The organism is Streptomyces ardesiacus, assembly GCF_003112575.1.
GTDB classification, from domain to species: Bacteria; Actinomycetota; Actinomycetes; order Streptomycetales; family Streptomycetaceae; genus Streptomyces; species Streptomyces ardesiacus.
This window is the reverse complement of record NZ_BEWC01000001.1, coordinates 856,525-912,895: the sequence shown is the minus strand read 5'-3', so window position 1 is coordinate 912,895 and position 56,371 is coordinate 856,525. Positions and strand designations below refer to the sequence as shown.

General features: G+C 71.3%; 50 protein-coding genes and 2 pseudogenes (2 of these 52 running past the window's edge). 24 read left to right on the top strand and 28 right to left on the bottom strand.

From position 1 onward, the window contains the following. From Sdi02f_RS03780 to Sdi02f_RS03765, 4 genes are all read right to left on the bottom strand, one after another. Positions 1-267, bottom strand: partial view of an HD domain-containing protein gene (locus Sdi02f_RS03780; protein WP_234436664.1) — the start only. The gene continues 339 nt to the left of window position 1, outside the view; the window shows 267 of its 606 coding nt (coding positions 1-267); its start codon is at positions 265-267; the stop codon falls past the left edge of the window. Beyond that, positions 264-1,205, bottom strand: coding sequence for an NADP-dependent oxidoreductase (locus Sdi02f_RS03775; RefSeq protein ID WP_108932679.1), 942 nt, complete (start codon positions 1,203-1,205; stop codon positions 264-266). Before Sdi02f_RS03775 ends, Sdi02f_RS03780 begins: the two co-directional genes overlap by 4 nt. A gap of 198 nt (positions 1,206-1,403) precedes the next feature. Then, a complete protein-coding gene (locus Sdi02f_RS03770) occupies positions 1,404-2,618 on the bottom strand; it encodes a glycosyltransferase (protein ID WP_030399518.1) in 1,215 nt (404 codons plus the stop codon). Continuing rightward, the gene (locus tag Sdi02f_RS03765; RefSeq protein WP_108932678.1) at positions 2,615-3,415 is read right to left on the bottom strand and encodes a MerR family transcriptional regulator; all 801 of its coding nucleotides are present in this window, start codon (positions 3,413-3,415) and stop codon (positions 2,615-2,617) included. The genes Sdi02f_RS03770 and Sdi02f_RS03765 overlap by 4 nt, the downstream gene beginning before the upstream one ends. Before the next feature lie 336 nt (positions 3,416-3,751). Between Sdi02f_RS03765 and Sdi02f_RS03760 the strand changes: the two genes are divergently transcribed. The 5 genes from Sdi02f_RS03760 (at position 3,752) to Sdi02f_RS03735 (ending at position 9,282) form a co-directional block, all read left to right on the top strand. Then, entirely contained in the window at positions 3,752-4,684 is a 933-nt protein-coding gene (locus Sdi02f_RS03760) for an alpha/beta hydrolase (RefSeq protein ID WP_030399516.1), read from the top strand. Between the two features lie 16 nt (positions 4,685-4,700). Then, positions 4,701-5,420: a helix-turn-helix transcriptional regulator gene (locus Sdi02f_RS03755; RefSeq protein ID WP_108932677.1), complete on the top strand. Its 720-nt coding sequence runs from the start codon at positions 4,701-4,703 to the stop codon at positions 5,418-5,420. A gap of 1,201 nt (positions 5,421-6,621) precedes the next feature. After that, positions 6,622-7,368, top strand: coding sequence for an IPT/TIG domain-containing protein (locus tag Sdi02f_RS03745; protein WP_030399515.1), 747 nt, complete (start codon positions 6,622-6,624; stop codon positions 7,366-7,368). A 174-nt stretch (positions 7,369-7,542) separates the two neighbouring features. Next, positions 7,543-8,559 (top strand): IPT/TIG domain-containing protein, encoded by a 1,017-nt coding sequence (locus Sdi02f_RS03740; RefSeq protein WP_108932676.1) that lies wholly within the window; start codon positions 7,543-7,545, stop codon positions 8,557-8,559. A gap of 210 nt (positions 8,560-8,769) precedes the next feature. Next, on the top strand, positions 8,770-9,282 hold the full coding sequence (locus tag Sdi02f_RS03735) for an Ig-like domain-containing protein (RefSeq protein WP_078886568.1): 513 nt from the start codon (positions 8,770-8,772) through the stop codon (positions 9,280-9,282). Positions 9,283-9,527: 245 nt separating this feature from the next. On the opposite strand, the gene Sdi02f_RS03725 is transcribed toward Sdi02f_RS03735, so the two are convergent. The 3 genes from Sdi02f_RS03725 to Sdi02f_RS03715 form a co-directional block, all read right to left on the bottom strand. Beyond that, on the bottom strand, positions 9,528-9,776 hold the full coding sequence (locus tag Sdi02f_RS03725) for a hypothetical protein (protein ID WP_031085865.1): 249 nt from the start codon (positions 9,774-9,776) through the stop codon (positions 9,528-9,530). 276 nt (positions 9,777-10,052) lie between these two features. Beyond that, positions 10,053-10,484, bottom strand: coding sequence for an RNHCP domain-containing protein (locus Sdi02f_RS03720; RefSeq protein WP_063829925.1), 432 nt, complete (start codon positions 10,482-10,484; stop codon positions 10,053-10,055). Positions 10,485-10,504: 20 nt separating this feature from the next. Then, positions 10,505-10,840, bottom strand: a complete 336-nt coding sequence (locus Sdi02f_RS03715) for an RNHCP domain-containing protein (RefSeq protein WP_203713607.1) — start codon at positions 10,838-10,840, stop codon at positions 10,505-10,507. A gap of 819 nt (positions 10,841-11,659) precedes the next feature. On the opposite strand from Sdi02f_RS03715, the gene rsgA reads away from it, so the two are divergent. Both rsgA and Sdi02f_RS03705 read left to right on the top strand, forming a co-directional pair. After that, positions 11,660-12,634, top strand: a complete 975-nt coding sequence (rsgA, locus tag Sdi02f_RS03710; protein ID WP_245962132.1) for a ribosome small subunit-dependent GTPase A — start codon at positions 11,660-11,662, stop codon at positions 12,632-12,634. 17 nt (positions 12,635-12,651) lie between these two features. Beyond that, on the top strand, positions 12,652-13,398 hold the full coding sequence (locus tag Sdi02f_RS03705; protein ID WP_108932674.1) for a class I SAM-dependent methyltransferase: 747 nt from the start codon (positions 12,652-12,654) through the stop codon (positions 13,396-13,398). A gap of 139 nt (positions 13,399-13,537) precedes the next feature. Here Sdi02f_RS03705 and Sdi02f_RS36225 read toward each other — a convergent pair whose 3' ends face one another. After that, on the bottom strand, positions 13,538-14,020 hold the full coding sequence (locus tag Sdi02f_RS36225; RefSeq protein WP_234334122.1) for an acyl-CoA-like ligand-binding transcription factor: 483 nt from the start codon (positions 14,018-14,020) through the stop codon (positions 13,538-13,540). A gap of 40 nt (positions 14,021-14,060) precedes the next feature. Between Sdi02f_RS36225 and Sdi02f_RS03695 the strand changes: the two genes are divergently transcribed. Then, positions 14,061-14,729 (top strand): AAA family ATPase, encoded by a 669-nt coding sequence (locus Sdi02f_RS03695; protein WP_108932673.1) that lies wholly within the window; start codon positions 14,061-14,063, stop codon positions 14,727-14,729. 142 nt (positions 14,730-14,871) lie between these two features. Here the strand turns inward: Sdi02f_RS03695 and Sdi02f_RS03690 are convergent, their stop codons facing one another. After that, a complete protein-coding gene (locus Sdi02f_RS03690) occupies positions 14,872-15,615 on the bottom strand; it encodes an SDR family oxidoreductase (protein WP_108932920.1) in 744 nt (247 codons plus the stop codon). A gap of 351 nt (positions 15,616-15,966) precedes the next feature. Further along, complete coding sequence (locus tag Sdi02f_RS03685) at positions 15,967-16,842, bottom strand: alpha/beta fold hydrolase (RefSeq protein WP_108932919.1); 876 nt, start codon at positions 16,840-16,842, stop codon at positions 15,967-15,969. 1,023 nt (positions 16,843-17,865) lie between these two features. On the opposite strand from Sdi02f_RS03685, the gene Sdi02f_RS03675 reads away from it, so the two are divergent. The 3 genes from Sdi02f_RS03675 (at position 17,866) to Sdi02f_RS03665 (ending at position 23,157) form a co-directional block, all read left to right on the top strand. After that, entirely contained in the window at positions 17,866-19,143 is a 1,278-nt protein-coding gene (locus tag Sdi02f_RS03675; RefSeq protein WP_372503473.1) for an ArsB/NhaD family transporter, read from the top strand. A 323-nt stretch (positions 19,144-19,466) separates the two neighbouring features. Then, positions 19,467-19,922 (top strand): SRPBCC family protein, encoded by a 456-nt coding sequence (locus Sdi02f_RS03670; RefSeq protein WP_030399505.1) that lies wholly within the window; start codon positions 19,467-19,469, stop codon positions 19,920-19,922. Positions 19,923-20,019: 97 nt separating this feature from the next. Further along, positions 20,020-23,157, top strand: a complete 3,138-nt coding sequence (locus tag Sdi02f_RS03665) for a discoidin domain-containing protein (protein WP_108932672.1) — start codon at positions 20,020-20,022, stop codon at positions 23,155-23,157. 282 nt (positions 23,158-23,439) lie between these two features. On the opposite strand, the gene Sdi02f_RS03660 is transcribed toward Sdi02f_RS03665, so the two are convergent. Both Sdi02f_RS03660 and Sdi02f_RS03655 read right to left on the bottom strand, forming a co-directional pair. Beyond that, positions 23,440-24,864: a glucose-6-phosphate dehydrogenase gene (locus tag Sdi02f_RS03660; protein ID WP_031085883.1), complete on the bottom strand. Its 1,425-nt coding sequence runs from the start codon at positions 24,862-24,864 to the stop codon at positions 23,440-23,442. Then, on the bottom strand, positions 24,861-26,558 hold the full coding sequence (locus Sdi02f_RS03655) for a glycoside hydrolase family 15 protein (protein ID WP_245962131.1): 1,698 nt from the start codon (positions 26,556-26,558) through the stop codon (positions 24,861-24,863). Before Sdi02f_RS03655 ends, Sdi02f_RS03660 begins: the two co-directional genes overlap by 4 nt. A 349-nt stretch (positions 26,559-26,907) precedes the next feature. On the opposite strand from Sdi02f_RS03655, the pseudogene Sdi02f_RS03650 reads away from it, so the two are divergent. From Sdi02f_RS03650 to Sdi02f_RS03640, 3 genes and pseudogenes are all read left to right on the top strand, one after another. After that, positions 26,908-27,366: pseudogene (locus Sdi02f_RS03650) on the top strand (universal stress protein). Positions 27,367-27,375: 9 nt separating this feature from the next. After that, complete coding sequence (locus tag Sdi02f_RS03645) at positions 27,376-29,166, top strand: IlvD/Edd family dehydratase (protein ID WP_031085888.1); 1,791 nt, start codon at positions 27,376-27,378, stop codon at positions 29,164-29,166. A gap of 119 nt (positions 29,167-29,285) precedes the next feature. After that, entirely contained in the window at positions 29,286-30,173 is an 888-nt protein-coding gene (locus Sdi02f_RS03640) for a C-terminal binding protein (RefSeq protein ID WP_234319790.1), read from the top strand. 191 nt (positions 30,174-30,364) lie between these two features. On the opposite strand, the gene Sdi02f_RS03635 is transcribed toward Sdi02f_RS03640, so the two are convergent. Next, entirely contained in the window at positions 30,365-31,096 is a 732-nt protein-coding gene (locus Sdi02f_RS03635) for an SDR family NAD(P)-dependent oxidoreductase (RefSeq protein ID WP_031085890.1), read from the bottom strand. 87 nt (positions 31,097-31,183) lie between these two features. Here Sdi02f_RS03635 and Sdi02f_RS03630 point away from each other — a divergent pair, with 87 nt between their 5' ends. The 4 genes and pseudogenes from Sdi02f_RS03630 to Sdi02f_RS03615 form a co-directional block, all read left to right on the top strand. Beyond that, positions 31,184-31,780 (top strand): TetR/AcrR family transcriptional regulator, encoded by a 597-nt coding sequence (locus Sdi02f_RS03630; protein ID WP_030399499.1) that lies wholly within the window; start codon positions 31,184-31,186, stop codon positions 31,778-31,780. Positions 31,781-31,927: 147 nt separating this feature from the next. Continuing rightward, positions 31,928-32,134, top strand: a complete 207-nt coding sequence (locus tag Sdi02f_RS03625) for a hypothetical protein (RefSeq protein ID WP_030399498.1) — start codon at positions 31,928-31,930, stop codon at positions 32,132-32,134. 410 nt (positions 32,135-32,544) lie between these two features. Further along, positions 32,545-33,294: a hypothetical protein gene (locus tag Sdi02f_RS03620; protein ID WP_031085892.1), complete on the top strand. Its 750-nt coding sequence runs from the start codon at positions 32,545-32,547 to the stop codon at positions 33,292-33,294. A gap of 268 nt (positions 33,295-33,562) precedes the next feature. Beyond that, positions 33,563-33,838: pseudogene (locus Sdi02f_RS03615) on the top strand (hypothetical protein); the annotation flags it as partial. Between the two features lie 90 nt (positions 33,839-33,928). Here Sdi02f_RS03615 and Sdi02f_RS03610 read toward each other — a convergent pair. The 9 genes from Sdi02f_RS03610 to Sdi02f_RS03565 form a co-directional block, all read right to left on the bottom strand. Then, positions 33,929-34,840 (bottom strand): MerR family transcriptional regulator, encoded by a 912-nt coding sequence (locus Sdi02f_RS03610; protein WP_031085896.1) that lies wholly within the window; start codon positions 34,838-34,840, stop codon positions 33,929-33,931. 507 nt (positions 34,841-35,347) lie between these two features. Continuing rightward, positions 35,348-38,269: a protein kinase domain-containing protein gene (locus Sdi02f_RS03600; RefSeq protein WP_159107630.1), complete on the bottom strand. Its 2,922-nt coding sequence runs from the start codon at positions 38,267-38,269 to the stop codon at positions 35,348-35,350. 141 nt (positions 38,270-38,410) lie between these two features. Next, positions 38,411-39,451, bottom strand: coding sequence for a LacI family DNA-binding transcriptional regulator (locus tag Sdi02f_RS03595; protein ID WP_030399493.1), 1,041 nt, complete (start codon positions 39,449-39,451; stop codon positions 38,411-38,413). A gap of 435 nt (positions 39,452-39,886) precedes the next feature. Next, entirely contained in the window at positions 39,887-41,632 is a 1,746-nt protein-coding gene (locus tag Sdi02f_RS03590; protein WP_108932670.1) for a CocE/NonD family hydrolase, read from the bottom strand. A 17-nt stretch (positions 41,633-41,649) separates the two neighbouring features. After that, on the bottom strand, positions 41,650-42,591 hold the full coding sequence (locus Sdi02f_RS03585) for an MBL fold metallo-hydrolase (protein WP_031085904.1): 942 nt from the start codon (positions 42,589-42,591) through the stop codon (positions 41,650-41,652). A 20-nt stretch (positions 42,592-42,611) separates the two neighbouring features. Further along, a complete protein-coding gene (locus Sdi02f_RS03580; RefSeq protein ID WP_108932669.1) occupies positions 42,612-43,535 on the bottom strand; it encodes an alpha/beta hydrolase in 924 nt (307 codons plus the stop codon). A gap of 4 nt (positions 43,536-43,539) precedes the next feature. Beyond that, entirely contained in the window at positions 43,540-44,652 is a 1,113-nt protein-coding gene (locus Sdi02f_RS03575) for an FAD-dependent oxidoreductase (RefSeq protein WP_030399489.1), read from the bottom strand. Between the two features lie 12 nt (positions 44,653-44,664). Then, complete coding sequence (locus Sdi02f_RS03570; RefSeq protein ID WP_031184908.1) at positions 44,665-45,621, bottom strand: phosphotriesterase family protein; 957 nt, start codon at positions 45,619-45,621, stop codon at positions 44,665-44,667. Positions 45,622-45,670: 49 nt separating this feature from the next. After that, positions 45,671-46,645, bottom strand: a complete 975-nt coding sequence (locus tag Sdi02f_RS03565; RefSeq protein ID WP_030399487.1) for a phosphotriesterase family protein — start codon at positions 46,643-46,645, stop codon at positions 45,671-45,673. 241 nt (positions 46,646-46,886) lie between these two features. Between Sdi02f_RS03565 and Sdi02f_RS03560 the strand changes: the two genes are divergently transcribed. The 4 genes from Sdi02f_RS03560 to Sdi02f_RS03545 are packed head-to-tail and all read left to right on the top strand — an operon-like array spanning position 46,887 to position 50,317. Further along, a complete protein-coding gene (locus Sdi02f_RS03560) occupies positions 46,887-48,059 on the top strand; it encodes a cytochrome P450 (protein WP_108932668.1) in 1,173 nt (390 codons plus the stop codon). Beyond that, complete coding sequence (locus Sdi02f_RS03555) at positions 48,056-48,244, top strand: ferredoxin (protein ID WP_031085916.1); 189 nt, start codon at positions 48,056-48,058, stop codon at positions 48,242-48,244. Before Sdi02f_RS03560 ends, Sdi02f_RS03555 begins: the two co-directional genes overlap by 4 nt. Beyond that, entirely contained in the window at positions 48,241-49,383 is a 1,143-nt protein-coding gene (locus Sdi02f_RS03550) for an NAD(P)/FAD-dependent oxidoreductase (protein WP_108932667.1), read from the top strand. The genes Sdi02f_RS03555 and Sdi02f_RS03550 overlap by 4 nt, the downstream gene beginning before the upstream one ends. A gap of 10 nt (positions 49,384-49,393) precedes the next feature. After that, entirely contained in the window at positions 49,394-50,317 is a 924-nt protein-coding gene (locus tag Sdi02f_RS03545) for a LysR family transcriptional regulator (RefSeq protein ID WP_053638728.1), read from the top strand. A 7-nt stretch (positions 50,318-50,324) separates the two neighbouring features. Here Sdi02f_RS03545 and Sdi02f_RS03540 read toward each other — a convergent pair whose 3' ends face one another. The 6 genes from Sdi02f_RS03540 to Sdi02f_RS03515 form a co-directional block, all read right to left on the bottom strand. Next, positions 50,325-50,933: a TetR/AcrR family transcriptional regulator gene (locus tag Sdi02f_RS03540; protein ID WP_031184904.1), complete on the bottom strand. Its 609-nt coding sequence runs from the start codon at positions 50,931-50,933 to the stop codon at positions 50,325-50,327. Between the two features lie 88 nt (positions 50,934-51,021). Further along, positions 51,022-51,225, bottom strand: coding sequence for a hypothetical protein (locus tag Sdi02f_RS03535; RefSeq protein WP_031085923.1), 204 nt, complete (start codon positions 51,223-51,225; stop codon positions 51,022-51,024). Between the two features lie 52 nt (positions 51,226-51,277). Then, positions 51,278-52,531, bottom strand: coding sequence for an FAD-dependent oxidoreductase (locus Sdi02f_RS03530; RefSeq protein ID WP_108932666.1), 1,254 nt, complete (start codon positions 52,529-52,531; stop codon positions 51,278-51,280). A gap of 27 nt (positions 52,532-52,558) precedes the next feature. After that, positions 52,559-53,194, bottom strand: coding sequence for a maleylpyruvate isomerase N-terminal domain-containing protein (locus Sdi02f_RS03525; RefSeq protein ID WP_053638727.1), 636 nt, complete (start codon positions 53,192-53,194; stop codon positions 52,559-52,561). Beyond that, positions 53,191-54,018, bottom strand: a complete 828-nt coding sequence (locus Sdi02f_RS03520) for a fumarylacetoacetate hydrolase family protein (RefSeq protein ID WP_031085929.1) — start codon at positions 54,016-54,018, stop codon at positions 53,191-53,193. The genes Sdi02f_RS03525 and Sdi02f_RS03520 overlap by 4 nt, the downstream gene beginning before the upstream one ends. 1 nt (position 54,019) lies before the next feature. After that, the gene (locus tag Sdi02f_RS03515) at positions 54,020-55,180 is read right to left on the bottom strand and encodes a cupin domain-containing protein (protein WP_031085930.1); all 1,161 of its coding nucleotides are present in this window, start codon (positions 55,178-55,180) and stop codon (positions 54,020-54,022) included. A 68-nt stretch (positions 55,181-55,248) separates the two neighbouring features. On the opposite strand from Sdi02f_RS03515, the gene Sdi02f_RS03510 reads away from it, so the two are divergent. Both Sdi02f_RS03510 and Sdi02f_RS03505 read left to right on the top strand, forming a co-directional pair. Next, positions 55,249-56,025 (top strand): IclR family transcriptional regulator, encoded by a 777-nt coding sequence (locus Sdi02f_RS03510; protein ID WP_108932665.1) that lies wholly within the window; start codon positions 55,249-55,251, stop codon positions 56,023-56,025. Positions 56,026-56,238: 213 nt separating this feature from the next. Then, positions 56,239-56,371: the start of an MFS transporter gene (locus tag Sdi02f_RS03505; RefSeq protein WP_108932664.1), read on the top strand. 1,457 nt of this gene lie beyond the right edge of the window; only the first 133 of its 1,590 coding nucleotides appear in the window; it begins with the start codon at positions 56,239-56,241; the stop codon falls past the right edge of the window.

The window sequence follows — 56,371 nt, the reverse complement described above, 5'->3', positions numbered from 1 at the left end:
TGCGACGTGGCCGCTCGCCTCCTCGAACGCGACGGTGTGGCTGTCGAACTCCGGGACCAGGCCGATGTCGTGGTGGAGCGCGGCGACGTAGAGGAGTTCCGGGTCGAAGGGAATGCCGTCCATCGTGCCGCGGGCCGCCGCCCACGCGTACGCGCGCAGCGAGTGATGGAGCAGCGCGGGCGAGAGGTAGGCCGTCGCGACTTCCAGGGCGGCGGCCGATGCCGCGCTGTCGGGCACGGGAAGGGCGTCGAGCGACAGCCGGCTCACCGGGAACCCGCCCCGTCGCCCTCGGGCACGACGCGGATGATCGTCCGCCCGTGCCGGCCCCGGCCCGCCGCGAAGGCGGCGGGCGCCTCGGCGAGCGGGCGCACCTCCCCGACGGGGATCCTGAGCCGCCCGTCCCTCACTCGCTGCACGAGGTCGGCGAGCCGGACCCGGTCGGACTCCACGACGAAGAAGACGGCCCGTCCGTTCTCCGGAGTGACGACGGGTGGTGCGGCGATGGTGACGAGGGTGCCGCCGGGACGCACCAGTGCGGCCGAGCGGTCGAGGATCTCGCCGCCGATGACGTCGAGGACGACGTCGGCCTCGCCCGCGTCCTGGAGCCGGTCCGACTCCAGGTCCAGGAAGGCGTCGGCGCCCAGAGCGAGGGCGGTGTCCCGGTCGGCGGCACGACCGGTGGCGATCACCCGGGCCCCGGCCTCCCGGGCGAGCTGGACCGCGATCGAACCGACGCTGCCGGCGGCACCGTGGATCACGACCGTCTGCCCGGTCGTGAGCCGCCCGTGGTCGAAGAGCCCCTGCCACGCGGTCAGCCCCGAGACGGGCAGCGCGGCCGCCACGGTGTGGTCGACGTCGGCGGGGAGCGGGGTCAGGTTGCGGGCCTCCACCGCGGTGTACTCGGCCAGCGACCCGTTGCGCGTCCAGTCGGCCAGGCCGAACACCCGCTGGCCGACGGTGAGGCCGGTGGTGCCGTACCCCAGTTCCTCCACCACTCCCGACAGCTCGTGCCCGGGCACGCTCGGTGTGCGGTCGCGGCCGGCACGGTCGGTCCACGTGGCGGGCCAGTCGAGTTCCCCGCGGGTGAAGCCGGCGGCGTGCACCCGCACGACGACGTCGTTCTCGGCAGCGTGCGGGTGGGGCAGGTCCGTCAGGGCGAGCCCGCCGGCACCCGCGTCACGGTCGTGGACGGTGATGGCTTGCATGAACGTTCCTCTGGGTCGAACGGAGACCGTCGAGCACACGGTGCCCCCCGCGCCATCACGCGGGCACCCGATGCGCCGTGCTCTCGACCGTATGCGCCTGACCCTCCCCCGTGTGGGCCACTTCGGGCCCGGGCCGCTGAGCCACTCGCGGGCCAGGGGCGGACCTCCGTGCACGGCCCCGGCAGTCCTGGGCCGCCGTCAGCCGTCGGTCAGTCCCTCCATCGCCCGGAGCACCCGGTCTGCGCCGTTCTCCGCCGCCAGATGCCGCGCCGCTCCCGCGGCGGCCCGGCCGTGTGCCTCCTGCCGCACCACCCGGTCGAGGGATTCCGCGAGCCGTTCGGCGGTGAGGTCCCGGAAGGGGATCGGGTCGGCCGCGGCGCCCAGGGCGGCGAGTCGCCGCGCCCAGAACGGCTGGTCCGCGGTCACCGGGACCGTGACCGCGGGCACTCCGGCGCGCAAGGCCGCGGCCGAGGTGCCGGCACCGGCGTGATGGACCACCGCGGCCAGCCGTGGGAACAGCAGGGCGTGCGGCACGTCTCCGACGGTGAGCACGTCGTCCCCGTCCGCGGCGAGCCCGGCACTGCCGGCCTGGAGGATGCCGCGCAGCCCGGCGCGGCGCAGCGCCCGCACCGCGATCCCGCTCAGCCGTTCTCCCTCGCCGGACGCCATGCTCCCGAAGCCGACCAGCACGGGCGCGGGCCCGGCGCCCAGGAAGTCCTCGACGTCGGCCGGCAACCGCTGCGACGTGTCGTGGTGAGGCCACCAGTTCCCCACGACCTCCAGCCCCGAACGCCAGTCGGCGGGGCGGGGGACCAGGAGGGTGCTGAAGCCGTGCAGGACGGGCCAGTTCGCCTCTTCCCGGCGGCGACGCATCCGCGACGGGGAGAGCGGGGGCAGGTGGAGGCGGTGGCGCAGCTTCGCGACCGCCTGTGCGTAGACGCGGTCGGCCATCCGCAGTGCGAAGTGTCCGGTTGCCCGGTTGGCGAGACGGCCCAGCGAGCGGGCGCCCGTGACGACGGGCGGGAAGTCGCCCGTCGGCGCGGTGGGTTGGAGGTAGACACCGAGGCTCGGGGTGCCCGTGGCCTCCGTGAGGTGCCATCCGAGGGGTGCCGTGGTGGTCGAGAGCAGCAGCAGGTCCGTGCCGTCGTCCGCCGCGTTGGCGAAGCCCTGCCCCAGTTCGGTGACGAAGGCGGCGGCGGTGCCCATCAGTGCGCGCTTGCCCGTCACGTCGCCGCGCACCCGCGTGCCTGCGGTGAGGCCGCGGAACTCCAGGCCCGCGGCGCGCACGAGGGGCTCGAAGGCTTCCGTGGTGGCGAGGGCGACGTCGTGTCCGGCCCGGCGCAGTGCGGTGCCCAGGCCCGTGTAGGGCGCGACGTCGCCGCGCGATCCGGCCGCGGCGATCAGGATCCTCATGCGTCCTCCTCGGTGTCGGCGCGGCCGCCGGCGTGGCGGGCCGCGTTGGCGTGGACCGCCCTGCGCGTGTAGGCGGCCAGGCCCGGGCGCTGCTGCGACGGCGGCACGAGGAGGGCGAAGGCCCTCGGGTCGGCGACGAAGTCGTCGGCGATGCGCCGGTGCATGTCGGGCGGGCAGGAGGTGAACCAGCGGGAGATGTGCAGGCGGTGTTCCTCGGCCAGGTCCATGGCCCGCTCGCCGTCGCTCGGCTCCCCCTCGTCGAAGGCGTCGAGCAGTTCGGCCCGCCAGGCGGACGCCTCGCCCATGAGCCGGCGCCAGTCCTCCTTGGTGTGGGCCGTCGCGCGGGCCATCGCCTCGCGCCGCCCCTCCGACTCCGCCCACTTCAGTTCCGCCTCGGTGGCGTAGCTCAGGTCGAAGGTGATCTCACCGAAGACCTCGAAACGCTCCCGGGGGCTCATGGACACCCCGGTCCGCTGGACCTCTATGGCCCGTTCCGCCACCTCGGCCAGTCGCTGCAGCCTGGCGATCTCCTCGCTCAACTGCCGCTGGCGTGCTCGGAGTCGCTCCAGGGGGGTGACGTCCGGGTCCTCGAGGATGGCGGCGATCTCGTCGAGGGGGAAACCCAGTTCGCGGTAGAAGAGGATCTGCTGGAGGCGGACCAGGTCGGCCTCGCCGTAGAGCCGGTATCCGGCGGGGCTGCGCTCACTGGGCGAGAGCAGCCCCGCCTTGTCGTAGTGGTGCAGCGTACGCACCGTGACACCGGCGAAGGCCGCGACCTGCCCCACGGAGTAACTCATCCACCTGCCCTTTCGTCGGCACACAGCTTCAAGCCTGACGTAGGGGGAGGGTCAACCGGACGGGTGCGGCGGCCCCTTCCCGCGGGCCTGCAGGGCCGGTGACCGGCGGGGCGGAGCCCCCCCGGGGCCTCGATGAGTAGGGCAGGTAGGGGAACGCAGGTGGGGGAACAGCGAATCCGAGGTGCGTGTGAACGACCCTCAGCCGGCGGGCGTCGGGGCCGAAGCCCAGGAGCGACTGAGCCACCGCCGGGCGGAGAGCAGCGGGAGAGGGACGTGATGCAGTTCACGGGGAAAGGGTGACAGGGTGTTGTCGCAGACGGCTGCGACGGTCGACGCATGACGCTCACAGATGAGGACTGCCTCGCCGAGACCCTGACCCTCAACGCCCGGTTCGAGGCCGCTGCCGCGCGCCGTCCGCCTCGTGGGCAAGCGGTGGACGCAGACGTGCTGGCGCTTCTGCGGCGCAACCGGCTCGGTGGCGACACGCCGCCGGTGCGACTGCCGCAGGGCCAGGACCGCGTCGTCGCGGGCGGGGTGAAGGTCCGGGCGTTCGTGCCTGATCGCGTCGACGGCGTGTATCTGCACCTGCACGGCGGTGGCTGGGCGTTCGGCTCGGCGGACGGGCAGGACGAGAAGCTGTGGCGGCTTGCTGTGGAAGCCCGGCTGGCCGTGCTGAGCGTGGACTACCGCCTGGCGCCGGAGCACCCGTTCCCCGCCGGCCCCGACGACTGCGAAGCGGCCGCCCGGTGGCTGGTGGACCGCGCCGAGGCCGAGTTCGGTACGGCGCGGCTGTTGATCGGTGGTGAGTCGGCCGGTGCCCACCTGAGTGTCCTGACCCTGCTGCGGCTTCGCGATCGGCACGGCATCACCGGCACGTTCCGTGCGGCCCACCTGGCCTTCGGTCCGTACGACCTGTCGATGACACCGAGCCAGCGGCTGTTCGGCCCTCGGCGGTTGCTGAGCAACTCCGAATCGGTGCGGGGAAGTTATGAACTCTTCACGCCGGGCATGGGTCCGGAGGAGCGACGCGACCCGGAGGTCTCGCCCCTGTACGCCGGTCTGACCGGCCTGCCGCCCGCCCGGTTCGTCGTCGGCACCCAGGACCCGCTGCTGGACGACTCGCTCTTCCTGGCCCAGCGGTGGCAGTCGGCCGGAGCGCCCGCGCAACTCGACGTCGTCGCAGGCGCGATGCACGGCTTCACCCTGTTCCCGTCGACCATCACCGCACGCGAACAGCGGCGGGAGCGGGACTTCCTGGCCGGCGCGTGACGGTAGCGTCGGCCCCATGAACCGCACTCCTCGGCTCTACGCACTGGTGGAAGAGTTGCGCGCGGCGGCGCCGCGATCGTTGACGGTCGCCGCGCTCGCCGCGCGGTTCGAGGTGAGCACGCGCACGGTGCAGCGCGATCTCCAGGCGCTGATGGAGGCGGGTGTCCCGGTGCGCAGTACGACCGGGCGGGGCGGCGGCTGGTCGATCGACCCGGCGATGACACTGCCTCCGATCCGTTTCACTGCCGAAGAGGCCGCGGCGCTGGTCGCCGCGCTCGCCGTCGCGGACGCCTCCGCCCTCTATGCCGACGCGGTCCGAACGGCGTCCCAGAAGATCGCGGCTTCGATGACGGGCCCCGCCTCGACGGCTGCCGAGGAACTCGCCGCCCGGATCGTCGTGATGCCGACGCGGACAGCGGAGTCGGTCCGGACCGCGGTGGAGCAGGCTCTCACCGACGGCACGGTGCTGCGGCTGTCCTACGTCGACGCGGCGGGGCAGGAGAGCGACCGCGACGTCGAACCGGCCGGGCTGCTCACCGCCGACGGCAAGTGGTACCTCATCGCCTGGTGCCGCACGCGGCAGGCGGGGCGAGGCTTCCGACTGGACCGAATCACGGCGGCGGCTTCGACTGTTGAGCAGGCGCGCCCCCATGAACTGGCCGGCCTGCTGCTCGGCTCGGCCGCCGCCGGCGCGGTGCAGCCGACCGCGCTGGCTTCGCTCGTCACCCGGCCATGACAACCGGCACTACTCGTCCAGGAGGAGATGGTCTCTTCGCCGGCGACCATGAGGGCGCCACGGTCCGCGCTCGGCTCGGACAACACCAGCACCTTCTCCGCACCGCGGACCTCGATCGCGAACCAGGTACCGATCCCGACCGGCCCGGCCCCGGCGACGAGCGCGGTGCCGCCCGCCCGCACGCCACTGCGCGACACGGCGTGCCAGCCCACCGCCATCGGTTCGACGAGCGCCCCCATCCGCAGGTCCACGCCGTCCGGCACACCCTCGCCGACCTCCACGACGGTGCCGGAGAATTCGTGGCCGAGGATCTGCGGCAGCGTGGCACAGGTGAGGGGGTGCGGCTGGTCCAGGCCGAAGGGCAGCGACTCCGGAAAGAAGTGGGGGGGGCGAGGCGAGCACCGTCGGCGGGGCAGGTGGGCGGGGCGCACGGCGCCGAGCGTCGGCGAGGGCCTGCCGGGAACGGCTACGGCTACGGCTACGGGCGGGCTGTCCCCCTGCGCTGATCGCGTCGCCCCCGTGCCTGCCGCGGTTGTCCACGATCCGGTGGCCCCGCAGGTGCGCGGGAACCGCTTTGTCGACTGGACAAGGAACGTTCCGGCGCAGGCGGTGACGACCTTATGACCGGCCGAACGCTACTCCGAACAGGTGACACTGCCCTCCGGGACTTGAGGCATATGCCGTAATCCTGCATTACTGGGCATATCCAACCAGGGCAGCCCGTTCCGTTCGGGGAGCGTGGCCACGGTGCGAGGTGCAGCCCTTCACACGTGGGGAGGTGCGCGGCTCCGCTGGGACCGCGATGGGCACCCCGGAGGGGGTTGGATGGTCAGCCGGCACCGCATGCGGTGCCGGCTGACTCTCTGTCCGCAAGGCCAGGCCCAGGCGTACGCCGGTGGCGCACAGACCCATGCGTGCGCCCTTTCCGTCCGAATCACGTGATGGACGCCTTGTCAAAGCGAAGGTCCTGTGGAGTACTTGAAACAGCGAACCGGTGGGCCGCCCATCCCATGACCGGGGATCACGACGAAGGGCGGCGTCTGCCGGTTTTCTCCTGTGCGGCATCGAGGGAACTCCCTCGGCACGGCGCGGCACACTTCAGCCGTCTGCTCCTGCGTGCGACTCCCCCGCGAAGGCCGGCTCTGAAAGCCCACGGTTCCGCTGCGCCCTCTGTCTCTTCCCGTCAGCGAGGAGTCTCTCCATGCCCATCTCTCCGAACCAGGGGTCCACCGGCGGCGGTACGTTGGTGACGATCACAGGTACGAACCTGTCCGGCACGACCGCCGTCACCTTCGGCACCAGGCCGGCCACCAGCATCACCAACGTCTCTCCGACCCAGGTCACGGCCGTGTCCCCGTCGGGCACCGGCACCGTCGGAGTCACCGTGACCACCGCGGGCGGAACCAGCAACCCCGTCCCGTTCTTCTACGTCGGAGCACCGTTCAAGTCGTCGGTCGGCCCGGCTTCCGGACCGCTGGCCGGCGGCAACACCGTCACCCTCAACGGTGTCGGACTGGCGACGGCCACCAGTGTGTCCTTCGGCGCCAACGCCGCCACGCCCACGGTCGTCTCCGACACCCAGCTCACCGTCACCGTGCCGGCCGGAGCGGCGGCCGGCCCCGTGGGGGTGAGCGTGACCACCGCGGGCGGGACGAACAACGGCCTGTCCTACACCTACGTGGACGTCCCCACCGTGACCACCGTCGCACCTGCCTCCGGGCCGACGTCGGGCGGCACGGGTGTGACCATCACCGGCACCAACCTCGACACCACCGAGTCGGTCACCTTCGACGGCACCCCGGCACCGTTCTCCGTGGTGAACACCACCACGGTCTCGGCGGTGACCCCGCCCGGCGCCGCCGGTGCCGTCGACGTGGTGGTGACCAACGCGGCCGGTTCCGACACGGCCGCCGGCGCGTTCACCTACGTCGCCGGCCCCGGTATCTGATCCGCGCCCCGCTGCCGTCCGGCCTCCCACCGGGCGGCAGCCCTGCCCGCCGTTCGACCGGGTGACCCGCGCCGGGCGGACAGCCTCCGGCTTCTCCCGCGCGGTGACTCCCAGGCCCGGGCCGGCCCCCTCGTCGGCCCGGGCTTCGCCCAGGCTGCCATTGGAGCAACCTTCATGCCGCCCACGATCAGTACCATCAACCCCACGCAGGGGCCCACCACTGGGGGCACCGTCGTCACCCTCACCGGCACGGGGATGACAGGCACCACCGCCGTACGGTTCGGCAGTACCAACGCCACCTCCTTCACCGTCAACTCGGCCACCCAGATCACCGCCGTGAGCCCTCCCCGCGCCGCGGGTGCGGCAGCGGTGACGCTCGTCCATCCGACCGGGAACAGCAACTCGGTGACGTTCACCTACGTCGTGGCGCAGGTGCCCCAGATCACGGCGGTGACGCCTGCCAGCGGCCCGACGGCCGGCGGCACCACTGTCATCCTCACGGGTACCGGCTTCACCGGGGCCACGTCGGTCGCCTTCGCCGGCCTCCCGGCCACGTCGTTCCTGGTGAACTCAGCCACCCAGATCACCGCCGTCACCCCGGCCGGTGCCGCCGGAGCCGCCGTGGTGACCGTCACCGCACCAGGAGGCAGCAGCGCCCCGGACGCGTTCTTCTTCTACGCGGCGCCGCCCGCTCTCCAGAGCGGCAGCCCCGCCCAGGGCCCGGCCACCGGTGGAACCGTAGTCACCCTCAACGGAAGCAACCTGCTCAACGCGGGCGCCGTACTCTTCGCCGCCGCCAACGCCGCCTCCTTCACCGTGGTGTCGGCAACACAGATCACGGCCACCGCACCTCCCGGGACGGGCAGCGCCCCGATCACGGTGGTCACGCCGGGCGGCACGAGCAACCCCGTCGCCTTCGTCTACGTCGCCCCGCCCACGCTGTCGGCACTGGTCCCCAGCACCGGTCCGGCGTCAGCGGGCACCGTGGTCACTCTCACCGGCGCGAACCTGGCCACTACGTCGGCTGTCACCTTCGGGAGCACGGCCGCCTCGTTCACCGTGGTGTCCGACACACAGGTCACCGCGGTCGCACCCGCAGGCGCCCCGGGTCCGGTCACGGTGTCCGTCACCACCGCGGGCGGTACCAGCCCGGGGCTTCCCTACACACGAACCGCCGCGCCCGGTATCTGACCCGGCGACCGGGGAGAGCACCTCGCGCCGCCGCCCGCGACCACCCGCTCGATGCCCTCACCCGGTCGCCCGGCGAGCCGTGCAGGCAGCTGATCCAACCTGGTTACTCATCAGCGTCGCGTGCCAGGAGCGTAGATGCGGCCGCCATAGCGTGAGGTTCCACGGCACCCGCACCCTGCGGACCGGACACGAGAACAAGGAACAGAACCGGTGCACATCACGCCACGCAAAGCGCGACTGGTCGTCGCCGCGGCCCTGGCCGCCACACTGGGGCTCGCCTCCCCCGCCTGGGCCGTACCCTCCAGCACCACGGTGACCGCCAGCCCTCAGTCGACCGAGGTGAACACCCCCGTACAGCTCGCAGCCACCGTCGACTGCCCTTCCGATCCCACCGGCGGCCTGGGCGTCACCTTCTTCGACGGCAGTAACCTGCTCGACACGGTGCCCGTCAACGCCAACGGCCAGGCCACCTACACGGCCACCTTCGCCACCACCGGCACCCACACCATCACCGCCGCCTACAACGGCAACGACGACTGCGACGCCTCAAACAGCACCACGACCGTCCAGGTCACCGCCGCCCCGGCACCCCCCGGCCCGACCCCCGGACTCTGCCTCCTCGCCTGCGGAGGTCTGATCAACTTCAACGTCGGCGACATCACCAACACCATCAACACCTCCGCGCACAAGGCCAAGTCCCCCATGAAGCGCCCCCAGCGCTAGGCACTGTCGCGGTCGCGAGCAGGAGACCGACCCCAGGCCGCGGAACTGGCCTGCTCCGGGCACCTCCGCGGCGGAACCGAGGGGTGCAACGGCAGCCGTACGGCTGCGGACGCCCTCGTCCGGGACCGCGAGACGCGCTCGCGCACCCAGTCCAGCGCGGCTTCCCCCTGAGCGCGCTGGAAGCCGCGCACCGTAGGCAGCCCCGGCGGCGGGAGTCTGGATGGACTGACGGCGGAAATAACCGGTCAGGGCGATGAGTAGGTGGTGACGTCGTCGGGGTCGGCAGCGCAGGCGCGGAGATGGTCGTTCAGGAAGCGCATTGCGTCCGGAGTGTCCTGCACGATCACACTCGGGCCCATCAGCACGGTGTCACACCACGAAGCACCGACTGCGGCCCATGCAAAAGCGGCGGCGAGCCGACGCCGGCTTTGGAACTCCTCACCGAAACGGTCGGCGACCGTTGGCACCTCGATCGGCGAAGGACCGAGCAGCACTGACAGCTCCGTAGTGGCCGCAAGGGGACGCCTCTCTCCATCGCCCGTGGTAGAGGAGTGCGAAGAAGGCGGGGCGTTGACCGCAGCAGGCGACACTCGCAGTGCTCCGAACCCTGGAGAAGGGGCGAAGCGTACGAGCACGTCCGCCCTCGTACGCTTCGCCCCTTCATGCGGCCTCGATGTCACACCAGCAAGAGCAGGGTTCACAACGCCGCACCTGGTAAGGCGGCGCCCGCCCCGGTTCTTGCGGCACGACGCCGCGAGACGCGGATCAGATCACAGCCGGAGCAGCATCCGGTGGGCGACGCTGCTGTCCCGCAGTGGTTTCAGGGCGAGGCGCACCAGAGCCAGTGCGTTGTCGTCGCCGGCGATCCGGTTGGCGCTGAGCTCACCGCAGGACTGGCACTCGTGAATGATCATCCACTCACCGTCGGGTCGCGCGGACATACTCAGTGCTTCCATCCGTCCACGGCAGGCCGCGGCCCGGTCACCCGGGACCCGGCGGTCGACGTGCAGGCTGACCAGGCAGTTCGGGCAGTGATTGCGGTGGGTGGTGCCGGGCGCGTCCAAGGACACGTCCAGTCGGCAGCCCACGCACCTGAAGTCGTGCCGCCGGTGCCCTCCCCGGCGGTGCAGGACATCCTTGTGCCGCTGTGGTCGCCGCGTCCTCTGCGTACGTCTGCCCGAGTTCTTCGCTCGTCTCGGCACGGGGGTCTTCTCCTTCCGGTCTACAGGTCGCCGAATGCTTCGAGCGGGAACGGTGGTTGTGCCAGCGGCCGCACGGCCATGCGCATCAGGATGAGCTGGTTGTCGTCGGCGCAGATGGGACTGGAGGTCAGCTCGTCACAGCGCACGCAACGGTGGATGACCATCCAGTCGCCGGTCCGCAGCACGGCGACGGAGATCGGCGACATCCGGCCCCGGCAGTCGCTGGGGCCTCCCTCGACATGGTCGAGGACGTGCTGGGAGTGCACACACGACGGGCAGTGGTTTCGCCGTGTGCCGTCGACCGTGGCGGCGGACACCGTCAGGCCGCACCACGCACAGGTGAACGTGCCGGCCAGAACGGTGTTGGGAGTGCGGGAAGTGTGGGAGGGAGTCTTGTCGGTACTGGACACCCGGAGGGCTCCTTGCTGAGAAGTCGGTCATGACAGCAAGAGCAGGCCGAGCGGCCTCGCCGAAAACGCGCCCCCGTATGCCGCGGAGTGCGGGGACTACGGGGCCTGTGGACAGGTCACAGCACCGGAAAGCCGCGTCCGGTGGCCGTCCGAGTGGACGGGGTCAGGAGGACGGGGCGACTGGAGCCGTGCAGCGAGGCGCGCACGGCAAGGGCCGGGGCACAAAACTCACTCCTTCCGGGGCACAGCAGGTCCGAGCACTTCCGACTGAAGGCCCGACAGTAGCAAGGGCCCTTGAGCGGGTGTCAACGGATTATCGGCCCCGCCACCGCGGCGAACTGCGCAGACGGCGTGGGGCCCGAGCGGGCGATACCCGCCCCGGCTCGGGCCGACCAGAGGTTCACAGAGGATGCTACGGTTCCTGTGGAAGTGGCGACCAGGCCACTCTTGGAGATCGGAGGAGATGCGCGATGACGGTCGTGGTGACCACCGCTGTGTGCGGTGCCCGACTCGTTCGCATCTCTCGGGTCTCGGCCTGACCTTTCCGCTGCCGGCCTCCCCTCTGCGGGAGTGGTTCCTGCACGTCTGCCGTCCGCCGAGGCCCCCTCTCAAGGGTCTCTTCCATTGTTTCACCCACGCGCTTCACACCCATCTGCTCTCTCCCGTCCTTCGCGCGTCCTGACTCCGGCCGACTACGGCTGGGACACGGCGCGTGAGCGGTCCTTCGCCCCGTCGAGGGACGAGGGACTGGTCCCGGGCCGTGTCGTGCGGGCCGAGCGCGGTCTGTGCGACATCGTCGCCGAGACCGGCCCCGTTCGCGCGATGGTCCTCCCCTCCTCGGGCACCGGTGACCGGCTGACGCCGTGCACCGGCGACTGGGTGGCCGTCCGTCCGGCCGGCCCGGCGACCTCCGCCACCGTGGTGGCCGTTCTTCAACGCCAAAGTGCCGTGGTCCGCTCCACCTCCTCGCGCACCTCCCACGCCCAGGTACTGGCCGCGAACGTCGACACCGTGGCGGTGACCGTCTCCCTCGCCGACCCGCTCAATCTCGGGCGGATCGAGCGGATGCTCGCCCTGGCCTGGGAGAGCGGCGCCACGCCCGTGGTGGTGCTCACCAAGGCCGACCGGTGCGCCGACCCCGCGTCGGCGGCGTCCGAGGTGGCCGGGGTGGCCCCGGGCGTGGAGGTGCTGGTCACCAGCGCCACCACCGGCGAGGGCCTGGACGTCCTGACCGCCGTCCTGTCGGGCACGGTGGTCCTGCTCGGGCCCTCGGGCGCGGGCAAGTCCACGCTCGGCAACCGCCTGCTCGGCGAGGACCTCCTGGCCACCGGCACGGTACGCGGCAGCGACGGCAAGGGCCGGCACACCACCGCCTGGCGCGAACTGGTGCCGCTTCCCCACGGCGGGGTCCTGCTGGACACCCCGGGCCTGCGCGGAGTCGGCCTGCACGACGCCGACGACGGCCTGGACCAGGTCTTCGCCGAGATCGGCGAGCTGGCCCGCGACTGCCGCTTCGCGGACTGCGCCCACACCACCGAGCCGGGCTGCGGCGTGCTGGCCGCCGTCGAGGACGGCCGTCTCACCCAGCGGCGTCTCGACAGCTACCACCGGCTGCAGCGCGAGAACACCTACGCCGCCGCCCGCACCGACGCGCGCCTGCGCGCCGAGCTGGAGCGGCCCCTGAAGCAGATTGCGCGACAGGTGCGCGCCCTCAAGCAGTCCCCCCACTTCAAGGCATGACGGAAAGGAACACGGTCATGGACCTTCCCCGCATCTTCACCATCCGCGAGAGCAACCACCGCATCCACAACCCGCTGACCGCGGACCAGTTCGCCACCCTGGGCGCATCCCTCCGCCTCCCCGCCGGGACCCGGGTGCTCGACCTGGCCAGCGGCTCGGGCGAAATGCTCTGCACCTGGGCCCGCGACCTGGGCTTCACGGGCACCGGGGTCGACATCAGCACGCTCTTCACCGCACAGGCCCGGGCCCGCGTCGCCGAACTCGGTGTCGCCGACCAGGTCGAGTTCCTCCACGGTGACGCCGCCGGCCACGTCTCCGACCAGCCCGTCGATCTGGCCGCCTGCGTCGGCGCCACCTGGATCGGCGACGGCGTCCCCGGAACGGTCCAGCTGCTCCAGCGCAGCCTCCGCCCGGGAGGAATGATGCTGATCGGCGAACCCTTCTGGCGCCAGACCCCGCCGGACGAGGAGACCGCCCAGGCATGCCACGCCACCGCCGTCGCCGACTTCCTGCCCCTCTCCGCTCTCATCGAGCAGTTCCAGGAACTCGGATACGACGTCGTGGAAATGATGCTGGCCGACCAGAACAGCTGGGACCGCTACACCGCGGCCCAGTGGCTCAGCATGCGCCGCTGGCTCGACGAGAACCCGGACGACGAACTCGCCCCCGAAGTACGGGAAGAACTCACCACCGAGCCCGCCCGCTACGCCCGTTACGGGCGTGAGTACCTGGGCTGGGGCGTCTTCGCTCTCATGAAGCGCTGACACCCCCGCCCCCCGAGGGAGCCCGGACGTCGGATCGTCCGGGCCCCCTCGGGACACTTCATCACCACGGCGACCAGACCGACGGAAGGGGCGCCGCCCCCCTCCGCCGCCGTGCAGGCCCTGGCCTGGCATACGTGCCTCAACCGTGGTCCCGCACCGCCGCGAGGCACTGGTCGTAGAGGTCGGCCAGGTCGATCCGTCCGTCATGTCCGGCCCAGAGTTCGGTTGCCGTGTCGACGCAGGCGAAGACCGTCGCGACGATCGCCTTGGCCTGCGTGTCAGGGGCCGGACGACCGGGGCCGTTGCCCAGCCGTGCCCGGATGACAGGGACGAGTTCGGCCTGCCAGCGCAGTCGCTTCTCGATGTAGCGGGAGTGCAGCGAGGGTGTGTCGAAGATGAGGCGGGACAGTACGCCGGCCCGGAGCCGGAACCGTATGCCGTCGATCAGTCTCCCGGCGCGAGCGGAGGAGAAGCTCGCCCAATTCGACCGCGCCCCGCCACACGAGTTCCGCTGCTGTTCCTCACCAACACCGCCGGGAAGAGAGAAGGTAACCCCGGGGACCCGACTATGTGCTGAAAGAAGCGGCGATCTTAGAACACAGTCGCCGACAACGACGTACACAACAAGGCTCGCCTTGGTCGTCCCATTGGACAGGAGAGGGATGCAGCACGGACAGCATGAAGAGGTAGCCGACGCCGCAGCGCTTCCGGCACGGCTGCGGCACGTCTACTGGATTGGCGGCGGGAGTGGAGCAGGCAAGTCGACCATCGCCCGACGACTCGCCGACCGCTACGGTTGGCACCTCTACGCGACAGACGACGTGATGCGGAATCACGCTGGACGGACCACGCCCGAGGAAGCCCCCTTCCTGCACGAGTTCATGGCCATGGACATGGACGAGCGATGGGTGGACCGATCCCCGGAAGCCATGCTTGAAACATTCCACTGGTTTCGAGGCGAGGGCTTCGGTTTGATCGTCGAAGACCTCCTCCACCTGCCTCAGAACCCGTGCGTCATTGTTGAGGGCTTCCGGCTGCTGCCACACCTCGTGAAGCCCCTACTGGCTGTTCCTGAGCACGCCGTCTGGCTCCTTCCCACACCTGATTTCCGCCAGGCCGCGATCCGCAGTCGGTCGAGACCAGAGGAAGGGTTCGTATGGAAAACCAGCGATCCGGCAAAGGCCGGCTGGAACATCGCCGAACGTGACCGCATGTTCACGAGACGCCTTCAGCAAGAAGCTGAGTGTCTCCAACTGCGCACCCTTCAGGTTGACACCAGCATGACCGAAGACGATCTCGGTGAGCAGGTGGCCACAGCCTTCGGTCTCTGACGTCTCGTGGCACGGCCCGTCCACCGGGACGGCGGACGGGCCGTGCCACGAGGCAGAGAGAGGGGCTGTCCCGGGCCGGGCGGAGTAAGGCATCGGCACTTGGCGCAACCATCCGGCAAGCTCCTCGAAGCCGGTGCCTGGCTCAGACAGTTGGAACAGTGCCGCCGTCAATGACGTACTCCGCTCCCACAATGGATGAGGCTCGGTCCGACACAAGGAAGCCGACCAGGTCCGCGACCTCTTCCGTCGTTGCGAATCTTCCGAGTGGAACCCCTCCGAGGGAATCCATCAGGCTCTGCTTCGCCTCCTCGCGGGTCAGTCCGTTGCCTTCGGCGAGCTGATCGATGAAGCCCTCATACGCTCCGGTCCGAATCCCCCCGGGGCTGACGGCGTTTACTCGGACTCCTCGTGGCGCCAGTTCGTTCGCGAGACCCTTGCTGTACGTACACAAGGCACCCTTCGCCGACGCGTACGGCAACGTCGCGTCGTGCAGGGGCATGTGACGCTGGATCGACGTGACGTGGACAACTACTCCTGATCCGGCCTCCACCATGGCCGGCAGCAGCGCTCGATCCAGTCGGACAGCTCCCAAGCAATTCAGGTTGAGCTCCGCCAGCCAGTGCTCCTCAGTCGCTGCAGCGAACCCGCCAGGCGGGGTCGACGACCCTCCGACAACGTGCACCAAGACGTCCAGCGCACCTCCCTCAGAGATCTTGGACACCACAACCTCTACACCGCCCACCGTAGAAGTGTCCGCCTCGATGAACCGGTCGGGGTGCTCGTAGCCGCCGGGCATAGTGCGTGCCGTAGTCCATACGTCGGCGCCCATCTCTCGCAGTCTCTCTACGACGGCCTTGCCCGAGCCCTTCGAACCGCCCGTGACCAGCGCCCGGCGACCGTTGAGCGTATCGGGCCGTACCCGCGTGTCCGCATCGAGGGCGGCGGCCGGACCGTGGACGCGCGGGCCGGGGGCGTGCTGCTGGTCGACACCGTACGCAAGGCCGGCCTGGACACCTTCTTCACCTGGCTCGCTCAGCGGGGGCATGCCTGTCCTCACTCGGTCGGCATGGTGATCACCGAGGCGATCCACCCGCAGGTGCTGAAGGTTCTGGCATGGACCTGCAACCTGCAAACCTTCAGCCACCCGCACAGCTTGACGCAGATCGCTGTCCGGCACGTGCACGCCTCGCCCCCCGGCACGGCACGGCACGGCACGGCACGGCGACGAACCGATCGTCTACTGGCCGGTGATGGTCTTTTCAAGGAGGCCTGTGAGGATCGACTCGGCATGAGTCCACAGCAGGGCACCGCCGATCCCCGGCACGACGTGATGACGAGCACCGGGCACACGGGCAGCAAGCAGTGCTCCGTTGTCGGGCGAGTGGCTGCGGTCCTGCTCGCCGTACCAGATGTCGACGGGGACAGCGATCTCGTCGAGGGCGAACGGCCACCGCCCCATCGCCAGGACCGTGTCCCGGGCGTAGCCGGCGGCACCTTGGGCAAATCCCTCGTCCAAGGCCCTGCGGTAACCAGCCGCGAAGTCGGGATCCCGGTACACGGCAAGGTCGCACCCTGGGCTCCCGGTCATGACCATGTCCCACATCGCATCCGCGGTGAAACCGGCGAAAAACTCCTCGGCGCCGGCCGGATCGCGCTCGGTCCGCTCGACGAGACCACGCAGGTCCGCGTCCAGAACTGAAGCGAACTCCGGCCCGGCGACCTCGTCCGCACCGGAGACGACGGCCAGTGCCGAGACGACCCCCTCCGCAGCGCAGGCAAGAGCGAATGGTGCACCTTGCGAATTCCCGACCACTCCAGGTTGCCCCAGCCCCCGCTGGACACAGAGTTGGCGCATGTCTCCGGCGAAATCGGAGAAGGTCCGGCCGGGGTCTGGGGTCGAGACACCAAGACCCGGACGATCCACGGAGACAAGACGCACTCCGAGCGCCTCCACAACGCCTGCGCCGAATCCGAGCCACCGGCTCGTAGCCGCACCAGAACACAACAGAACAGGCGCCCCGTCCGACGGCCCCCACTCCGCCCAGCCAAGCACCCGCCCGTCAGACAGAGCACTCTCACCCAGCCGGGCAGGAACATCGGTGTATCGAGTCATGATCAACATCATGGCCATGGACCTGACGTCCTGCACGCGACTTTCACCATGGCCTCGAACAGGGCAAACGTTGTCTGATGCGGCACCAGGCCGGCCAGGGCCGTCTTCAGGCCGTCGATGGCACGTGCAGTGGGCTCAAAGGAGCGGTCGAGGTCGTCGTCGGTGGTGTCGTCGGGGGCGCGCTCGGGCGGCAGCCGCCACTGCTCGCGCTTGTGCCGCCAGTAGGGCCGGTCGGCGCCGGACAGAACGAACTTGTCGCTGTCGTGGCAGTCGGGGTGAAGGGGGAGGAACCGCCGTCGATGCGGTCTCCCCCGTGACCGGGGTCGGCATCAACACGGTGATCGGTTCCAGCAGCGTGACGGTGCCGATGACGAGCACCCCGGCCCTTGAGAACAGTGATCCTCCTCCGGAACAAGGGCTCCTGGACCGTCGTGCTGACGTCCCTGCTCCCGGGGCGGTCGCCCGACTTACCGTCAGCCTCGGCATGAGCAGCCCGTGTTGTGGGCGTCCATCCGTGCTGACACTCTTTTCCCCTGTTCAGCAGCGTGTCTACAGGTCGGACACGTTCGCAATTGGGTGGCGTCCCCGATGGGCGTCGCCCCGTCAGGTGAGCGAGGGTCGGGGCACCCCCTTGTTTTTTCGGCCCAGTGAGTGTCGTGCGGCTCTGTGCCGCCGGTGACGTGCCCGTCTCTGGTGCCCCCGTGCTCGACGGCCCTACAGCAGCTGGTGCCGGTCTCTGCCGCAGAGCGGCGGGGGCGGGCGCAGGGCACCGGAGGGCGCGGGACGCCGCTGGCCGACCGACGATGAGAGGAACCCGGCAGTCATGACCTCAGGGCCGCAGAAATCGGGCTGGTTTCAGGAGTACGACGACCCCGAACCGCCGGCACGCACGTCCCGCCGACCGGCGGGGGGCCGGACGCGGCAGCCGGAGGGAGGACGGACGGGGCAGCCGGCCAGCACTCGGGGGGTCCGTCCAGGCCGGTACCGCTTGGGGGAGGACACCGGGTGAGCCTCACGACCTGGATGGCCGTGGCGGTCTTCACCGTCGTCTTCGTGCTCATCGCGACCGAGTGGGTGAACCGGGTCGCCGCCGCACTGGGCGGCGCAGTGGTGATGCTGCTCATCGGCGCGACCGACGCCGAGCACGCCTTCTTCTCCGAACACGCCGGCATCGACTGGAACGTCATCTTCCTGCTGCTCGGCATGATGCTGATCGTCGCCGTGCTGAAACGCACCGGGATCTTCGAGTTCATCGCGATCTGGGCCGCGCGCAAGGCCCACGGCAGACCCTACCGGCTGATGGTCCTGCTGATCGTGGCGACGGGGGTCCTGTCGCCCTGGCTGGACAACGTCACCACCGTGCTGCTGATCGTGCCGGTGACGATCTCCGTGTGCCGGCGGCTCGGAGTACCTGTCGTCCCGTATCTGATTGCCGAGGTGATGGCCTGCAACATCGGTGGCGCGGCCACCCTGATCGGTGACCCGCCCAACATCATGATCGGATCCCGCGCGGGTCTGTCCTTCAACGACTTCCTGCTCCACATGACGCCGATCGTCGTCGTGCTGATGATCGTGTTCGTCCTGATGAGCCGTGTGATGTTCCGGGGAGCCTTCTGCTACGACCCCGAACGGGCCGCGTCGGTGATGGAACTCCGTCCCCGCGACGCCATCAAGGACACACGGCTGCTGGTGGTGAGCGGTGTGGTGATCACCGCCGTGATGGCCTGCTTCGTCCTGCACACCGCGCTCCACCTGGAACCGTCCGTGGTCGCCGTCAGCGGCGGACTGCTGCTTCTGGCCGCTTCCCGGATCTCGGCCGGCGAGGTCGTCAAGGACGTGGAGTGGGAGACGCTGGCGTTCTTCGCCGGCCTGTTCGTCATGGTCGGCGCGATGGTCCAGACCGGAATCATGGGCGACCTGGGCGAGGCCGCCGCGAAGGCGGCCGACGACAACCTCTTGGGAACGGCCATGGCCCTGGTGTTCGGCTCCGCCGTACCGTCCGCCATCGTCGACAACATCCCGTTCGTGGCCTCGGTGTCCCCGATCGTCGCAGAGATCGTGTCCTCCGCCGGCCCGGAGGAAGCGGGGATGCTCTGGTGGGCCTTCGCCCTGGGCGCCGACCTCGGCGGCAACGCCACGATCATCGCGTCCTCGGCCAACGTCGTCGTCGTCGGCATCGCCGAACGCGAAGGCCACCACATCTCGTTCTGGCAGTTCAGCCGCTACGGACTCGTCGTCACCGCCGTCACCGTGACGGTGGCGGCCGCCTACGTCTGGCTGCGCTACTTCGCCTTGGCCTGACAAAGCGCCGGCCCGTCGCCGTCAGGGCGCAGGAGCCATGTTCCGATCACCTGACCGACGACTCGGAGAGGGTGCGGTGGCGAACGTGTCGGTGCGCGTGCGGGCCACGGCATTGGTCGGGCAGCCGGGTCGCGTCGCCGTGACCCGGCTCCCCTCAGAACCGGACGTACCTGTTTGCCGGCATCACAGCTCAAGCAAACCCGGCCTGCGTGAGCGGTCCTGCGGTGCTCACCCGGACGGCCGCGTGTCCCGGCGCGCTCCCCGGAGCGGCCGGGACACCGGGCTAGTGTCGACGTTCCGTCGCCCTGAGGGAGTGTGTTCAGTTGGCCCGCAACCGTCGCCTGATCCTCAGTACCCCGTCCGAGGTCTGGAGCCTGCTGTCCGACGGACACCGCTACGGGGAGTGGGTGACCGGCACCCAGCAGGTCCTTGCCGCCGACGCGCACTGGCCGCAGGTGGGCGCCCGGCTGCGGGTCAGGGTCGGTGTGGGCCCGCTGGTCCTCGACGACACCTGTGTCGTCCGCGTCTGCGAACCCGAGCGCCGCCTGGAACTGGAGGCTCGGGCCGAACCGTTCGGCGCGGCCCGCATCGCCATGAAGCTGATGCCCTGGGGCGACGCCACGCTCTTCGTGCTGGACTGGCACGCGTTGCGCGGGCCCGGCATCCGGATGCACGGACTGCCCGTGGACTACCTCGTCGAGGTCCGCAACGGCATGATGCTGACCAAGCTGGCCAGGATCGCCGTCCGGGAACACGGCCGCACGCTTCAGCGGGGCTGAGGGCGGCTCCTCTCGATCCGCGCCCATTGACACGCCGCTCGGGGACGATCGAGGATGACCCCGTTGACAACGTTGTCGCCAGGTGGAGAGGACCATCATGAACCCCAAATTCGCCCCTCTCGGCCGCAGGATCCTTCTGCAACTCCTCGGCGCGACCGGCGCCGCGGTCGCCCTCCAACCGGCGCTGGGGTCCCCTTCGGCCTCCGCGGCCGCCCCCTCCGGCTCCGCCCGGACCGTTGACCCGCCGGACGACGTCGCCGCCACGTACCACCGCGTGCTCCTGCGGCACACCCGCTGGTCCGAGACGCAGTGGGACGAGGCCAAGGGGACGTACACCGACCGGGACTTCGGCTTCGCCGTCGTCCTCGGGCACGCCGTGCTGCTGACGCACGGGACCTTCGACGAGGACGCGGCCGGCGTCGACCGGGAGACACTCAGACGCCGCACCCTGGCGACCCTGCGTCGCTTCGCCGCCTCCAACCGGCTCACGGGCGGCACCCAGTGGGGCCGCAAACTGTTCTTCGACACCACCTTCCAGTCGTACTTCATCCTCGCGGCGCACCTCTTGTGGGACGAGCTCGACGCCGCCACCCGTTCCGCGGTGGACACCATCACCCGTGAACAGGCGGCGTACACGCACTCGCTGGGCACGGGCGACGACCCGGCCTCCGGCGACTGGACGCCGAACGGGCTCAAGGGCGGGTACGTCGGCGACACCAAGCTGGAGGAGATGGGTCTCTACGCGCAGACCCTCGCTCCGGCGCTGGCCTGGGCGCCGGACGACCGGCGCCACGCCGAATGGGCGACCGACTACGGCACCTGGTCGCGCAACGAGGGCGGGCTGCCACCCGCCGACCTGGCCAATCCCGCACGGGTGGACGGGGTTCCGGTCTCGCGCAACACCGCGCACAACACGTACGACACCTTCATCGTCGAGAACCACGGCTCGTTCGGGCCGCACTACCAGGAGGAGATGTGGCGCACCTCAGGGCGTAACGCGGCGCACTTCCTCGCGGCGGGCCGGCCGCTGCCCGAGGTCCTGACCAGGCAGCCCAACGCGGAGCCGCTGTGGCGGACGCTGCTGGGCGTCATGTCGGACGCGGGCGAGCCGCTGATGCCGATGGTGGACGACCGCGAGCACCTGTACGGCAGGGACGTCATACCGCTGGCCTTCCTTTCCCGGGTCGCAGGAGACCGGGCGGCGGCGCGCGCGGAGGCGGAACTGGCCTCGCGTCTGGAGGCCTACCAGGCGTACCCGCCGGAGTACCGGCTGGCGAAGTTCTCGGGCGAGCCGAAGTACGAGCCCGAGGCGCGCGCGGAACTCGCCATCAGCTATCTGCTGCACGTGTGGCCGGACGCGGGGCCGCGGGTACGTCCCATGTCGCGCGAGGAGTTGTTCGCGCACGCGTCGGGGGTCACCGATTTCGGGACCGGCCCCGGTCTGGTGTCCCACCAGTCCCCCGCGGCCTGGGCCGGTGCGGTGACGAAACCCGGGTACGTGAAGTTCGCCTGGCAGCCGGCGCACGACGACTGGCTGTTCCGGCTCGGCGGCGACACCCCGGTGTTCCTGCCGTCGACCGCCGCCGAGGTCTCCGGCAGGACGGTGCGCGTGCACACCGCGCTGCGGGACGGGTTCGACGGCAGCGCCACGGTGCTACGTCTGGGCGAGAGCTTCGCCGGGTACGTGACGCTCCCCACGGGCGGGGTCGTGTACGCGTGCGAGGGGCCGATCGCGGGCGGTTCGCGCCTAGACGTGCACAACCTCACGATGCCCGGTGTGGCGGGCCTCGACGGCGGCCGCACCTACCGGTTCGCGGAGGGTTCGGCCACGGTCCGCGCGCAGGACGCCTCGGACTCGGCTGCGGGGCGGGTCGACGAACTGGCCTTCACCCGGACGACGGTGCGGCACGTACGCATGCTGGGCGTCCAGCCCCACCCGACGTACGGGTACTCGCTGTACGGGTTCGAGGTGCGGGACGGGGCCGAGGGACCCGACCTCGCCCGAGGCGGCACGGCGACGGCCTCCTCGCAGTCGGCCGGCATGGCCCCGGGGCTGGCCGTGGACGGTGACGCCCGGAGCCGCTGGGCGGTCTCGCGCGAGGACCGGAAGCGGGCGGACAGCTGGTGGGCCGTGGATCTGGGCGCCGAGCGTGCGCTGGACCGGGTCACGCTGCGCTGGGAGGCGGCCGCCGGTCGCTCCTACCGGATCCAGGGCTCGTCCGACGGTGAGCGGTGGACCGACCTGGCGACCGGCCCGGCGCCGTCGCTGCGCAGCCGCGGCGGGTGGCTCGACGTCGACGGCCGTGCCGGGCTGGTCGTGCGCGGCGGAGGCGAGCCCACGCTGGCCGTGTACGGCGACACGATCGTCCCGGCCGAAGGGGCCCGGGAGCCGGTGGTGGTCGAGGGGCACTGCGGTGTGTCCGCCGAGGACCTGGCCGCGCTGGCACGTCGTGCCGCGCCCGCCAGCGGGGACGGCCGGGTCCGCGCGGCGCGGGTGGACGGGTACCTGAGTCTGTTCAACCTGTCGGCGGACGAGGTGGAGACCCGGGTGGCGGTGGTGCAGGAGAGCCGACGCCGGCAGGTCTACGAGGGTGAGCAGACCGTGACAGGGGAAGGCATCGACTACCACGCGCGGCTGGACGCGGCGTCGGCTTCGCTGCTCGCGCCGCGCTTCACCCTCACCCCGCTGTCCGGCAGCTCCCTGCCGTCCGGGCTGCGGGTCCGCGTGGACGACGGGGCGTCCCTGGTCCTGTCCGGTGCCCACTGCCGGCTGCGGATCGAGGGCCAGGGCCGCGGCACCGAGGCGACCGTGCGGGGCGGACGCGAGACCCGGGTGACGCTGCGTGGTGCGCAGCCCTTCCCGCACCGCGACCACGCCCTGGGCCGGAACACCTTCCCGACGAGCCCGCTGCCGGCCGGAATGACCCGTCCGGACGCCGCCGTGGACGGCGACCCGGACACCGCGTGGCACCCCGGCCGGGACGGCCGCATGGTGGTTGACCTCGGGGCGCTCACCGGGGTGCGCTGGGTGGAGTTGCAGTGGAGGACCGGCGCGGCACCCGCGGCCCGCGTGGAGTTCAGCACCGACGGGGTGCGCTATCAGCGCGCCGGGACCCTGGACGCCCACGGACGCGTCCGCCGGCTCACCCGTGCGGGCTCGGCCCGGTACGTCGCGGTGACGGTGCAGGGCACACCGCACGCGCACGACGGGCTGATCCGGCTCTCCGTGGGATGAGGCGGCCGGGCCGCCTCCGCCTCCCGGCGGCTGGTCACGGCCTCCAGGAGCGGAGCGGCCTGTGCGAGACCGCACGGGACGGTGCCGCTGTGCCGTCGAAGCGTCCCCGCCTCGATGCCACCCGGGCCGCAGATTCCCACGCCGGGAGTCTGATGCCGGCGGACACGCCGGGGTTTCGGCAGCCGCGCGAGCACCGTGACCGGCACCGGACCGCTCTCACCGGGACGTGGCGATCTGGGCCTCCGCCGCGGGTGATGCGGCAGCCTCGTCGGGGGTGGACGCTCACTCGGTCGGCATGACGGATTCCTCGTGCAGCAGGTCGTCCCGGCGTTCGGGCGTGGCGTGGCGCGGCGGCGGTCCCTCGGAGCCGGCCGGGTACTCCTCCAGCGGCACCAGTCCCCTCTCCCAGGCGGACAGGACCGGATCGACGACGCGCCACGCCTCTTCGGCCTCGTCGCCGCGGATGGACAGGGCCGGGTCGCCCCGGAGGACGTCCAGCAGCAGACGGCCGTAGGCCGGCAGGTCGGGGGCGTCCATGCGGGCGGTCAAGGAGAGTTGCGTGAGGGTTTCCGGACGAGAGCCGGTCGCGGTCAGATCCATGCTCAGGCTCTCCGGTTCCAGTCCGAAGCGCAGCACGTTGGGACGCACGTCCTGGTCCTGGCCGAACGGCAGGTGCGGGACCGAGCGGAAGCGCACCGCGACCTCCTTGCGGTCCTTGCCGAGAGCCTTGCCGCTGCGCAGCCGGAACTGGGTCCCCGCCCAGCGCCAGCTGTCGAGTTCCAGCACCATCTCGGCGAAGGTCTCGGTCCTGCGCCGCGGGTCGACGCCGGCCTCGTCGACGTAGGCGGGCACGTCGTGGCCGACGCCCCGTCCGTCCGAGTAGCGGGCGCGGCGCGTGCGCTGTACGACGTCGTAGTCGGTCAGCGGCCGTACCGATCGCAGGACGTCGACCTTGCGGTCGCGCAGGTCCCGCTCGCCGAGGGTGAGCGGGGGTTCCATGGCGACCAGGCACAGCAGCTGCAGCAGGTGGTTCTGCACCATGTCCTTCAGCGCGCCCACCTGGTCGTAGTATCCGGCCCGCCCCTCCAGGGCGAGGGTCTCGTCCCAGACGATCTCGATCTCGGCGATGTGGGTGCTGTTCCAGATCGGTTCGAGCATCCGGTTGGCCAGCCGGCTGCCGAGGACGTTCTGGACGGTCGTCATGGCCAGGAAGTGGTCGACTCGGAAGACGGCGCGCTCCGGCACGAGTTCGGAGAGCAGCCGGTTGAGTTCCTGTGCGTCGGTGAGGTTCTCCCCGAAGGGCTTCTCCAGGACGATGCGGCTGCCCCGGGGCAGTCCGGCCCGGTGAAGCGCGGTCACCGTCGCCGGGAAGAGCGCCGGCGGGAGGGCGAGGTAGACGGCGACGGGGTCGTCACCTGCGACGGCCGCGGCCACGTCCGCGGGGTCGGTGACGTCGGCCCTGCGGTAGTCCGCCGACGCCGTGACGGCTCGCCGGGCGTCGGCCGGGAAGTCGGCTCCGTGGCGGTCGAGTTGACCGTCGGCCCACTCGCGGTACCGTGCACCGTCCCAGTCCTCCCGGCTGGCTGCGCGCAGGCTGAACCGTTCGTCGAGGTGTCCCGCCGCGTACAGGGCGGCCAGTGCCGGCAGGAGGTAGCGGCCCGTGAGGTCGCCCGTCCCCCCAAACACGACGAGTCGTCGGATGGTCATCGCGAAGCGCTCCTCGCCCGTTCGAGATTGACCCCGCTGGCGATGGTCCCGATATGGCTGAACGCCTGGGGTGCGTTGCCCATGAATACTCCTGTGGTGGGGTCGATCTGCTCCGAGAGCAGCCCCAGGGGGCTCGCCCGCGAGCACAGCGAGTCGTACAGTTCCTCGGCCTCGTCGAGACGGCCCTGGCCGATCAGGTTGTCGACCATCCAGAAGCTGCACAGGACGAAGGCGCCCTCGTCTCCGGGGAGGCCGTCGGGGTGTTCGTCGTGCAGGTAGCGGAAGAGCAGTCCGCCGCCTGCCGACAGGCGTTCGGCGACGGCCCTGGTGGTCGCGACCATCCGCGGGTGGTCGACCGGCAGGACCTGGCGCAGCGGCAGGTTCAGCAGGCTGGCGTCGAGGACGCCTCCGCCGTCCATGTACACGCTGAGCGTCTGGGCGTCCTCGTCCCAGGACCGCTCCAGGATGAGTTCGCTCAACCGGTCCGCGTCCCGGCGCCATGAGCCGACGTCGCCGGGCAGGCCGTAGCGTTCCGCGATCCGGGCCGCCCGGTCCAGGGCCACCTGGCACAGGCCGACGGAGTAGGTGAACGGACGGCCCTCGCCGCGGATCTCCCACAGGCCCTGGTCCGGCCGGCGCCAGGCGCGGGCGGCCGTGTCGGCGAGCCCGGACAGGCTGGCCCACATGGCGGGCTGGATCTCACCGCCCCGGCGCAGCCACTGGTCGGCGCAGCCCAGGATCTCGCCGTACACGTCGTGCTGGCGCTGGTCGGCGGCGCCGTTGCCCCAGCGGACGGGCGAGGAGCCCCTGTATCCCTCCAGCCCGGCGTCCTCGATCTCGTCCGGTACCCGGTCGCCGTCCAGGGTGTACATGATGAGTGGACGGCGGCTGCGCTCGAACGCGTCGAGGACCCAGCCGAGGAAGGCGTCGGCCTCGCCGCCGAAGCCGATGCGGCGCAGCGCGAAGACCGCGAAGGCGGCGTCCCGGATCCAGGCGTAGCGGTAGTCCCAGTTGCGGACGCCTCCGATGGGCGCCGGCAGCGAGGAGGTGGGGGCGGCGACGAGCGACCCGTTCGCCCAGTCGTCGCAGAGCTTCAGGGTGATCGCGGCCCGCCTGACGAGTGCCTCCTGCGGACCGGCGTAGTCGCACGAGCGCATCCACCGCCGCCAGGCGTCCGCCGTCTGGCACAGCATGGCCTCCGGGTCGAAGCGGTGGTGGCGGTGGAAACGTCCCCAGGACAGGACGAGGTCGAGCCGGTCGCCCTGCTCCAGGTCCTGCACGGACCGCAAGCCGCTCAGGGGGCGGTTGGAGCGCAGGTGGAGGCGCAGTCCCTGGTTGCGGGCGGGCCGTACCTCCAGTCCGCTGTACAGGTGGTGGGCGTCGGCGCCGCCGTACGGTTCCACCTGCACCTTGAGGCGTACCCGTCCGTCCAGAACCCGTACGGAGCGGACGAGTTCCCCGCGGCCGGAGGGCGCGTCGTCGGACAGGTCGGCCCCGGAGCGCAGGGCCAGCGCGTCCGTGACGCGCACCAGCCCCGTGTCACTGCGCAGCTCCGTGTGCAGCACTCCGGTGTCGGGTTCGTACCATTGCCGGGCCTCGCGCAGGTTCTCCGGCGTCACGGTGAAGTGGCCGCCCCGTGCGTGGTCCAGCAGCGCGCAGAACACGGGGTCGGAGTCGAACCGGGGCAGACACATCCACGGGATGGTGCCGTCGAGGCCGAGGTGGTGCCGTCCCCGATCAGGCCGAGGTCCTCGAGGGGCAGGTAGCCGTCCGGTCGGCGAACCGGCCGGAACGGCGGGTCGGGATCGTACATACCGTTCGCTCCTCAGCAGCCACCTGCGCACGGTGCTCATGATCCAGAGTCACCGAAGCCGTCCGGGCCCGCAAACCAGGCCACCGGGCCGGACGCGTCCGCCGTACCGGCCGGGCCTCGTCGCCGAACTGCGCGTACGGCACGGCCGGGGAATACTGGGGGGTTGATCCTCCGGCCCCGGGCCACCGATGCCCGCAGGCCGTGCGCCGCAGCCGAGTGGAGAAGCGTTCATGGTTGACCAGCGCGAGGAAACGGGCCGCATCGTGGTCGGAGTGGACGGTTCGGACTCGTCGAAGCAGGCCGTCCGCTGGGCCGTACGTCAGGCGGAGGTCACCGGCGGTGTGGTCGAGGCGGTGACCGCGTGGGAGTTTCCGCAGTTCCACGGCGCCCTCGGCTGGCTGCCCCCGTCCAGCAGCGACGAAGGAGCCCTGAAGGCCCGGGCCCGCCAGGAACTCACCCGGACCGTCGAGGAGGCTGTGGGGCCGCAGCCGCCGGCTGAGGTACGTGCCTAGGCCCGTTACGGCACCCCGGCCGGGGTGCTGCTGCACGCCGCCCAGGGCGCGGCGCTGCTCGTGGTCGGGAGCCGGGGGCTCGGGGGCTTCACCGGGCTGCTGCTGGGATCGGTGGCCCAGCACTGCGTTCAGCACGCGCCCTGCCCGGTCCTCGTGGTACGTGGCGAGGACGGCTGAGGACCCCGCATGTCACAGACGGACGCAATGCCGGGGCAGCTGCGCAGCCGGGCCTGGTGGGACAACACGGACAACCCGGAGATGACCGCCCTGTACCTGGAGCGGTTCCTGAACTACGGCCTCACCTCGGCGGAACTCCGGTCGGGACGGCCGATCATCGGCATCGCCCAGACGGGCAACGACCTGGTCCCCTGCAATCGGCACCATCTCGGTCTCGCCGACCGGGTCAAGGACGGGATCAGGGACGGCGGCGGGATCCCGTTCGAGTTTCCCGTCCATCCGTTGCAGGAGACGGGAAAGCGCCCGACCGCGGCCCTTGACCGCAACCTCGCCTATCTCGGACTGGTCGAGGTCCTCTACGGCTACCCGCTCGACGGAGTGGTCCTGACGACGGGCTGTGACAAAACCACCCCGGCGTGCCTGATGGCGGCGGCGACGGTGAACCTTCCGGCGATCGTCCTGTCCGGCGGTCCCATGCTCAACGGCTACCACAACGGTGTGCGGACCGGCTCGGGCCTGGTGATCTGGCAGTCGAAACGCCTGCTCGCCAGCGGGGAAATCGACTACGACGAGTACATGGCGCGCGTGACCGCGTCCGCGCCCAGCACGGGGCACTGCAACACCATGGGCACCGCGCTGTCGATGAACAGCCTGGCCGAGGCCCTGGGCATGTCCCTCCCCGGCTGCGCCGCCATCCCGGCCCCCTACGCCGAGCGGGCGCAGATGGCCTACGACACCGGCCGCCGTGCGGTGGCCGTGGTGCGCGAGGACCTGACCCCGCGCAAGATCATGACCCGTCATGCCTTCGAGAACGCGATCGTCGTGGCATCGGCCATCGCCGCGTCGACCAACGCGCCCATCCACGTCAACGCCATCGCCCGTCACGTGGGGGTGGACCTGTCCAACGAGGACTGGCAGCGTGTGGGCCGCGACATCCCGGTACTGGTGAACCTCGCTCCTGCGGGTGAGTTCCTCGGCGAGGACTTCCACCGCGCCGGCGGGGTCCCCACGGTCATGCGGTCGTTGCTGGCGGCGGGACACCTGCACGGTGACGCGGTGACGGTCTCGGGCCGTACGGTAGCCGCGAATCTGGAGGATGCCCCGACCGCCGACCCGGCGGTCATCCGCCCTCTCGACGACCCTGTGACCCCGCGCGGCGGGCTCCTCGTCATGAGCGGGAACCTTTTCGATTCCGCGATCATGAAGACGTCCGTGATCACCGACGGCTTCCGGTCCCGGCGCCTGCCGAGCCCCGACGGCTCGTCCGTCTTCGAGTTCCGCGCGATCGTCTTCGACGGCCCCGAGGACTACCACGCCCGCATCGAGGATCCCGAGCTGGACATCGACCAGGACTGCATGCTTGTCATCCGCTACACCGGGCCGGTCGGATACCCGGGCTCGGCCGAGGTCGTGAACATGGAGCTTCCCGCCTCGCTGAGCCGGCGGGGCCTCACCTCGCTGCCCGCGCTCGGTGACGGCCGCCAGAGCGGCACGTCGGACGCGCCGTCCATCCTCAACGCCAGTCCCGAGGCGGCGGTCGGCGGCGACCTCGCCATCCTGCGTACCGGCGACCGGATCCGCGTCGACCTGGACCGGGCACGTGTCGACGTTCTGCTGCCGGACGAGGAGATCTCCGAGCGGATGGCCCGGCACGAACCTCCGGCACTGGAACACCAGACACCGTGGCAGGAGATCTACCGTGCCACGGTCGGTCAGCTGGACAGCGGCGGCTGTCTCGAACTCGCCGTGTCCTACCAGGATCTCGTCCACACCAAGGGGATTCCCCGTGACTCGCACTGACCCCGGCCGAACGGTCCTGATCGCCGACTCGGACTTCGGCGACGAGGACATCGAACGCGCGATCATCGAAGGCGCCGGGCTTCGGCTCGTCGCCGCGCAGTGCAAGAGCGAGGGACGAGGTGATCGAGGCGGGCAGGGAGGCCGGTGGCATCCTGACCCAGTACGTGCGCGTCGGTGCGCGCGCGATCGACGCGCTGCCCCACTGCCGTGTGATCGCCCGCTACGGCACCGGCGTGGACATCGTCGACGTCGACGCCGCGACCCGGCACGGCATCCAGGTCACGAACGCGCCCAACGACTGGTGCGCCGACGAGGTCGCCGACCACGCCGTGGCGCTCTGGCTCGCGGCGGCGCGCAAGATCTGCCGGTACGACCGGGCGACGCGTCGCGGCGAGTGGCACTGGAAGACGGGGCGGCCCGTCCGCAGGCTCAGGGGGCAGGTGCTGGGCATCCTGTCCTTCGGCGCCATCGCGCGGCTCGTCGCCGAGCGGGCCCGCGCGTTCGGTGTCGAGGTGTGGGCGCACGACCCGTTCGTCGACGAGTCCGAGATCCGCGCCTGCCGGGTCCGGCCGGTCTCCTTCGACGAACTGGTGGAGGGGGCCGACCACTTGGTGGTCCAAGCGCCGCTCACCCCTCAGACGTACCACACCTTCGACCACGCGACGCTCCGTCGTATGAAACCCACCGCCGTTCTCGTCAACACCGCGCGCGGGCCCATCGTGGAGGACGCGGCGCTGTACCAGGCGCTGACCGAGGGATGGATCGCCGGCGCGGCGCTGGACGACATCGAGGAAGAGCCCGCGAAGCAACGCGACTGGCATCCCAGCAACCCCCTCCTCGAACTGCCCAATGTGATCGTCACTCCGCACGCCGCCTACTACTCGGAGGAAGCCATCGGGACGGTGCGCGCCATCGCGGCGGAAGAATCCGTCCGGGTGCTGACCGGGGAACCGGCGCGGTATCCGGTCAACGAACCGATCCGCGAGTCCCGCTCGCACGGCGCGTGAGCGGGCCGCTCACGGTCAGGGACACAGGCGGGCGAGCTCGTCCGCGCGGCGGAACTCCTCCCTGCTCGACGGCTCCAGGGCGTGATCCTGCGGGACCTGGCCATGACCGGGTCGCTCGTCAGCCCCCCCCCTGGGCAAGGCCGTCCGGTGAAACGAGGGGGCCCGGCATGCCCACCGTAGGAGGGGCGCGGTCAGACCTGCGCCTGGCCACCGTCGACGAACCAGTCGACGCCGTTGACGAAACTGGAAGCGTCCGAGGCCAGGAACGTCGCCACGGCGGCGATCTCGTCCGGACGGCCGATCCTGCCGAGCGGCACCTCCGACGCGAGCCGATGGTCCTGGCCCACGGCGCCGATCAGGCCCGGGGTCTCGGTCGGGCCGGGGCTCAGCACGTTCACCCGGAACTTCCGCTCCTGCGCGCTGAGCGCCCAGCTGCGCACCAGATTGCGCACCGCTGCCTTCGATGCGCCGTAGATTTCCAGGCCCGGTCCGGGGCGGAGGGTGCTGGTCGACCCTGTCACCACGACCGAGGCGCCGTCCGAGAGCAGGGGCAGCGCCTTCTGGACGGTGAAGATCGTGCCCTTCACGTTCGTACCGAAGGTGGCGTCGATGGCCTCCTCGGTGATCTCACCGAGACGCTGGGGGACAGCGCTGCCGGCGTTGGCGACCAGCACGTCGATGCGGCCCGCCTCCTCGCGCACGACCGAGTAGAGGCCATCGAGGTCCGCCTGTACCGAGACGTCGGTCCTCACACCGGTGGCCGCCGGCCCGATCTCCGCGACGGCCGCGTCGAGCGGTTCCTGACGGCGACCCGCCAGGAACACCCGTGCCCCCTCCGCGGCGAATCGCTTGGCGATGGCAAGCCCGATACCGCTGTTGGCTCCGGTGACCACCGCCACTTTGCCTGCGAGTACGTCCGTCATCACGCGCCCACCCCTCAGTTCTTGACTGGTTCGTCCATAACGCTAACCGTTATGGACGAACCAGTCAAGAATGGCTAGGCTGCCCCCATGGCACGACCCAGGAAGTTCGACGAGCAGCAGGTACTGGACACTGCCCGGGAGCAGTTCTGGTCGGGTGGGTACGCCGCCACACGCATGGAAGACATCGCCGGGGCAACAGGGCTCGGCAAAGGCAGCCTGTACGGCGCGTTCGGCGGAAAGCAGGAACTGTTCCACCGCGTGTTCGACGCTTACTGCGGCTCCGTCGTCGACGCCGTGAGCCGGCAGCTGTGCGGCAACGACGCGGACGCCTACGCACGGCTGTCCGCCCACGTGTACGCGGTGGCGGCGGCGACTGCCGCAGACACCGCCCACCGCGGATGCCTGCTGGCCAAGGGCACCGCCGAGCTGGCCGAACACGACGAGACGGTGGCCCAGCGGGCGCACGCGGCCATCGAGGCGCTGCGGGCCCTGCTGGAGGACGCCATCGCGGCCTGCCAGCGCAACGGCGACATCGCCGCGGACGCGGATCCCGGAAAGCTGGCAGCGCTGGTGCTCGCCGTGCTGCGCGGCATTGAAGCGCTGGGCAAGGCCGGAGCGGACGAGGAGACGCTGACCGACATAGCCCGGACAGCCCTTGCCGTACTGCCCCGCCCCGCTCACTGAGCTTCCTCAGTCTGACCACCGATCGGGGAATGGCCGAGGGTGCGCGACAGACGAGACCCCTGGATTGCGTGTAGGGGGAGATCGCTGACCTCTCCCCCAAACCAGCCCAGGGGCCACTACCTCTACCCCGAGGCGCCCGGCATCCCGATGGTCCCGTACCTCACGGCGGACGAGGTACGCACTGGCCGTGGCGGGAAGACCGTCGTCAGCTGCCTGCTGCCGGAGCAGTTCCACGGCGAGACCCGGGGCATCACCGCCTCGTTCCACAACTCCTACCCCGAGGACGTGCGCCGGCGCGTCGTCGAGAACTGGGCCCGCTACGGGTTCGGGGCGCCGGGCCCGCGGACGGGCTGAGCCACGTCCGCCGGCGATGCGGTGGGAGGCCCCCTCCCCCGTACCGCGTGGCCGGTTGCGTGCCCCTGACCGTCGCGCCTCCGCGCGCGTCACAGGATCCGCAGGGCCCCGTGTCCTGGGCGATCCGGCCGCCGACGCAAGACCAGCAGTCCGGGTTCCTCGTCGAGGGCTCCGACGACTGCCGTCGGGAGCGGCCAGGCGGCTGTGTCCCCCACCGAGGGGGCCGGGCCCCGAGGGGCTGCCGACGCTGTCGGGGTCGCCACCGCGCTGCGTCCCCTGTGGCGTTTCGGTGTCCGACGTGTCCTTCTCCGTCACGTCACTGATGACCGCAGGTCCTTTCGGTCGTCGTTCTTCCACCACCGTAGGCACGGTTGCGCGCTCTCGCGCCGGGGGTACGGCAGGCTGAAGGAATGACGACGCCTGATCGGTGGATGCGGACGGTACGGGAGCAACTGGGGCTCGGCAGGCTGCTGCCCCTGGGCGGACCGACGGACGGCGCGTGGGTGGCCGAACGCGCGGCCCGGGAGGTGCTGCTGGCCGCGGCCCGGCAGGTGCCGGGCGTCCGTCCCGGGCGTCTGCGCATCACACACGTCGCCCCGGAGGAGGGCGGGGAGCCTGCCGTGCCGGCGCCGCCGAGCGCGCTGCCGCCCGGCCCACTGCGGGTGACGGCCGACTTCGCGGCATCGGCGTCCGAGCCGCTGCCGGCCGCGGCCGCCCGCCTGCGCGCGGCACTGACCGAGGCGGCGACGCGCCGGGTCGGCCTGACGGTGACGGAGGTCGATCTCCGGGCGACGGACCTGCTCGACGCGGCGTCGGAGCCGACCCCCGGTGCGGCACCGGAGCCGGAGCCCGATGCCGGAGCCGCGGACCGCCTGATGGTCCGGGTGGAGGCGGACGGGACGGACGAGAGCCGCGCGGCGGGCGCCGCGCTGGCGGTCCCCGGCGTGCGGGGGCTGACCAGCACGCTGGGCCGTCCGGTGCTCGTCACGGAGCCGGATCCTGGGCGGGAGGCGGCCCTCACGCGCCGCCACGTCCGGGTGGAACTGGCGGTCGGCACGGACCGGCCGACCGCGGAGGTATCCCGCACGGTCCGGGCGGCGGTGACCGCCGCCCTGCCGGACCGTCCCACGGTGGCCGTCCTGGTGACCGCGATCGGCTGACCTCACCGGGCGAAGTGAACGGGACCGGCCCCCGCCACGCGGGAGTCCGTGGACCGAACATGCGACGGCCGCCCGCCGGTCCGGGATCCATCTGGTGGTCACCCGGCCTGCCATGACGTATGCGGTGCCCACGATGCCCGCCACACGCGCTGCCCACAGCAACCAGTCGGGCGAAGAACCATCGGGGAAAGTCTTGTTCTTCGTGTGAGCCCAGCAAGTCCGGACCCCGCGGCGGGCGGGTAACGCGCCGCCACCCCTCGGGAACGGGCCCTCCGAGGACGCCCTGTTCATGATGATCAGTGGCCTCAACGACTCCGACAACACCTTCGTCGTCGTCCAGCCCGACGAGGACGACGCCGTCTGGTTCGCCTCCGTGACCGTCCTGAGCGAAGGGGCCTACGAGATCGTCCGCCGTGACACCACCCGCAACGAGCACGAGGTCACCACGGCGACCAGCGCCAACGACATCGCCCGCGACCTCACCATCTGGATGACCGCCCGCAACTTCCCCGGACGGCCGACCAGAAGGGTCATCGAGTTCTGAGGGCCTGGGTGTCATGGAGGTTGGCGGCAGTCGGTTACCAGGTGCAACCCGAGGTGGCCACGGAGATGATGGCGGCCGGCATGTGGCTTCTTAGGTAGCGGGTGACTCGTGAGCGGAGAGTTCTGCGGCCAGTTCCATACAGCGCAGGCGGGCTGGGGAGAAGTCGTAGGGCATCTTGCCCATGGCTTCGAACACGCCCATGGAGCCGGTCCCCCGTCCGCCGGAGCTGAGATCGGCCCCCTCCTCGCCCTCATGGGCGGGAGCAGGGTGCGCAGCGTCCCAGGCGTCGAAGAGGGCATCGTCGTCCTGTTCCAGACCCAACTTCTCGATGGCGGCGTACAGGGCGCTTTCGAAGGCGTGCCGTTCGGCGGCCACCTGGGCCACGCGCGGATCATCGACGGCGACGCCGTCATCGAGTGCCTCCTCGGCGTCGTCGACGCGGTCGGAGTCCTCCCGCAGAGCGGGGTGCGTGGCCAGGACGACGAAGCGGGTGGCCTGGACGGCCGCGCCGAGCGGGCCGAGGATCCGCTCGGTGACCAGCAGACTGTCGAGGTCCGCCTGACGCAGGGAGCCCTCGGGCAGGCCCCTGAGGCGTTCGGTGACGAAGTCGGAGAGCAGACCCGTGCGGCTGCCTTCGGTACGCATCCGCTGCACGGCGGTCCGCTGCCGCCGCACTTCTGCTTCCTGCTCGGCGAGGGTCTCCTCCAACCGCTCCAGGATGCCCGCGATGCCGTCTCCGCTGTCCGCACCGGCGGAAGCCGTGCCGGTGGTGAAGGCCTCACGGATGTCGTCCAGGGCGACTCCGGCGGCGGTCATCTTGCGAATCCACAGCAGCCGGATCATGTCTTCGTAGCCGTAGCGGCGGCGGTCGTCGCCGCCTCGCTCAGGCTCGGGGAGCAGGCCGATCTCGTGGTAGTGACGGATCGCCCGCGGCGTGGTGCCGGCGAAGGCCGCCGCGTCACCGATCTTGACCTGGCGGGGTGGCATGAAGGACGAATGCATGAGCAGGGATCTTTCATCAAGGGGTCGGGGCGTAAGTCCACCGGACCACATGCCGCTACGGAAGGTGCAACCCCATACGCACCGCCCCGCACCCGTGCCAGGACATGCGCCCTTCCCCCGTAATGCGCGCAGGGCCGTCCTTTCCTGCTGTGCGGACGCCACGGCCCGGTGCTGCCCGAGACGGTTGATCCCGCATTCGACCGCGTGCGGGACCTTGTAGTTCTCGCGGCCGAAGAAGGGCGGACGGCCACCGCCACGTCCAATCCTTGATGAGAGCGGTCTTCCGCTCCCGGAGCTCCGGCCCGTCGACGGGCACGGCAGGCCCGTGGACATCGATACGACCTCTGTGCGGCACGAGCGCTGACTGCTGGGGGCCTGCTGACAGCCTCAACGGGCGGCGGCACGGCCGGCCGTCGGCGCGGGGGCAACCGCGAGATGAGGGGTATCAGCGTCTGGTCGGGCCAGTTCGGGACGTGCCACGGATGCAGGACCACAACACCGCGCGGGTCAGCCCACGCCTGTTGACTTCAGTACCGCCAGCAGTGTGCGGGCGTCCCGGACGGTGGGGTGGGTCTCGCCGAGGTCGGCGGCGGCGTCGTTCAGCACCTGTTCGGCGTCGCGTACCCCGCCGGGCTGGTCGCAGCCGAGCATGGCGTGGGAGACCCGCAGGCGCAGGGTCAGTGGGTGCCGTGCGCCCAGTCGCGCTTCAGCCTCGCTGAGGAAGGTGCCGCAGCCACGGCGCGTCTCCGCCATGGACTTCCCCTCCTGCCCACGCTCCCAGCGAAGGACTCGGGCCGCCAGCTCATCGGCCGCATCGTCCGCCATCCCCGTACCGGGAGCGGCATCGTCGTCCCTGTGCGTGGTACCGGCGGGGTCGGTACCCGCGGCCGCCTCGTCCAGCCTCCGCGCGCCGGAAGGGGCGGCGTCCTGTGCCGGCGTGGTGGCGGTGCCGACGGCTCGCTCGGTCGCCTCCGCAAGGGTCACCGCGCCGGGAGCGGCGGGCGTGTGGGAGGGCTGGGGCACGGCCCATGTGGTGTCTTCGGAGGCGTGGGCTCGGGTGTGGGCGAGTGTCCGGTAGCGGCGGGTCGCGGGCACGGTGGCGTGTTCCGCGACCAGGGTGCGTGCCTGTTCGGACAGGGGCGGCGGGGCGATCCTGCCCTCGGCGGCTCCGGGGACCAGGGTCTCGGCCACGTCGCGGGCCGTCGGCCGCTGTTCCGGGTCGGGGTGGAGGCAGGCCCGGATCACCTTCTGGAGGTCCTGGGGCAGGCCGGCGAGATCGGGTGTACCGGCCCGGATGGCGGCGACCACGGACGGCGCGTCCCGGCCCCAGGGGCTGCGCCCCAGTGCGAGGCGGGCGAGGACGGTGCCGAGGGAGAACACATCGCTGGCCGACGTGAACGTGGGCTGCTCGCGCAGTTGTTCCGGGGAGGCGTACGCGTAGGTCCCGGCGAAACCGCGTCGCGGCTCGGTGAGCCGTTCGATCTGGGCGATGCCGAAGTCGATGACGCGCGGGCCGTCCTCGGACAGCAGGACGTTGGCCGGCTTGAGGTCGAGGTGCACGATGCCCTCGGCGTGGATGGCGCTCAGGGCGACGGCGATGCCCGCCCCCAGCGTGCGTACCAGGTCGGTCTCCAACCGTCCGCAGCGCTCCACGAGTTCCTGCAAGGAGGGGGCGGCCACGTACGGCACCGCCATCCATGGCGTCGGACCGTCGGTGTCCGCGGCGATCACCGGTACGGTGAACCGCCCGTCGACCCGCTGGGCCGCCCGCACCTCGTGGGCGAAGCCCCGCTTGATCCCGGGAGCCGCCGCGAGGTGGGCGTGCAGCGTCTTGACGGCGACCATCAGGCCGTCGGGGTCCTGGCACAGGTAGACGCGTCCGAAGCCGCCCTCGCCGACGCACTCCAGCACCTCGTACGTGCCGAAGGCTCCTGGCTGGTCCACGCCCGGGTTGGGCCGGGCCCGTTCCATCTCCCGCCAGGTCCCGATGGCCGCCGCCTGCGGGTGCACCGCGGTCCGGCCGTCCGCGGCGTCCGTGGACGCCCGCCTGCGCGCGGCCTGTTCACCCGTCGCGGGCTGCTCGTGCCGCACCACGACGACCCGTGCCGGCACCGGTTCGCCCTCCTGGAAGACGTAGGCCTCGATCTGTACGTTCTCGTCGCTCGGGCAGGACACGTAGACGCCCGGCAGCCCCAACCGCTCGCAGACGGCGGCCTCTTCGGGGGTCGGTCGCGGGTCGCCGTGGGCGAAGCAGAGGGCCGTTGCCTCATGTCCCTGCCGGGACAGGCCCTGCAGCACGGCCGCCCAGTGCTCCGCGTCCCACACGCGCCATGTCACGTCGTCCGGGCCGTCGTTCACGAGGGCGAGGCGGGGCGCTTCGGAGCCGCCTGCCTCGCGGGCCAGCACCGCGCATGCCGCCTCCGGCGCCGCCCGTACGGCATCGCCCAACAGCGTCGCGGTCGGTTCGTCGATGCGGAGCACCGGGCGCCGGGCCATGCGGGCGAGTTCGTCGCGCTGTCCGCGGAGGGTGTCGTACTCCGGCGACCCCGGCCCCTGGCCTTGCAGTTCCATGCACGCGAGTACTTTTCCGAAGCAGTCGACGGCCGTCTCGTAGTCCTCCGCCGCGACCGCCGCCTTCGCCTGCTGGACGCGCGCGGAGAGGGTCTGGGGGCTGTCCGCCCCGTGAAGTTCCTCGGAGCGCGCGGCTATCTGGCCGTACATCCGGCCCGCGCGCTGGAAGTCTCCTTCGGCTTCGACGGCGGCGGCGGTCGCGCGAAGGTCCCGCAGGCCGTCCTCGCCGCCCTCGTTGCCGAACGGCAGTACGCCGGCGACCTCGGCGTAGCGCTGGCGGGCGATGGTGACGAGCTGGTGGCCGGGGCCGAGTTCCCGTTGCGCGGTCCGCAGCATCTGGGAGAACGCGCGCAGCGCCGCCGCGTTGTCGCCGCTCTTCTGCTGCCAGTAGCCCACCTCGCACAGCAGGGTGAGGGCCGTCTCGGTGCGGTTCTCCGCCTCGGCGGACCGGCGCATGGCCTCGTAGCGGCGCACGGCTTCCTCGGGACGGCCCGACCGGCCGTGCCAGTGGGCCAGTTGGTGGCGGGCCAGTTCGGTGTCCCGATGGCGTGGTCCCTGGATGCGCTCCCGGTCGGCCATCAGCCGGCCGAACAGCTGCACCGCGGCCTCCGGTTGTCCGGACTCCCCCGTCCAGTGTGCCAGTTGGTGCCGCAACGCCAGTGTGTTGGCCTCCCGCGGTCCCAGGAAGCGTTCCGCCAGCGCGACCAGGTCCGCGTAGCGTTCGGCGGCCTCCCCGGCATTGCCCTGACGGCCCGTCAACTCCGCCTCCGCGCTGCCCTCCCGCAGCGCCGCGGCCCAGTCCGCGCGCGGTCCTGACGCCGCCCCGCGCAGCTTGCCGAACCACCCCACCAAGCCCACCCCCATCGCCGTAGCCGGACGTGCGTTCCGAGGCCAGTATGCTCTACCCAATCGTTTGCGCCAATCGTTTGGGCAGCGAAGCCCGCCGACCTCGTGAGGAAGCGAACTGATGGTGCTCGGGGCGGCTCTACGCTTTCGCGTTCACCGCGGGGGCGGCCCGATCTGCGCGCCCGAGGAGGCCCGCACCACCAGTTCGGGCCCGAGCATCTCCGAGGCGACGGGCTCGCCCGCGATACGTCGCAGCAGCAGCCGCACGGCGCGTCTGCCCTGCTCGGCCATGGGCGAGCGAACGCTGGTGAGCGGTACGGGCAGTTCGGCGGCGAGCGGCGTGTCGTTGAACCCGGCCAGCGCGAGGTCTTCGCCGAGGCGCAGGCCCAGGTCGCGGGCGGCGCCCATGGTGCCGATCGCCGCGAGGTCGTTCACGGCGAAGATCGCCGTCGGCCGGTCGGGGCCGCTCAGCAACTCGGCGGCGGCCCGGTGCCCGCCGGCCGTGTCGAATCCGCAGTGCCGCACCCAGTGCGCGGGCAGCGGCAGACCGGCCTCGCGGTAGCGGTCGGTGAAGCCGGTGGTGCGGTCGGTTCCGGTGCTGGCGAAGGGCTCACCGGCGATGACGGCCACCCGGCGGTGGCCCAGGTCCAGGAAATGCTCGGCCACACGGCGCCCGCCCAGCCGGTCGTCGCAGGTGACCGCGGGGTGGCCGGTGTCGGTGCGGCGGTTGACGAGCACGAAGGGCGTGCCGTCCAGGGCCGGGTCGGCCAGGGCGGCCCCGTCCAGGTGTGCGTCGCCGATGATGAGGCCGTCCACCCGGCGGCCCAGGACCATTCCGATCCGCTCGCGCTGGGTGGCGGGGTCGTCGTGGGTGTTGGTGACGAAGGTGGAGAGCCCCCGCCGGGTCGCCTCCTCCTCCACGCCCTCGTAGATGGTGGCCACCACGATCTCCGACAGCCGCGGGAAGAGCACCCCGACCAGGTTGCTGCGCCGGGTGCGCAGGCTGGTGGCGTGCGGGTTGGGCCGGTAGCCGAGTTCGTCGGCCAGCTCCCGGATCCGCCGTGCCGTCTCGCCCGACGCCGCGCGGCCCTGCTCACCGGAGGGGCCGTTGAGGACCCGGGAGACCGTCGAGACGTGCAGCCCGAGCCGTTCCGCGATCCCCCGCAGTGTCACCGGACCACTCTCGCCCGCCATACCCGTCTCCCACCTCGCCGCCGCCTGACCGCCCCCATTGTCCCCAACGGGGCGCCTCCGGCGGTCCCACGGGCCGGCCTGGGACCGGGCGGGCGGATCCTGGGGCGCTTCCGCATGGGCAGGCGGGTCACGGGGGCCCGTGTACTGAGCGCTCGGCCGGATGCGCCGGGATGGCCCGTCGGTCCTCTGCGGCGTCGTCGTGGCTGGGGTACTGCGGACGGCGACCTGGCTCACCAGTGGGCGGAGTTACCGCCGGGCGTGATGGGCGCGGTGGCGTACCGGACGCCCCAACCGGGCCTGCCGGGCAGCTCGATGAGCCTGCTGAAAGCCGGAAGCGGGTGACACGCGTTCACCGCACGCGATGACACGGGGCGTCGGCGCCGTCTTCTGCGCCGCCGAGGCCGCCGCGGTCTGGGCGGCTGCGTGCCGCGCCCTCTACCGACTCGCGTCCCGTGCTGCCGCCGTCGTCGTCGTGAACGGCAGCACCAGGCGGGAGGGGTGTGCCGCGTCCCGGTAGATCTTGTGGGTGACGGGCCGGCCCACCGGCAGGTGGAAGGCGTCCGGCGGCAGCAGCGCGTTGTGCTCGTCGGCCAACGGCTCGTCGTTGGACAGCTCCACGACCAGCCGGTGCCCCGGCAGGAAGGTCGCCGCGAACGGGTAGACCCGCAGCACGTACTCCTCGATCTTCCCCGGCTCGACCGCCACCGCGCGGGTGTGCGGGTGGTGCGGGTCGCCCTCGGTGGTGCGCTCCTCGTCCAGCTCGCGGTGCGACGCCTTGAGGTAGGCGGTCGTGATGAGCTGCCGCTTGCCGCCGGGGGCCTCGTCCCACATGCGCAGGATGAAGTTGGTGTCGGGCTGGTCGATCTCGGCGAACAGGTGTGCCGCGCCCTGGCCGATCATCTCGGTGGGCTCGGTGAACGGCTCGGTGGACCAGCTGAGGATCTCCACCTTGTCGGTGACGGTCAGCGGTGCCTGGTAGAAACCGTCGGGCACGGCGTGCTCGGCGCCCATCGCCTCGGGCTCGAAGGACAGCTTGTGCCTGGGGCGCAGGTAGAGGGGGCGGTGCTCGACGTCCTTCGGCGGCCACTGGTCGCCGGTGACGTGCTGCCGGGAGCCCTCGACGTGCACGGTCACCGCCGGCTCGTCCATGATCCCGTTGTCGACGCCCTTCAGCCAGTACTCGTACCAGCGGAACATCTTGTCGTGCTCTTCGATGAAGGGCCGCGACTGCATGGGCGGGTAGGGGCCGATGTCGAGTTTCTTGGGGCCCTTGAGCGCGCGGAAGAGCTCGATGGTGCCGTCCATCGTCCAGCCGCGGCCCTGGTCGATCTGGAGCCAGACCGGGATGTCGATGTTCGGCGCGAGGGTGATCGGGTTGCGCTCCTCGTACCACTCGCCGTCGAGGTCGTTCATCACGATGTCGAACCACGCTTCGTGGTTCTTCGGGTAGTTGAGGACATGCACCAGGTTGGGCCAGGCAGCCACGTCCGGGTCCTTCAGGCGTTCGGCGACGCGCCTCTTGATCTCCTCGGGCGAGTACGTCTCCAGCATGCGGGACTTGACGCCGTCGGTGAAGGCCCAGCCGGAGTCGCCCCCGCGGCCCTCGCGGGCTGCGCGCGGCATGAACCACATGACGCCGCCGTGGTACGTGGTCTCGTAGAAGTCGTAGTGGCCGCCGCTGACGAAGACGGCCTTGAGGGACGGCGGGCGCTCGGCCGCGGCCAGTACCTGCATCGAGCCGAAGTAGGAGATGCCGATCATGCCGACGTTGCCGTCGCACCAGGGCTGGGCCGCGACCCACTCGATGAAGTCGTAGGCGTCCTGGCCCAGCGAGAGGCCGCCGGCGTTGTAGTTGCCGATGTGCTCGCCCTCGGACGCGCCGGAGCCCCGCAGGTCGCCGATGACGTGGACGTATCCCTCCTCGACGACGCGCGCGATGTCGCCGGCCTCGATGCAGCCGTCCCACATGGGGCTGGGCCGACGCTGCGGCGGGGTGGTCAGCGCGAGGGCCTGGAGTTCCTTGCCGTACGGGCTCAGGGCCACGAGAGCGGGCCGGGGGGCGTCGTCGAGGCCGCTGTAGGTGTCGGCCGCGAGGGTGACGCCGTCGCGCATCGGGACACGGAGGTCCTTGCGGACGGCGATGCTCTGTGCGCCCGCGCGGATCGTCTGGGGGTCGGTCATGAGGAGGTGCTCCTGAGTCACGAATTCTGGTTGCGCAGGCGGTAGCCGTGCATCGAGGTGAAGAACGGCGACGGTTCCAGCGTGGGATCGCCGGTGTAGCCGAGTTCCTCGGCGGCGGGGGCGAACGGCGAGTACGGGGAGTCCGTCCGTCGCAGGCCCTCGGCCAGGCATGCGCAGGCGGCCGTGGCGACCCGGGCCTCGATGTCCAGACTCTGGGTGATGGCCTCCTGGGCCTGCGTCGCGTCGAGTTCGACGCCGTACGGGGTGCCGTCGGCGCGGCGGTAGGGGTGTCCCAGGTAGAGGTGGCGCGGGCGGACCTCGTCGCGCAGGTGCTCCAGGCTCGCGCGGTAGGCCGCCGGGTCCGTGTAGCCGGGGAAACCGTTGGCGGCGCCGTGGACCTGGACGGCGTCGCCGGTGAAGACGGAGCGCTGCCCGTCGACGACGTACGCGACGGAGCCCGGGGTGTGGCCGGGGATCGCGTGCACCGACACGGTGACGTCACCGCCGAGGGACAGCGTCTCGCCGCCCTTCACCAGCAGGGAGGGCTCCATCTCACCGGAGATGACGGCGTTCGCGGCGGCCGTCACCTTGGCCTCGCCGTCGGGGTCGGCCAGGTACCGGCCCCGTCCGGCGAGGTACTCCTCGACGTGCGCCCGGCGCGAGCGGAGCATCGGTGCGTCGGCCTCGTGGATCACGACCTGGGCTCGGCGTCCGGTGAGCTCCCACAGGGCGTGCGCACCGCCGACGTGGTCGATGTGACCGTGCGTCAACAGGATCCACCGCACGTCCTCGACACGGCGTCCGATCGCCTCGAGCGCGGGGGCCATGCCCTCGGCGGGCGAGGAGGCGATCCCGGTGTCGACGATCGCCGGTTCGGGCGCGTCGATGAAGAAGCTGTACAGCCCGAACCGGCCCCAGGGCGAGACCAGGGGGTGGACGGCGACCGGGTCGTGCGTCATGGTGTTCCCTCCCTGCGGGTTCAGCGCCGGCCGAGGAAGGCGGCGGTCTCCTCGAAGACCCGGTGGTATTCCTGGATCCACGAGAAGTGCTGGACGAAGCCGTGGCCCGCGCCCTCGTACCGGCTGACCGTCGCCGGGACGCCGGCGTCGTGCAGCCGGGCGCCGTAGAGCTCGCCCTCGTCGCGCATCGGGTCGTGCTCGGCGGTGACGACCAGGGCGGGCGGCAGGCCGGTGAGGTCGGCCCGCTTGACGGGCGACACGAGCGGGTCGGCGGGGTCGGCGCCGCTGTCGAGGTAGAACGCGTTGAACGGCTTCAGTCCCGCGGTCTCCAGGCCGTAGCCCACGGCGTTCTCCCGCAGCGACGGGTAGCGGTCGACGTCGAAGTCCAGGTCGAGCGACGGGTAGTACAGGATCTGGTGGGTGATCCGGTCGAAGCCGTCGTCGTGGGCCCGGGCGGCGACGGCCGCGGCGAAGGTGCCGCCGGAGCTGTCGCCGGCGACGGCCAGGGTCGTGCCGTCCCAGTCCAGTCCGTTGCCGTCCTGCGCGGCCCAGCGCACGACCGCGTAGCAGTCGTCGAGGCCGGCCGGGAAGGCCGCCTCGGGTGCCAGGCGGTAGCCGACGGAGACGACCTTGAGGCCGGTCTCCTTCGCCAGCGAGCGGGCGACGTGGTCGTGGGTGTCCAGGCTGCCGAGGAAGAACGCTCCGCCGTGGAAGTACACGAGGACGCCGTGGCGTTCGGCCTCGACGGGGGTGTAGACGCGGACCGGTACCTCGACGGCGGGCGTCGTCGCCGTCACGTCCTCGACGGCGTGCAGCGGCAGGCGCTCCTCGGGCGGGGCGACGTGGGCTTCGTCGGCGGCGCGCATGGCGACGGGGTCCAGCGGGCCCTCGGGCGGGGCCGGGAGGGTGGCGAGGAACTTGGCGATCTCGGGGTGCAGTGTCACGGGGTCACTCCTGTCCTGCGGCGGCGGGCTTCTGGCCGGGAAAAACGTCGTTGATCTCTTCCTCGGTCCATCCCTGCCGCGAGATGCGCTGCAGTTCGTCGGTCACCGGCTTGCGGGTGGCCTGGTAGAGGGCGAGCGCCTCCTTCAGGGAGTCGGCCTGCTTCAGGGCGTCGGCGAGCGCGCCGCCGTCCTCGATGGCCGAGTTGGCGCCCTGTCCCTGGTGGTGGAGCATCGAGTGGGCGGCGTCGCCGACGAGGACGACGGAGTCCGTGTGCCAGGTGTCGACGGGGTCGATGTCGTACACCGCGCGGATGTTCACGGTGTCCATGTCGAGGTCGCGGGTGATGGCCACCAGGCGCTCGTCGAAGCCCTCGACCGTCTTGAGCAGGTTCTCCTTGGTGACCTGCGGCGCCCAGGTGCCGTCCGGGTTGAGGGCGGTGATGTCGAAGGACACCTGGCCGCGGTGGCGCAGCGGCAGCAGGTAGACCTTGGTGCCGCGGCCGATGTACATGCGCAGGTTGTCGTCGACGACCATGCCCTGGGCGGCGTCGGTGGAGATCACCGTGCGGTAGGCGTGCTCGCCGGAGAACACCGGGGGCTGCTGGCTGAACAGCTGGTGGCGGACGACCGACTTGATGCCGTCGGCGCCGACGACCAGGTCCGCCTCGGCCGTGGTGCCGTTCGCGAAGGTGAGGATGGCGCCCTCACCCTTTTCCTCGACGCTCTCCAGCTTGTGGCCGAGGTGCACCATGCCCCCGGGAAGCACGCCGAGGAGGGCGTCTATGAAGTCGCCTCGGTGGATCAGGTGGGTATGGACCTGCTCGCCGTCGGCGGGCCACGCCTCCTTCATGAGGGGGTCGCCGGTGGCGGTGAGGATCTCGAAGTAGTCGCTCGGCGAGGTGACCTCGGCGATCGCGTCGAAGATGCCCCACTCGCGGAAGCGGATCATGGTGGAGGGGCGCAGACCGATTCCGGCGCCGACCTCGCGGATGCGACTGGCCTGCTCGTAGACGTCCACCTGGGCGCCCAGGAGGCTGAGCGCCTTGGCGGCGGCGGCACCTCCGTACCCGGCTCCGACGACGGCGATTTTGAGGTTCTCGAGGTCCGAGAGCTGCATGATTGGTTCTCTCTACTTCTGCAGGGTCAGGAAGGCGGCGGGGTTGTCGACGAAGATCGTCTTGATCGCCGTGTCGTCGAGGCCGGCGGAGCGCAGGTCCGGGATGAGGTCCTCGAAGATGTAGTTGACGGTGTGCCCCTTGACGCCTGGCCAGCCGAGCGGGGAGCAGTTGGCGTCGGCGGAGGCGAGGACCTGGTGGATCCGGCGGCCGCCGTCGATGAAGCGCAGGAAGTGGTCGAGGCGTTCCTTGCGGGGGCGGGCCCAGAACGGCGGGTCGGGCAGCTCGGTCTCGTAGCCGAAGGTGTCGAAGCCGATGCGGCCGCCCTGCTCGGCGATCCACACGTCGCGGGTCTTGTCGGCGTTGACGCCGTCGTCGACGTGCCCGAACAGGACGCGGTGCAGGGGCAGTCCCTCCTCCTCGAAGATCGCGACGGCGTTCTCGGCGTCGATCGCGAGGTGCGTGAGGATGGGGACGCCCGTGGCGAGGGCGGCACGGGCGGCGGCCCGGTAGATCCGCTTGTCCAGGTCGGTCATCCGCCCGCCCCGGCTCACGCCGACCTTGATGACGCCGGCGCGGCTGCCGGTGTCGCCGATGCCGACGGTGATCTCGTGGACGAACTGCCGCATCAGGTAGTCGACGTCGGCGTTCGCGAAGTGCGGCAGGGCTGTGTCGCCGCCGACGAAGCCGGTGCAGGCGACGATGTGCACGCCGGTCTTCGCGGACAGGGACTTGTAGTAGTCGACGTCACGGCCGTTGCAGATGCCGGTGGCGTCGACGAACGTGCCGCCGCCCAGTTCGTGGAACCGTCGCAGCTTGGGGACGGTCTCCTCGTACCGCTGCTCGGGCGTCTTCCACCACTTGGTGTCCAGTTCGGAGCCGGGCATGCCGTACCCGATGTGCTCGTGGACCGCGACGACGCCCAGCTCCTCGGCCGGGACGGGACCCAGGACCGTGTTCACTCTCGACACAACACTCACCTTTGAGAAAGAGACTTGATGGCCTTACCTGCCGGGGCGCTCAGCGCACCGACAACAGGTCCCGCGGGTTGCCCACGACAATCCGCCGTACGTCGTCCTCGCCGAGGCCCTTGTCCTTGAGGAGCGGGACGAAGTCGCTCAGGACGTGGCTGTACGGCAGCTCGTTGCCCGGGTGGCCCTTGGCGACGCCGGTGGCGCCGGCCGACAGCAGGACCCGGCCGGTCAGGCCGGCCTCGGCCAGCTCCATGACGAGGGCGATGCGTTCGGCGTCCGTCACATGGTCCTCGTCCTGCGTGCCGACGTGGTCGAGCGCGACGTACGCACCGCGGCGGGCGACCTCCAGGGGCGTCCCGGCGGCGACGGCGTCCTTGCGGTCCAGTCCGCCGACGACGACCCGGTCGGCGGGCAGCTTCTCGTCCAGAACCACGTCGAGGTCGTGCAGGGCGTCCTTGCCGTAGCGGACGGAGACGGGGACGCCGGTGGCGAGCGCGGTCCGGGCCGCGCCCCGGAACAGGCTCTCGTCGGTCGCGGTCATGCCGGTGCGGGTGGCGGCGGTGGCGACCAGGCCGGCGGCGCCGCGCCGCTCGACGCGCGGGACGACCATGCCCTCGGTGACCTCCTTGGTGAAGAGGTCGGCGAACTTCTCGGCCGGCCACGGCGTCGGCGGGTTGGTCTGCGGCGTGAGGAAGTAGCCGCCCAGCATGTCCTCGGGTCCCTGGCCGGTCGAGGCGACGATGTGCACGCCCGTCGCGCGGGTGAGCGTCTCGTAGAGCCGCACGTCGCGGCCGTGGAACATGCCGGTGCTGTCGACGATCGTGCCGCCGCCGTGCGCCTTGAAGTCGTTCAGCTTGGCGGCGAGGGTCTCGAAGATCTCGGCGCGGTCGAAGGTGATGTCGTAGGCGTGCTCGGCGCCCGGCACCACCGACAGCAGCGCCTCGTGGACCGAGACGACGCCCAGCTCCGCGGCCGGCACCGGGCCCAGGACGGTGTTGACGGTGTTGCTCTCGACGCTCATGCGCATGCCTCACATCTCCGGCGTGGGGTGCCCACGCACCCTGTGGCTGCCGTCACGTTAGCCATTCGCTTTACATGCCGTCAATGAAACGAACACCACGAAAAAACAATGCGCCGGGGGTTGCGCGGGCATCACGGAACCCCTTGCGCAGCTCTGAAGCGGGCGACATGCACACGGTGCATGTCGAGGCATGCCAAGCATTCACTTGTTCGATGCGAGGCCGGACATTTCACTGTGGGGCATGAGCACCCCGCCCACCTTCGACGTGGACCTCTTCGCCGACGAAGTCGTCCTCGACCCGTACCCCGTCTACGCCGAGCTGCGGGAGCGCGGCCCGGTCGTGCACCTGCCGCACAACGACGTCTACGCGCTGACGCGGTACGACGTCATCCGCGGCGCACTCGCCGACTGGGAGGCGTTCTCCTCGGCGTCGATCGCGTTCAATCCGATGGCCAACGAGGCGCTGGCCGGCACGTCGCTGGCGTCCGACCCGCCCGTGCACACCCAGTTGCGCGCCACGCTCGCCGAGAACCTCTCCCCGCGCGCGCTGCGCGGCCTGAAGGGCTCCATCACGGCGAAGGCCGACGTCCTGGTCGCCGAACTGGTGGAGAAGGGCTCCTTCGAGGCCATCGACGCCCTGGCCCGCGCCTTCCCGCTGGAGGTCGTCGCCGACCTCATCGGCTTCACCGGCGAGGTGCGCGCCACCATGCTGCGCTGGGGGCAGGCCGCCATGCAGGTCCTCGGCCCCACGAACCAGCGCACCGCCGAGAACTTCCCCGTCGCCGGCGAGCTGTACGCCTGGTGCTCCCAGGTCACCGCCGACGACCTCGCCGAGGGCTCCGTGGGACGCGGCATCTTCGACGCCGAGGCCCGCGGCGCCATCCCGCCGGACACGGCCGGCCACATCATCCACCAGTACCTCGGCGCCGGTGTCGACACGACCGTCGCCGCCATCGGCAACCTCGTCGCCCTCTTCGCCCACCACCCCGACCAGCTCGCCCTCGTCCGCGAGAGCCCCGCGCTCGTACCTGCGGCCTTCAACGAGGTGCTGCGCTTCTGGGCACCCGTCCACGCCTGGGGCCGCCGCGTCACGCGGGACGTCACGATCGAGGGGTCCGAGATCCCGGCGGGCGCGCAGGTCGCGATCCTGTTCGGCGCCGGCAACCGCGACCCGCGCCACTACGAGAACCCGGACACGTTCCTCGTCGAGCGCAACCCCGTCGACCATCTGTCGTTCGGCTACGGCCCACACGGTTGCGCGGGCCAAGGGCTCGCCCGGCTGGAGGCCCACGCCGTGATCGAGGCGCTGTCCCGCCGGGTCGGACGCCTCGTCGTCGGACCCGAGGTCCGCGTCCCCGGCAACACCACCCGGAGCATCGAGGAGCTCCCCGTCCTGGAGGTGTTTCCCGCATGAAGATCGTTCTCAACCGTCCCCGCTGCGAGGGCCACGGCCTGTGCGAGGAGGCCGCCCCGCAGCTGATGCACCTCGACGACGAGGGCGAACTCGTCCTGGACCGCGAGGAGTTCGACGCGGCCGACGCCGCCCTCGCCCATGCCGCTGTGCGGGTGTGTCCCGTCGCGGCCCTGAGGATCGCATGAGCACCGCACCCCTCAGGCGCGTGGTCGTGGTGGGCAACGGCATCGCCGGGCTCACAGCGGCCGACACGCTGCGCGAGGCCGGGTTCGACGGCGAGTTGACCATCGTCGGCGACGAACGGCACCCCGCGTACAGCCGCCCCGCCCTGTCCAAGGCGCTGCTGCTCGACGGCGACGACCTGACCTCGCACGAGCTTCCGCCGGCCGGCCACGGGGCGGCCGAACTGCTCGGCGTGCGGGCGACCGGCCTCGACCTGGACCACCGGCTCGTCTCCCTCGACGACGGCACGGCCCTGCCGTACGACCGGCTGGTGCTGGCCACCGGGTCCCGGGCCCGGCGGCTGTCCGCCCTGCCCGGCGAGCTCACCCTGCGCGGGCTCGACGACGCACTGGCCCTGCGCCGGCGGGTGGCGGCCGGACCGTCGGTCGTCGTGGTGGGCGGCGGCCCGCTCGGCATGGAGATCGCCTCCGGCTGCCTGGCCTCCGGCTGCGAGGTCACCCTCGTCTCGCAGGGCACGCCCCTGCGGCAGCAGCTCGGCCCGTACCTGGCCGGCGTCTTCGCGCGGGCCGCGCGCGATCGGGGGCTCACGGTCGTGGAGAGCGCCGGGGCACAGCTGGCGGACGGCGGCGGGGTGCCGAGGGTCGTACTCGCCGAGGGCGGAGTCCTGGAGGCCGAGGTGGTGCTCACCGCCGCGGGCGACATCCCCAACACGGAGTGGCTCGCCGGCTCCGGGCTCACCGCGCGGGGCGCCATCGAGGTCGACGCGCGCGGGCTCGTACGGCCCGACGTGGCGGCCGTCGGGGACCTCGCGGCCTTCCCCACCCCGCGGGGGCGACGCCGTGTCCCCCTGTGGAGCAGCGCGATCGAGCAGGCGAAGGTCGCGGCGCGGGCGCTCGTCCGCGGGGACGCGTCCCCGCCGTTGCGGTTCCAGCCGTACTTCTGGACGGAGCAGTTCGGTCTGAGCCTGAAGGCGGTCGGCACCCTGCCCGTGGACGGCGAGCCCGAATACGTCGACGGGGAGCCCGGCGGCGGGCCCGCGCTGATGCGCTGGCCGCATGCCGACGGCACCGCGGACGTCGTCGCCCTGGACTACCGCGTACCGATCCCCCGGCTGCGCCGGATGACACAGGCGGCCGCGTAGGCTGCACGCCATGAGCGCGGAGGAACAGGGCACCACGAGGTCGGGCCTGGACCGGCTGGCGTCGGTCAACCTGAATCTCCTGGTGCCCCTTCTCGCGCTTCTGGAGGAGCGGTCGGTGACGAAGGCCGCCGAGCGCGTCGGCCTCTCCCAGCCCGCGATGAGCCACGCCCTGACACGGATGCGGCGCCTCCTCGGGGACGACCTGGTGGTCCGGCACGGCAGCGGGGTCACGCTGACGCCGCACGCACTGGAACTGGTGGGGCCGCTGCGCAGCGCCCTGCAGCAGACGGCGCGCCTCGTGAATTTTCCGGTCTTCGACCCGGCGACGGACAGGCGGATCATCACGGTCGCCATGACGACCAGCACCGCGTTCGTCGTCGGCCCCCGGCTGACCCGGCTCGTCGGGGAGCGCGCCCCGCACGCCACGCTGCGGCTGCGCACGATCACGGTGCCGACCGAGACGACCTTCACCGAACAGGGCGTCGACGTGGTGCTGATCTCCGAGGGGCACTTCTCGCCGTATCCGCGCGAGCGGCTGTACGACGACCGGGTCGTGGTGGTGGCCGCACCGGACACGCCCGCTGAGGCCGACGCCCTGGAGCTGCTGACGACCCAGCCGCATGTCGTGGTCGACACCGACCGGCGGGTCTTCCCGTACTCGGTGCTGGAGGACAAGGGCATCCCCTACCGGGTCGGGCAGCTCAGCTCCGACTTCCTGCTGGTGCCCTTCCTGGTGGCCCGCGCCGGCGGGGTCGCGCTGCTGCGGCACCAGGTCGCCGTCGCCATGCGGCGGCTGTCCGATCTGCGGATCGAGGAGTTCCCCTTCCCGCTGCCCGGGCTCGGCATCGACATGGTGTGGAACCCGAGGCTGACCGACCAGCACTTCGTGACGTGGCTGCGGGCGCTGCTCCAGGAGGTCACGGAGGGGCTCTGAGCGCCAGTCAGTTCAGCAGGCGCACCCAGCTGTCGGCGAGCTCCTCCAGCATCTGGTCGCGGCTCAGTTTCCAGTCGGAGCCGTCCCAGTGCTGGGCCACGTAGTCGAGCTGGGACATGGCGAGCACGCCCCGGAAGTGCCGCTGGTGGGGTGCGAACCGGCCTGCCGCGGTGAGGCCGTCCTCGATGTCGCTGATGGCCTCCTCCAGCCAGCGCTCCACCAGGTCGGGCAGGTCCGGTTCGATCACCGCGGCGTCCCGGCCGATGCGGATGATCGGCCGGATCACCGGCCAGCTCTCGGCGGTCCGGCGCAGCCACGCCATGATCGCCTCGGGTGTCCCTTCGGCGACGGTGGTCACCAGATCCTGGGCGGTGGAGCCGTGCTCGGGCGAGCGGACGCGCTGGAGCGCCTCGTTGAGCTGCTCGTCGATGAGCGTCCGCATCAGCTCGCTGCGGGAGGGGAAGTACGCGTAGAAGGTGACGCGTGTGGTGCCCGCGGCGGTGGCGATGTCGTCCACCGTGGTGGCGGCGTACCCCTTCGCCTTGAAGAGCTGCAGTCCCGACTCCAGCAGCAGACGGCGGGTCATCTGCTTCTGTGCCTCACGAAGGTTCGCCATGCCGGAGATCCTAACCCTGCCCCGGCACGGCGAACGATCAGCTTACGCACAGTACGTGACAACAACCTCGCGTAAAGTCCTCGCCCTGTCAGCCGGTCAGCTCGACGTCCAGGCGCTCCCGCAGGGCGGCCACGGAAATGCCGTACGTCTCCAGCACGCGGACACCGTCCGGGCCGACGGCGATGACGCCGTGGTCGATGGAGACGCGGTGGACGCAGCCGGGCCCGGTGAGGGGGTACGTGCACGCGGGCACCAGCTTGGGTGCGCCGTCCCGGGTGAACAGCTTCATCATCACGAGGACCTGCCGGGCCCCGTGCGGGTCGCCGCGCAGAGGCAGGCGTCGCTCATGCCGCGCCCCCGGCGAGGGCCGCCTCGCCGGGGGCCACCGAGGACAGTGGGATGGGCATGAACATCTCCGGTTCCTGGTCAGGCGACAGGGCGGTCGGCCCGTACAGCCAGTCGGTGAAGGAGTAGTCGTAGGTGTCGCGGGCGCGCAGCAGGGCGTTGCGCTGCTCGCGGGCGAGGCCGTCGAGGTGCCACAGCTCGCCCCACTTGCGGGAGGTGGTCAGCACGCGCCGGCAGTGCTCGGGGCGGACAGCCTCGTAAGCGGCGAGCGCGGCGGTCCAGTCGACCGTGCCGTCCGCGGCGCGGTGGCGCGCGACGTGCTCGCCCAGCACCCAGCCGTCCTCGATGGCCATGATCGCGCCCTGCGCGATGTACTGCAGCGGCGGGTGCGCGGAGTCGCCGAGCAGGGCGATCCGTCCGTGGACCCACGTCATGATCGGGTTCCGGTCGAACATCCGCCACCACTTGTCGCGCCACATGAACGGCAGGCCGTCGCGGACGAAGTCGCAGGTGTCGGCGAAGGCGGCGTCGAGCTCGTCGGGCGTGCCCCAGTCGTCCCGGCCTGCCAGGGCCTTGGGCGACTCGAATACGGCGACCTGGTTGAGCAGTTCGCCGCCGCGCAGGCCGTAGTGGACGAAGTGGCAGCGGGGGCCGACGTACACCACGACCTCGCTGAGATCGACGGACCCCACGCGCGGCTGCTCGGCGGGGACCGTGCCGCGGTAGGCGACGTACGCCGAGGACACGGGCTCGTCGTCCACGAACAGCTCGCGGGCGGCCGAGTGCAGGCCGTCGGCGGCGATCACCATGCCGGCCTCGTGGATCGCGCCGGAGGCGAGGGTCACGCGGGCCCCGCCGTCGGTGTTCTCGTACGAGGTCACCTGGGCGTCGTTGATCAACTCGACCCCGGCGCGCTCACAGGCGCGCAGCAGCAGGCCGTGCAGGTCGCTGCGGTGGATGACCAGGTAGGGATAGCCGTACCTCGTCTCCAGGTCGCGCAGATCGAGGCGGGTCAGCTCCGCGCCGTCGACGGCGTCGCGCATGACCATCGCGTCGGGGACGACACCGAGGCTCTTGGCCTCGTCGAGGAGACCGTAATCGTCGAGGATGCGGGTGCAGTTGGGGGCGAGCTGGATGCCGGCGCCGACCTCACCGAAGGCAGGGGCGCTCTCCAGCAGGCGGACGGCGAGGCCCTGGCGGGTCAGCGAGAAGGCGGCGCCGAGGCCGCCGATGCCGCCGCCGACGACGATCACATCTGGGTGGGACATGGGTGCACTCCTCTACAGCCAGGGGCCGAGCTCGGGGACGTCGGTCAGCGAGTGGGGCCGGCCCGCCAGCCAGGCGGCGACCTCGGGCAGCGGGCCGTCGGGCAGCTCGGTCAGTCCGCGCTTCGCCTTGATCTCGGCGACGAGCGCGGCCAGGAAGCCGTTCGGCAGGTCGGCGAAGGTGACGACGCCGGTGCCGAGGTCGACGGCGTGGACGCACACCTCGCGGGCCCGCATCCACGGCAGCTCGGTGGCGGGGACGGTACGGCCCTGGACGGTGACGACTTGGTGGCCCCACTGCTCCTCGGTGAGCCCGTCCAGTCCCGCCGCGAGCTTCTGCGCGGAGTCCGTCAGCCAGGAGCGCAGCTCGTCCGCCGACAGGGTGGGACCCTTGACGATGCCGGCGGCGCGCTCCTCGGCGGAGGCGTACATGGGAGTCTCCTCGCCGGTGGCCGCCCAGTGCACCAGATTGCCGAGCGCGTCGGCGTTGGCGGCGACGTGCGCCACCAGGTGCTTGCGTGTCCAGTCCGGGAGTGCGCTCGGGGCCTTGAAGGCGTCCTCGTCCAAGCCCGCGACGGCGTCGAGCAGCAGCTCGGTGCCGGTGCGGACCCAGGCGCGCGCGTCGTTGAGGGTGCGCGGGGCGGCGGTCATCCCTCGACCACCTTGTTGGAGCAGGCGCCAAGACCGGAGATCTCCGTGACGACGGTCTGACCGGGCAACAGGAAGACCTTCGGGTCGCGGGCGTTGCCGACGCCCGCCGGGGTGCCGGTGGCGATGACGTCACCGGGGCGGAGGGTGATGACGGTGGAGATGTACTGGACGAGGAAGACCGGGTCGAACAGCAGCGTGCCGGTGTCGTCGCGCTGCATGACCTCGCCGTCGACGACCGTCTTCACTTCGAGTGCAGGGCGGACGCCGCCGACCTCGTCGGGGGTGACGACGTAGGGGCCGACGGGGGTGGTGGCCTCCCAGATCTTGCCCTGGGTCCACTCGATGGTACGGAACTGCCAGTCGCGCGCAGAGATGTCGTTCATGACGGTGAACCCGGCGATGGCCTCGGCGGCCTGCCGTTCGTCGGCGCGGCGCACCCGCTTGCCGATCACGACGGCCAGTTCGACCTCCCAGTCGAGGGTGTCGGTCTCGGCCGGCTTGGCGATGTCGTCGTTCGCGCCGAGCAGGGTCTCGGCGAACTTGGGGAACAGGGTCGGGTAGCTGGGCAGGTCCCGGCCCATCTCCTTGATGTGGTTGGTGTAGTTGTGGCCGACGCAGATGACCTTGGAGGGGTTCGGGACGACCGGCGCGAAGTCGGCACCGTCGACGGGGTAGGTGGTGCCGGTCGCCGCGGCGGCCCGGTCCTGCCAGCCGTCCTCGGCGAACAGCTCGCCCAGGTCGACGTGGCCGAGGTCGACGAGGACGTCGCCGTCGAGGCGGACCGCGCGAGTGCCGTCGGCGGTGCGGAGGGTGGCGAGCTTCATGTCAGGCGTCCTTCTGGGTGCGGTCGAGCTTGAGCGCCTCGAAGACGGGCGCGTCCGAGAAACGGAAAAGGTCAAGGGCGCCGGAGTCGGAGTCGGACGAGCCGGCCTCGGACTTCGCGGAGAACGGCTCCCAGGACGGGACGACGAACAGGTCGCCGCGGCTGACCGTCCAGGACCTGTCGCCGACGGTCACCACGCCGGAGCCGTCGAAGACCTGGTAGACGGACGAGCCGGTCTCGCGCACCGGCGCGGTCTCGGCGTCCCGGGCGACACGGTGGAACTCGGCGCGGATCGTCGGCAGGACGTCGGAGCCGTCGTGCGGGTTGCTGTAGCGCACCGCCGCGTGACCGGGCTCGACGGTACCGCCGAAGCCCTCCTTCTCCAGCAGCAGCTGGTCGCGCAGGGCCGCGTCCGTGTACTCCCACTTGTACGACAGCAGCGGACTGCCGGGCGTGGCCGGGGTGGCTGACAGCGGGCGCAGGCCGGGGTGGGCCCACAGGCGCTCGGAGCGCGAGCGTTCGGGGGTGACCCGCTCGGCGTCGCTGATCTCGTCGCGGCCGAACTCGAAGAACTGCGCCTCGGTGACGTACTGGAACGGGATGTCCAGGCCGTCGATCCAGGCCATCGGCTCGGAGGTGGCGTTGTGGTGGGCGTGCCAGTTCCAGCCGGCCTGCGGGAGGAAGTCGCCGCGGTTCATCGGCACGGGGTCGCCGCCGACGACCGTCCACACGCCCGAGCCCTCGACGACGAAGCGGAAGGCGTGCTGGGTGTGCCGGTGCTCGGGTGCGTCCTCACCGGGCATCAGGTACTGGATGGCCGCCCACAGGGTCGGGGTGGCGAAGGGCCGACCGCCGAGGGAGGGGTTGGCCAGGGCGATGGCCCGGCGTTCGCCGCCACGGCCGACGGGGACCAGGTCGCCCGCCTCGGCCGCCAGCGCGCGCAGCCGCTCCCAGCGCCACAGGTGCGGCACGGCGCGCGAGCGCGGGTGGGCAGGCATCAGGTCGCCGATCTCGGTCCACAGCGGGACGAGCAGTTCCTGCTCGAAGCCCCGGTACAGCTCCTCGAGCGCCGGGGTGACCTCGGGCTGTCCCTCCGCGCTGACGGCCTGCAGCCGCACCGGGGAGCCCGCGGCGATGTCTTGGGTAAGGGAGGACTCAGTCACGGAGCCAGCGTGCAGGGCGTCTGCTGTTGGAACATGTAGATTCTGCACAGCAGAATCCGGAGGCCGCCATGAACAAACCGCTCAAGACGCCGCCGCCCTACCCCATCGCCAGCGTGGACCACGCGCTGCGGGCGGCGACCATGCTGCAGATGGAGGGCGGCGCGACCGTGGCACAGCTCGCGGAGCGCCTGGGCGTCGCCCGGTCGACGGCCCACCGCATCCTGGCGATGCTCGTCTACCGGGACTTCGCCGTGCAGGGCGAGGACCGCGTCTACCGCGCCGGGCCGGTGCTGGAGCTGGCCGCGCACTCCCAGTCCCTGGTGTCGCGGCTGCGTGTGGCGGCCCTGCCTCACCTGCGCCGGGTCGTGGACCTCCTGGACGAGACGACGAACCTGATCGTGCGCACCGGGGACACCGCCCGGTTCATCGCCGGCGTCGAGTGCCGGCAGGCGCTCAGGGTCGGCTCCCGTGAAGGCATGGTGTTCCCGGCCCACCGCACGACGGCGGGACTGCTGCTGCTCGCGGACCTCACCGCCGAGGAGCTGGACGAGGTGTACGCACCGGAGCGCTACGGCGACCGTCCGGCCGAGCGGCCGGATCTCGCCCGGCTGCGGACCGAGCTGCGGCGGCTGCGCCGCAACGGGTTCGCCGTCAACAAGGAGCGCTCCGAGCGGGGTCTGATCGCCGTGGGCGTCCCGGTGCGCGGTCGAGACGGCACCGCGCTGGCCGGGCTGTCGGTGTCGATGCCCAGCGTGCGCTACGACCCGAAGCGTCTGCAGTCGCTGGTCGCCACGCTGGAGGCGGCGGCGCACTCCCTTGAAGAGGACTTGGCCGACCAGCCGTAACCCCCGACTCGCCAGCCTTGCTTGAAGAAAAGAACCTTTATTTCCCGCACATTTCATTGACGCGAAGTAAAGCCAAGTGTCATTCTCCACGGCACCACGCCGGACGCGCGCCGTGCCTTCTCTCCCCCACCGCGTGCGCGGAGCCGAGCGCTTCCACACTTCGGGGTTCCCGCTTCCGGGTGACCCGAGGTCCCCATCCAGGGAGAACAAGCGATGACACTCAACAACGGGACGACGACGTCCCCGGGCCCAACCGCGGGGGCCGCCCGGACACCGGGCTACGCGGGAACACTGGCTGCCGCCTGCGGCGCGGTCTTCGTGGCCCAGGTCGCAAATGCGCTGCCGG

Bases quoted from the DNA above. Each gene is read 5' to 3' on its own strand.
- Sdi02f_RS03775 (WP_108932679.1), bottom strand. From the start codon at position 1,205: ATGCAAGCCATCACCGTCCACGACCGTGACGCGGGTGCCGGCGGGCTC.
- Sdi02f_RS03770 (WP_030399518.1), bottom strand. From the start codon at position 2,618: ATGAGGATCCTGATCGCCGCGGCCGGATCGCGCGGCGACGTCGCGCCC.
- Sdi02f_RS03765 (WP_108932678.1), bottom strand. From the start codon at position 3,415: ATGAGTTACTCCGTGGGGCAGGTCGCGGCCTTCGCCGGTGTCACGGTG.
- Sdi02f_RS03760 (WP_030399516.1), top strand. From the start codon at position 3,752: ATGACGCTCACAGATGAGGACTGCCTCGCCGAGACCCTGACCCTCAAC.
- Sdi02f_RS03755 (WP_108932677.1), top strand. From the start codon at position 4,701: ATGAACCGCACTCCTCGGCTCTACGCACTGGTGGAAGAGTTGCGCGCG.
- Sdi02f_RS03745 (WP_030399515.1), top strand. From the start codon at position 6,622: ATGCCCATCTCTCCGAACCAGGGGTCCACCGGCGGCGGTACGTTGGTG.
- Sdi02f_RS03740 (WP_108932676.1), top strand. From the start codon at position 7,543: ATGCCGCCCACGATCAGTACCATCAACCCCACGCAGGGGCCCACCACT.
- Sdi02f_RS03705 (WP_108932674.1), top strand. From the start codon at position 12,652: ATGGACCTTCCCCGCATCTTCACCATCCGCGAGAGCAACCACCGCATC.
- Sdi02f_RS03695 (WP_108932673.1), top strand. From the start codon at position 14,061: ATGCAGCACGGACAGCATGAAGAGGTAGCCGACGCCGCAGCGCTTCCG.
- Sdi02f_RS03685 (WP_108932919.1), bottom strand. From the start codon at position 16,842: ATGACTCGATACACCGATGTTCCTGCCCGGCTGGGTGAGAGTGCTCTG.
- Sdi02f_RS03675 (WP_372503473.1), top strand. From the start codon at position 17,866: ATGGCCGTGGCGGTCTTCACCGTCGTCTTCGTGCTCATCGCGACCGAG.
- Sdi02f_RS03665 (WP_108932672.1), top strand. From the start codon at position 20,020: ATGAACCCCAAATTCGCCCCTCTCGGCCGCAGGATCCTTCTGCAACTC.
- Sdi02f_RS03660 (WP_031085883.1), bottom strand. From the start codon at position 24,864: ATGACCATCCGACGACTCGTCGTGTTTGGGGGGACGGGCGACCTCACG.
- Sdi02f_RS03655 (WP_245962131.1), bottom strand. From the start codon at position 26,558: ATGTGTCTGCCCCGGTTCGACTCCGACCCCGTGTTCTGCGCGCTGCTG.
- Sdi02f_RS03645 (WP_031085888.1), top strand. From the start codon at position 27,376: ATGTCACAGACGGACGCAATGCCGGGGCAGCTGCGCAGCCGGGCCTGG.
- Sdi02f_RS03635 (WP_031085890.1), bottom strand. From the start codon at position 31,096: ATGACGGACGTACTCGCAGGCAAAGTGGCGGTGGTCACCGGAGCCAAC.
- Sdi02f_RS03630 (WP_030399499.1), top strand. From the start codon at position 31,184: ATGGCACGACCCAGGAAGTTCGACGAGCAGCAGGTACTGGACACTGCC.
- Sdi02f_RS03625 (WP_030399498.1), top strand. From the start codon at position 31,928: ATGGTCCCGTACCTCACGGCGGACGAGGTACGCACTGGCCGTGGCGGG.
- Sdi02f_RS03620 (WP_031085892.1), top strand. From the start codon at position 32,545: ATGACGACGCCTGATCGGTGGATGCGGACGGTACGGGAGCAACTGGGG.
- Sdi02f_RS03610 (WP_031085896.1), bottom strand. From the start codon at position 34,840: ATGCATTCGTCCTTCATGCCACCCCGCCAGGTCAAGATCGGTGACGCG.
- Sdi02f_RS03595 (WP_030399493.1), bottom strand. From the start codon at position 39,451: ATGGCGGGCGAGAGTGGTCCGGTGACACTGCGGGGGATCGCGGAACGG.
- Sdi02f_RS03590 (WP_108932670.1), bottom strand. From the start codon at position 41,632: ATGACCGACCCCCAGACGATCCGCGCGGGCGCACAGAGCATCGCCGTC.
- Sdi02f_RS03585 (WP_031085904.1), bottom strand. From the start codon at position 42,591: ATGACGCACGACCCGGTCGCCGTCCACCCCCTGGTCTCGCCCTGGGGC.
- Sdi02f_RS03575 (WP_030399489.1), bottom strand. From the start codon at position 44,652: ATGCAGCTCTCGGACCTCGAGAACCTCAAAATCGCCGTCGTCGGAGCC.
- Sdi02f_RS03565 (WP_030399487.1), bottom strand. From the start codon at position 46,645: ATGAGCGTCGAGAGCAACACCGTCAACACCGTCCTGGGCCCGGTGCCG.
- Sdi02f_RS03560 (WP_108932668.1), top strand. From the start codon at position 46,887: ATGAGCACCCCGCCCACCTTCGACGTGGACCTCTTCGCCGACGAAGTC.
- Sdi02f_RS03555 (WP_031085916.1), top strand. From the start codon at position 48,056: ATGAAGATCGTTCTCAACCGTCCCCGCTGCGAGGGCCACGGCCTGTGC.
- Sdi02f_RS03550 (WP_108932667.1), top strand. From the start codon at position 48,241: ATGAGCACCGCACCCCTCAGGCGCGTGGTCGTGGTGGGCAACGGCATC.
- Sdi02f_RS03545 (WP_053638728.1), top strand. From the start codon at position 49,394: ATGAGCGCGGAGGAACAGGGCACCACGAGGTCGGGCCTGGACCGGCTG.
- Sdi02f_RS03540 (WP_031184904.1), bottom strand. From the start codon at position 50,933: ATGGCGAACCTTCGTGAGGCACAGAAGCAGATGACCCGCCGTCTGCTG.
- Sdi02f_RS03535 (WP_031085923.1), bottom strand. From the start codon at position 51,225: ATGATGAAGCTGTTCACCCGGGACGGCGCACCCAAGCTGGTGCCCGCG.
- Sdi02f_RS03525 (WP_053638727.1), bottom strand. From the start codon at position 53,194: ATGACCGCCGCCCCGCGCACCCTCAACGACGCGCGCGCCTGGGTCCGC.
- Sdi02f_RS03520 (WP_031085929.1), bottom strand. From the start codon at position 54,018: ATGAAGCTCGCCACCCTCCGCACCGCCGACGGCACTCGCGCGGTCCGC.
- Sdi02f_RS03510 (WP_108932665.1), top strand. From the start codon at position 55,249: ATGAACAAACCGCTCAAGACGCCGCCGCCCTACCCCATCGCCAGCGTG.